49 protein-coding genes and 1 riboswitch (1 of these 50 running past the window's edge) are annotated in these 45961 nt (G+C 68.7%); of the genes, 22 read left to right on the top strand and 27 right to left on the bottom strand.

Going from position 1 to position 45961, the window contains the following annotated elements; translation table 11 throughout:
• Positions 1 to 1499 (bottom strand): efflux transporter outer membrane subunit (locus A9Z05_RS26710; protein ID WP_256122099.1); only part of this gene is annotated, 1499 nt, incomplete at its 3' end.
• A gap of 175 nt (positions 1500 to 1674) precedes the next feature.
• Here A9Z05_RS26710 and A9Z05_RS26705 point away from each other — a divergent pair.
• Together A9Z05_RS26705 and A9Z05_RS26700 are read left to right on the top strand one after the other, a co-directional pair.
• On the top strand, positions 1675 to 2511 hold the full coding sequence (locus A9Z05_RS26705) for a helix-turn-helix domain-containing protein (protein ID WP_069620751.1): 837 nt from the start codon (positions 1675 to 1677) through the stop codon (positions 2509 to 2511).
• A 119-nt stretch (positions 2512 to 2630) separates the two neighbouring features.
• The gene (locus A9Z05_RS26700) at positions 2631 to 3998 is read left to right on the top strand and encodes a glutamate--cysteine ligase (protein ID WP_069620750.1); all 1368 of its coding nucleotides are present in this window, start codon (positions 2631 to 2633) and stop codon (positions 3996 to 3998) included.
• Between the two features lie 19 nt (positions 3999 to 4017).
• Here A9Z05_RS26700 and A9Z05_RS26695 read toward each other — a convergent pair whose 3' ends face one another.
• A complete protein-coding gene (locus A9Z05_RS26695; protein WP_069620749.1) occupies positions 4018 to 5130 on the bottom strand; it encodes a 3-deoxy-7-phosphoheptulonate synthase in 1113 nt (370 codons plus the stop codon).
• 385 nt (positions 5131 to 5515) lie between these two features.
• On the opposite strand from A9Z05_RS26695, the gene A9Z05_RS26690 reads away from it, so the two are divergent.
• From A9Z05_RS26690 to A9Z05_RS26655, 8 genes are all read left to right on the top strand, one after another.
• Entirely contained in the window at positions 5516 to 5926 is a 411-nt protein-coding gene (locus A9Z05_RS26690) for a thioesterase family protein (RefSeq protein ID WP_069620748.1), read from the top strand.
• A gap of 28 nt (positions 5927 to 5954) precedes the next feature.
• Positions 5955 to 6602, top strand: coding sequence for a hypothetical protein (locus tag A9Z05_RS26685; protein ID WP_069620747.1), 648 nt, complete (start codon positions 5955 to 5957; stop codon positions 6600 to 6602).
• The gene (locus tag A9Z05_RS26680) at positions 6599 to 7150 is read left to right on the top strand and encodes a shikimate kinase (RefSeq protein WP_141723492.1); all 552 of its coding nucleotides are present in this window, start codon (positions 6599 to 6601) and stop codon (positions 7148 to 7150) included. The genes A9Z05_RS26685 and A9Z05_RS26680 overlap by 4 nt, the downstream gene beginning before the upstream one ends.
• 497 nt (positions 7151 to 7647) lie before the next feature.
• Entirely contained in the window at positions 7648 to 8067 is a 420-nt protein-coding gene (locus tag A9Z05_RS26675; RefSeq protein ID WP_069620746.1) for an organic hydroperoxide resistance protein, read from the top strand.
• A gap of 67 nt (positions 8068 to 8134) precedes the next feature.
• Entirely contained in the window at positions 8135 to 8461 is a 327-nt protein-coding gene (locus A9Z05_RS26670; protein WP_069620745.1) for a DUF4148 domain-containing protein, read from the top strand.
• Between the two features lie 64 nt (positions 8462 to 8525).
• Positions 8526 to 8852, top strand: coding sequence for a DUF4148 domain-containing protein (locus A9Z05_RS26665; RefSeq protein WP_069620744.1), 327 nt, complete (start codon positions 8526 to 8528; stop codon positions 8850 to 8852).
• A 72-nt stretch (positions 8853 to 8924) separates the two neighbouring features.
• Positions 8925 to 9254: a DUF4148 domain-containing protein gene (locus A9Z05_RS26660; protein WP_069620743.1), complete on the top strand. Its 330-nt coding sequence runs from the start codon at positions 8925 to 8927 to the stop codon at positions 9252 to 9254.
• Between the two features lie 164 nt (positions 9255 to 9418).
• A complete protein-coding gene (locus A9Z05_RS26655; protein ID WP_069620742.1) occupies positions 9419 to 10135 on the top strand; it encodes a GNAT family N-acetyltransferase in 717 nt (238 codons plus the stop codon).
• Between the two features lie 52 nt (positions 10136 to 10187).
• On the opposite strand, the gene A9Z05_RS26650 is transcribed toward A9Z05_RS26655, so the two are convergent.
• The 3 genes from A9Z05_RS26650 to A9Z05_RS26645 form a co-directional block, all read right to left on the bottom strand.
• Complete coding sequence (locus tag A9Z05_RS26650) at positions 10188 to 10643, bottom strand: MarR family winged helix-turn-helix transcriptional regulator (RefSeq protein WP_050012664.1); 456 nt, start codon at positions 10641 to 10643, stop codon at positions 10188 to 10190.
• A 107-nt stretch (positions 10644 to 10750) separates the two neighbouring features.
• On the bottom strand, positions 10751 to 10879 hold the full coding sequence (locus A9Z05_RS38025) for a hypothetical protein (protein WP_256122098.1): 129 nt from the start codon (positions 10877 to 10879) through the stop codon (positions 10751 to 10753).
• Positions 10876 to 11247, bottom strand: coding sequence for a GFA family protein (locus A9Z05_RS26645; RefSeq protein ID WP_069620741.1), 372 nt, complete (start codon positions 11245 to 11247; stop codon positions 10876 to 10878). Before A9Z05_RS26645 ends, A9Z05_RS38025 begins: the two co-directional genes overlap by 4 nt.
• A gap of 575 nt (positions 11248 to 11822) precedes the next feature.
• On the opposite strand from A9Z05_RS26645, the gene A9Z05_RS26640 reads away from it, so the two are divergent.
• Positions 11823 to 13286: an MFS transporter gene (locus A9Z05_RS26640; protein WP_069620740.1), complete on the top strand. Its 1464-nt coding sequence runs from the start codon at positions 11823 to 11825 to the stop codon at positions 13284 to 13286.
• Between the two features lie 67 nt (positions 13287 to 13353).
• Here the strand turns inward: A9Z05_RS26640 and A9Z05_RS26635 are convergent, their stop codons facing one another.
• The 5 genes from A9Z05_RS26635 to A9Z05_RS26615 all read right to left on the bottom strand — a co-directional run bounded on the left by A9Z05_RS26635 (position 13354) and on the right by A9Z05_RS26615 (position 17990).
• Positions 13354 to 14247, bottom strand: a complete 894-nt coding sequence (locus A9Z05_RS26635) for a LysR family transcriptional regulator (protein ID WP_069620739.1) — start codon at positions 14245 to 14247, stop codon at positions 13354 to 13356.
• A gap of 102 nt (positions 14248 to 14349) precedes the next feature.
• Entirely contained in the window at positions 14350 to 15177 is an 828-nt protein-coding gene (locus A9Z05_RS26630; RefSeq protein WP_069620738.1) for an alpha/beta hydrolase, read from the bottom strand.
• A 227-nt stretch (positions 15178 to 15404) separates the two neighbouring features.
• Positions 15405 to 15788 carry a VOC family protein gene (locus A9Z05_RS26625; RefSeq protein ID WP_069620737.1) on the bottom strand — a complete coding sequence of 128 codons (384 nt, stop codon included), beginning with the start codon at positions 15786 to 15788 and terminating at the stop codon, positions 15405 to 15407.
• A gap of 27 nt (positions 15789 to 15815) precedes the next feature.
• Positions 15816 to 16778 carry a hydroxymethylglutaryl-CoA lyase gene (locus tag A9Z05_RS26620; protein WP_069620736.1) on the bottom strand — a complete coding sequence of 321 codons (963 nt, stop codon included), beginning with the start codon at positions 16776 to 16778 and terminating at the stop codon, positions 15816 to 15818.
• Between the two features lie 21 nt (positions 16779 to 16799).
• Positions 16800 to 17990 carry a CaiB/BaiF CoA-transferase family protein gene (locus A9Z05_RS26615; protein WP_069620735.1) on the bottom strand — a complete coding sequence of 397 codons (1191 nt, stop codon included), beginning with the start codon at positions 17988 to 17990 and terminating at the stop codon, positions 16800 to 16802.
• Positions 17991 to 18249: 259 nt separating this feature from the next.
• Between A9Z05_RS26615 and A9Z05_RS26610 the strand changes: the two genes are divergently transcribed.
• Positions 18250 to 19215 (top strand): D-2-hydroxyacid dehydrogenase, encoded by a 966-nt coding sequence (locus A9Z05_RS26610; RefSeq protein WP_069620734.1) that lies wholly within the window; start codon positions 18250 to 18252, stop codon positions 19213 to 19215.
• Positions 19216 to 19416: 201 nt separating this feature from the next.
• Here A9Z05_RS26610 and A9Z05_RS26605 read toward each other — a convergent pair whose 3' ends face one another.
• From A9Z05_RS26605 to A9Z05_RS26580, 6 genes are all read right to left on the bottom strand, one after another.
• A complete protein-coding gene (locus A9Z05_RS26605) occupies positions 19417 to 19629 on the bottom strand; it encodes a hypothetical protein (protein ID WP_069256690.1) in 213 nt (70 codons plus the stop codon).
• 196 nt (positions 19630 to 19825) lie between these two features.
• Positions 19826 to 20263, bottom strand: a complete 438-nt coding sequence (locus tag A9Z05_RS26600) for a hypothetical protein (RefSeq protein ID WP_069620733.1) — start codon at positions 20261 to 20263, stop codon at positions 19826 to 19828.
• Positions 20264 to 20391: 128 nt separating this feature from the next.
• Positions 20392 to 21315 (bottom strand): ABC transporter permease, encoded by a 924-nt coding sequence (locus A9Z05_RS26595; protein ID WP_069620732.1) that lies wholly within the window; start codon positions 21313 to 21315, stop codon positions 20392 to 20394.
• A complete protein-coding gene (locus tag A9Z05_RS26590) occupies positions 21315 to 22187 on the bottom strand; it encodes an ABC transporter permease (RefSeq protein ID WP_069620731.1) in 873 nt (290 codons plus the stop codon). Before A9Z05_RS26590 ends, A9Z05_RS26595 begins: the two co-directional genes overlap by 1 nt.
• 49 nt (positions 22188 to 22236) lie before the next feature.
• On the bottom strand, positions 22237 to 23316 hold the full coding sequence (locus tag A9Z05_RS26585) for an ABC transporter ATP-binding protein (RefSeq protein ID WP_069620730.1): 1080 nt from the start codon (positions 23314 to 23316) through the stop codon (positions 22237 to 22239).
• A gap of 49 nt (positions 23317 to 23365) precedes the next feature.
• Positions 23366 to 24529: an ABC transporter substrate-binding protein gene (locus A9Z05_RS26580; RefSeq protein WP_069620729.1), complete on the bottom strand. Its 1164-nt coding sequence runs from the start codon at positions 24527 to 24529 to the stop codon at positions 23366 to 23368.
• A gap of 453 nt (positions 24530 to 24982) precedes the next feature.
• Between A9Z05_RS26580 and A9Z05_RS26575 the strand changes: the two genes are divergently transcribed.
• Complete coding sequence (locus A9Z05_RS26575) at positions 24983 to 25687, top strand: glutathione S-transferase N-terminal domain-containing protein (protein ID WP_069620755.1); 705 nt, start codon at positions 24983 to 24985, stop codon at positions 25685 to 25687.
• A gap of 252 nt (positions 25688 to 25939) precedes the next feature.
• On the opposite strand, the gene A9Z05_RS26570 is transcribed toward A9Z05_RS26575, so the two are convergent.
• Positions 25940 to 26740, bottom strand: a complete 801-nt coding sequence (locus tag A9Z05_RS26570) for an SDR family NAD(P)-dependent oxidoreductase (RefSeq protein ID WP_069620728.1) — start codon at positions 26738 to 26740, stop codon at positions 25940 to 25942.
• 77 nt (positions 26741 to 26817) lie between these two features.
• Here A9Z05_RS26570 and A9Z05_RS26565 point away from each other — a divergent pair, with 77 nt between their 5' ends.
• Positions 26818 to 27420: a TetR/AcrR family transcriptional regulator gene (locus A9Z05_RS26565; protein ID WP_069620727.1), complete on the top strand. Its 603-nt coding sequence runs from the start codon at positions 26818 to 26820 to the stop codon at positions 27418 to 27420.
• A gap of 164 nt (positions 27421 to 27584) precedes the next feature.
• Here the strand turns inward: A9Z05_RS26565 and A9Z05_RS26560 are convergent, their stop codons facing one another.
• Positions 27585 to 28106, bottom strand: a complete 522-nt coding sequence (locus tag A9Z05_RS26560; RefSeq protein WP_069620726.1) for a MarR family winged helix-turn-helix transcriptional regulator — start codon at positions 28104 to 28106, stop codon at positions 27585 to 27587.
• 130 nt (positions 28107 to 28236) lie between these two features.
• Between A9Z05_RS26560 and A9Z05_RS26555 the strand changes: the two genes are divergently transcribed.
• The gene (locus A9Z05_RS26555) at positions 28237 to 29415 is read left to right on the top strand and encodes an MFS transporter (RefSeq protein ID WP_069620725.1); all 1179 of its coding nucleotides are present in this window, start codon (positions 28237 to 28239) and stop codon (positions 29413 to 29415) included.
• 36 nt (positions 29416 to 29451) lie between these two features.
• Here the strand turns inward: A9Z05_RS26555 and cobM are convergent, their stop codons facing one another.
• The 4 genes from cobM to A9Z05_RS26535 are packed head-to-tail and all read right to left on the bottom strand — an operon-like array spanning position 29452 to position 33311.
• Complete coding sequence (cobM, locus tag A9Z05_RS26550; protein WP_069620724.1) at positions 29452 to 30180, bottom strand: precorrin-4 C(11)-methyltransferase; 729 nt, start codon at positions 30178 to 30180, stop codon at positions 29452 to 29454.
• A gap of 43 nt (positions 30181 to 30223) precedes the next feature.
• Positions 30224 to 30955: a cobalt-precorrin-6A reductase gene (locus A9Z05_RS26545; RefSeq protein ID WP_069620723.1), complete on the bottom strand. Its 732-nt coding sequence runs from the start codon at positions 30953 to 30955 to the stop codon at positions 30224 to 30226.
• Positions 30952 to 32040, bottom strand: a complete 1089-nt coding sequence (locus A9Z05_RS26540; RefSeq protein WP_069620722.1) for a cobalt-precorrin-5B (C(1))-methyltransferase — start codon at positions 32038 to 32040, stop codon at positions 30952 to 30954. Before A9Z05_RS26540 ends, A9Z05_RS26545 begins: the two co-directional genes overlap by 4 nt.
• Entirely contained in the window at positions 32040 to 33311 is a 1272-nt protein-coding gene (locus A9Z05_RS26535; RefSeq protein ID WP_069620721.1) for a bifunctional cobalt-precorrin-7 (C(5))-methyltransferase/cobalt-precorrin-6B (C(15))-methyltransferase, read from the bottom strand. The genes A9Z05_RS26540 and A9Z05_RS26535 overlap by 1 nt, the downstream gene beginning before the upstream one ends.
• Positions 33312 to 33513: 202 nt before the next feature.
• Positions 33514 to 33705, top strand: a riboswitch (cobalamin riboswitch).
• 106 nt (positions 33706 to 33811) lie between these two features.
• Between A9Z05_RS26535 and cobG the strand changes: the two genes are divergently transcribed.
• From cobG to A9Z05_RS26510, 5 genes are all read left to right on the top strand, one after another.
• Entirely contained in the window at positions 33812 to 35173 is a 1362-nt protein-coding gene (gene cobG, locus A9Z05_RS26530; RefSeq protein WP_305143986.1) for a precorrin-3B synthase, read from the top strand.
• Positions 35166 to 35792, top strand: coding sequence for a precorrin-8X methylmutase (locus tag A9Z05_RS26525; protein ID WP_069620719.1), 627 nt, complete (start codon positions 35166 to 35168; stop codon positions 35790 to 35792). The genes cobG and A9Z05_RS26525 overlap by 8 nt, the downstream gene beginning before the upstream one ends.
• Positions 35789 to 36523, top strand: coding sequence for a precorrin-2 C(20)-methyltransferase (locus A9Z05_RS26520; RefSeq protein WP_069620718.1), 735 nt, complete (start codon positions 35789 to 35791; stop codon positions 36521 to 36523). The genes A9Z05_RS26525 and A9Z05_RS26520 overlap by 4 nt, the downstream gene beginning before the upstream one ends.
• Entirely contained in the window at positions 36520 to 38235 is a 1716-nt protein-coding gene (gene cobJ / locus A9Z05_RS26515; RefSeq protein WP_069620717.1) for a precorrin-3B C(17)-methyltransferase, read from the top strand. Before A9Z05_RS26520 ends, cobJ begins: the two co-directional genes overlap by 4 nt.
• A gap of 342 nt (positions 38236 to 38577) precedes the next feature.
• Positions 38578 to 39933, top strand: a complete 1356-nt coding sequence (locus A9Z05_RS26510) for a chitinase (protein WP_069620716.1) — start codon at positions 38578 to 38580, stop codon at positions 39931 to 39933.
• 102 nt (positions 39934 to 40035) lie between these two features.
• On the opposite strand, the gene A9Z05_RS26505 is transcribed toward A9Z05_RS26510, so the two are convergent.
• The 4 genes from A9Z05_RS26505 to A9Z05_RS26490 all read right to left on the bottom strand — a co-directional run bounded on the left by A9Z05_RS26505 (position 40036) and on the right by A9Z05_RS26490 (position 44644).
• Positions 40036 to 40779 (bottom strand): IclR family transcriptional regulator, encoded by a 744-nt coding sequence (locus tag A9Z05_RS26505; RefSeq protein WP_069620715.1) that lies wholly within the window; start codon positions 40777 to 40779, stop codon positions 40036 to 40038.
• 60 nt (positions 40780 to 40839) lie between these two features.
• Positions 40840 to 42006 (bottom strand): acyl-CoA dehydrogenase family protein, encoded by a 1167-nt coding sequence (locus A9Z05_RS26500; RefSeq protein WP_069620714.1) that lies wholly within the window; start codon positions 42004 to 42006, stop codon positions 40840 to 40842.
• Between the two features lie 37 nt (positions 42007 to 42043).
• A complete protein-coding gene (locus tag A9Z05_RS26495) occupies positions 42044 to 43345 on the bottom strand; it encodes a CitMHS family transporter (RefSeq protein WP_069620713.1) in 1302 nt (433 codons plus the stop codon).
• A gap of 135 nt (positions 43346 to 43480) precedes the next feature.
• Positions 43481 to 44644 carry a CaiB/BaiF CoA-transferase family protein gene (locus A9Z05_RS26490; protein WP_069620712.1) on the bottom strand — a complete coding sequence of 388 codons (1164 nt, stop codon included), beginning with the start codon at positions 44642 to 44644 and terminating at the stop codon, positions 43481 to 43483.
• A gap of 274 nt (positions 44645 to 44918) precedes the next feature.
• On the opposite strand from A9Z05_RS26490, the gene A9Z05_RS26485 reads away from it, so the two are divergent.
• Together A9Z05_RS26485 and A9Z05_RS26480 are read left to right on the top strand one after the other, a co-directional pair.
• Positions 44919 to 45179, top strand: coding sequence for a hypothetical protein (locus tag A9Z05_RS26485; RefSeq protein ID WP_069620711.1), 261 nt, complete (start codon positions 44919 to 44921; stop codon positions 45177 to 45179).
• A 156-nt stretch (positions 45180 to 45335) separates the two neighbouring features.
• Positions 45336 to 45758: an NUDIX hydrolase gene (locus tag A9Z05_RS26480; protein ID WP_069620710.1), complete on the top strand. Its 423-nt coding sequence runs from the start codon at positions 45336 to 45338 to the stop codon at positions 45756 to 45758.
• A gap of 39 nt (positions 45759 to 45797) precedes the next feature.
• Here A9Z05_RS26480 and A9Z05_RS26475 read toward each other — a convergent pair whose 3' ends face one another.
• A protein-coding gene (locus A9Z05_RS26475) for a low molecular weight protein tyrosine phosphatase family protein (protein WP_069620709.1) crosses the window boundary here: on the bottom strand, positions 45798 to 45961 show its 3' portion. 163 nt of this gene lie beyond the right edge of the window; 164 of the gene's 327 nt are visible here — the last part of the coding sequence; its start codon lies off the right edge, out of view; it ends in the stop codon at positions 45798 to 45800.

Below are 45961 nucleotides of genomic sequence, written 5' to 3'. Positions count from 1 at the left end.
GGACGGTGGGAGGGAGTGGCGGCTTCCACGCCGAGCCGGACGACGTCGCGCTCGCCGCCACTCCCTCCCACCGTCCTTGACATCGAACCATGAGCAGCGACAACACCCTGCAGACTCCCGCGCGGCCCGCAGCCGCCGAGCGCGGCGACGAGCTGCAGCGACTGGTCCGCGCGCTGGGCGCGCAACGCGGCGACTTCGCGGCTCGCGATCAACAGCTGCTGGCGCACGACGAGCGCGTCGAGGTAGCTGCCGACGCCGGCCCGATAGCGCGCGTCCGCGAGCCGCCACGCATCGGTGGCGGCGTCGAACGCCCGCTGCTGCGCATCGACCTGCACCGCGAGCGAATGCAGCCGGTGCAGATCGTCGGCCACCTCGCCGATCGCGCCGATCAGCGTCTTGTTGTAGCTGGCGACCGCGACGTCGTATTGCGCGTCACGCTTGCGCAGCACGCCGCGCCGTTCGCCGCCGTCGAAGATCGGCAGGCTCACGGCCGGGCTGACGTTGTAGGTGCGCGAAGCGGCCTGGAACAGCGATGCGCCGCCGCGCGTCGCGAGACCGATCAGCGCGGCGAGACTCACGTCGGGCAGGAAGTCCGCGCGCGCGGCCGCGACGTTGCGGCTCGCGGCTTCCACCCGCCAGCGCGCGGCGACGAGATCGGCGCGCCGGCCGAGCAGCGCGGCCGGCAGGTCGGCCGGCACCGCGAGCGCGGCGGTGGGCAGCGGCGCGGGCCGCACGAGCGCGAGGCCGCGATCGGGGCCTGCGCCGAGCAGGATCGCGAGCGCGATGCGTGCGCTGTCGATCGCCTGCGCCGCGCGTGCCTGCTCGCGCATCGCGGCCGCGACCTCGCTTTCCGCCTGGCGTTGCTGTGCGACGTTGTCGATGCCTTTCGTGACACGCTGACGCGTGAGCGACAGCGCTTCGTCGGCGCGCTCGTATTCGGCCCGCGCGACGTCCTGCTGATCGAACGCATAGGCAAGATTCACGTAGGCGCGCGCGACGTTGACGGACAGCAGCACGCGCGCGGCCCGCGCATCGATCCGCGCGGCCCGCGCTTCGCCAAGCGCGGCTTCCCACGCGGCGCGGCGGCCGCCCCACAGATCGAGATCCCAGCTCAGGCCGAGATTGATCTCGCGCGTGTGGCTGAAGAAACCGCCGCCCTCGCTCGCCGAGAACTGCGTGCCGGACGTGCGTTCCCCTTTCGCGCTGGCGCGGCCGACGAGGTGCGGCAGGCGCGCAGCCTGCGCTTCGATCACCAGCGCCTGCGCTTCGCGCGCACGCGCATCGGCGGTCGCGAGATCGGGATTGCCGGCAAGCGCCTCGTCGATCAGCGCATTCAACTGCGCATCGTTCAGCGCAACCCACCAGTCGGCGGCCGGCCAGTCGGCGGCTGGCGCATGCGCGAGGCTGCGCGACGCGGCGAGCGTATCGGCGCCGCGCAGCGTGCCGGCGGGCGTGAGCCCGTCGCGGCTCGCGCATGCGCCGAGCATGGCGAGTGCCACGGTGACGGCCATTCGCGACAGGACGCGCGACGCGACGGCATCGCGTGGCGGCGGAGCAAGTGCTGCATGCATCGCATTCCTCGGATTCGTTTGGATATGAATACGACACGCATTGTTGGACGCTCCCCGGCAAAGCTGATAATGTTGTTTAGACAAAAAATAATGAATTCCGGCCATGCCCATCCGAGACACCTCTCCCATCCGCGCGGCGCAACGCGCCGACGCCGATCCGAGCGAACGCGCGGATGGCCCGTCGCTGATCGCCGTCTGGGGCGAGGACGACGGCAGCAACGCCTACCAGCTCGGCACGCGCGAGGTCGACTGGCACAGCCATCTGCGCGGCCAGGTGTTCTGCGTCGAAAGCGGGTTCGCGCACGTGCGCACGCCGCACGGTTCATGGCTGCTGCCGCCGCATCGCGCGGGCTGGATTCCGCCGGGCGAGCAGCACAAGGTCAGCATCAGCGGTGCGTTGAGCGGCTGGAGCGTCGTGATCGCACCGGCCGCGAGCCGCCGGATGCCCGGCCAGCCATGCGTGATCGCGATCAGCGAACTGATGCGCGCGCTCGTGCGGCGCGCGGTGTCGTGGGCCGACCAGGACCGGCTGGACCTCGAGCAGGCGCGCATGAGCGTCGTGCTGCTCGACGAGATGCGCCGCGCGCCGCACGAACCGCTGCACTTGCCGATGCCGCGCGACCGGCGGTTGCTGCGGATCGCCAACGCGATCCTCGGGCAGCCGCACGACAGCCGGACGCTCGACGCGTGGGCCGAATGGGCCGGGCTGTCCGCCCGCACGCTGAGCCGGCTGTTCGTCGCGGAAACCGGCACGAGCTTCGCGCAGTGGCGGCAGCAGGCGCGGCTCACGCATGCGCTCGAACGTCTGGCGAACGGCGACAGCGTCGCCAACATCGCGGACGCGCTCGGCTATGCGACGCCGAGCAATTTCATCGCGATGTTCCGCCGCGCGTTCGGCGATTCGCCCGCGCATTACTTCGCGAAGCGCAAGCAGCCGTAATGCCGCGCGGCATCGCCCGGCCCCTATCACCCCTGCCAGTACTGCGCGCGCATCGACGTCGCTATAGTCGCCGTGCGACCGGCCGGTCGGTCGCCCAATGTGACCTGTGGAGGGTGTCGATGTCGAATGCCGTCGGATCGGACAACACGCCGATCGTCTCCGAGCAGCAGCTCGCCGATCATCTCGCCGCCGGCTGCAAGCCGGCCGCGCAGTTCCGGATCGGTACCGAGCACGAGAAGTTCGTCGTTTCCCGCGCGACGCACGCGGCTGCGCGTTATGAAGGACCGTCCGGCATCGCCGAGGTGCTGGCGCGGCTGCGCGGCGACGGGACGCCGATCGTCGACGCCGGGCACACCGTCGGCGTGATCCAGCGCGACGGCGCCGCGATCTCGCTCGAACCGGCCGGCCAGCTCGAACTGTCGGGTGCGCCGCTCGATACGCTGCACGATACGCACGCCGAACTGCATGCGCACCTCGCCGCGGCGCGTGCGGCATGCGATCCGCTCGGCCTGCGCTGCGTGCCGCTCGGCTTTCACCCTCACCTGTCGCGCGACGCGCTGCCGTGGATGCCCAAGCAGCGCTACGCGATCATGCGGCGCTACATGCCGCGCGTCGGCACGCGCGGGCTCGACATGATGCAGCGCACCTGCACCGTGCAGGTCAACCTCGATTTCGCGTCGGAAAGCGACATGGCGCGCAAGCTGCGCGTGTCGCTCGCGTTGCAGCCGATCGCGACCGCGCTGTTCGCGAATTCGCCGTTCGTCGACGGCCGCCCGTCGGGCCTGCTGTCGACGCGCGCCGACACGTGGCTCGATACCGACGCGGATCGTTGCGGCGTGCCGGCCCTGTTCCTGTCGCGCAGCTTCGGCTTCGAGCGCTACGTGAGCTGGCTGCTCGACAACGTGCCGATGTACTTCGTGCGGCGCGGCGATCGTTATGCGGACGCGACCGGGCACACGTTCCGCGATTTTCTGCGGCGGCGCATTCCGCATCTCGAAGGCGAGATGCCGACGCTGGGCGATTTCGCGGACCATCTGACGACGGTATTCACCGAGGTGCGGCTGAAGCGCTATCTCGAGATGCGCGGCGCCGATGCCGGCTCGCCGGCTATGATGGTCGCGCTGTCCGCGCTCTGGACGGGCCTGCTGTACGATCCGGCCGCGCTGTCGGAAGCCGCGACGCTGGCTGCCGAGATCGACCGCGGTACGCTGCTCGTGCTGCGTCGCGACGTGCCGCGTACCGGGCTCGACACGCCGGCCGGCGGCCGGTCGTTACGCGCGATGGCGGCCGATGCGCTCGCGATCGCGCATCGCGGGCTGCGCGCGCGGGCGCGTAACGATGCGGCCGGACGCGACGAATCGATGTATCTCGCGCCGCTCGACGACATCGTCGCCGGCGCGCCGACGCAGGCCGAACACTGGCTGGCCCGCTATCGCGACGCGTGGGCCGGCGACGCGACGCGGATCCATGACGAAGCCGCCATCTGAGCGCGTCGCGTCGGGCCGCTCACGCGCAACAGGCGAGCAGCGGCTCGTGCGCGAACTCGGCGCCGAGCGGCAGCGCATGGCCGCGTCGCCGTGTCCGCACGGCGTGCGCGAGCGTCTCGAACAGCTGCGCGGTATCGGCGAACGACAGGCACGCGTCCGTGATGCTCTGCCCGTAGCGCAGCGGCACGCCGGGCACGAGATCCTGCCGCCCTTCGATCAGGTTCGACTCGATCAGCACGCCGACGATGCGCGTATCGCCGGCCGCCACCTGCGCGGCGACTTCCGCGCCGACGGCGAGCTGGTTCCGGTACTGGCGGCGGCTGTTGCCGTGACTGACGTCGATCATCACGCGCGGTGCGACGTGCGCGGCCGTCATCCGCTCGCAGGCGGCATTCACGGCGGCCGCGTCGAAGTTCGGCTCGCGCCCGCCGCGCAGCACGACGTGCGTATGCGGATTGCCGGGCGACGCGCTCGCGCATAGCCGGCCGTCCGCATCGATCGACAGGAAGCGATGCGCGTGCGCCGCCGCGCGCATCGCATCGACGGCGACCTGGACATTGCCGTCGGTGCCGTTCTTGAAGCCGATCGGGATCGGCAGCGACGACGCCAGCTCGCGATGCACCTGCGACTCCACGGTGCGCGCGCCGATCGCGCCCCAGGCGACCAGATCGGCCAGGTAGCGCGGCGACAGCGGATCGAGAAACTCGGTCGCGGCCGGCATCTCCGCGCCGTTGACGTCGCACAGCAGCGTGCGGGCCGTATGCAGGCCGACGTCGATCCGGTCGCTGCCGTCCAGCAACGGATCGTTGATCAGCCCCTTCCAGCCGACCGTCGTGCGCGGCTTCTCGAAATACACGCGCATCACGATTTCCAGCTCGTCCGCAAAGCGCGCGCGTTGCAGCGCGAGCCGTGCCGCGTAGTCGCGCGCGGCGTCCGGATCGTGTATCGAGCACGGGCCGGCGATGACCACGAGCCGGTCGTCCGCGCCGTCGAGCACGTCGACGATCGCGCGGCGGGTCGCATGAACGGTGCGCGACGCGCGCCACGCCGGCGGCAGCGCGCCGGCGAGATCCGCAGGGGACGGCAAGCGCGGCACGGCGTCGCGGTTGGTCGTCCAGGCGTTTGCATGCATGGGGACTGCCCTCCTGTCGATAATGAACGGGATTTTTTACTACAGCGCGACTGTATTGAATGGCGCTTTCCATGCGCAACTAACATATTTATCAGTTTCTCATTCATAACCTTATGAATGAGAAGAATAAGAGTCGGATTCGATAATCGAGGGGCCGGGCGAGAGCACGTTTGCGGCGTTGCGGGAGCCGTGTGTTAATCGGGTTTCATTCGAAAATGCGGATGTGATATTGCAGAGCGGAATGCAGGCTGGTGCGACTTTCCGCCACGCGTCGCTATTCGTTCTGATAGTGGCGGCTCGATAGTCGTTCGATTAATTTTCGGATGCCCGACAGGCCATTCGGGCTCGAAAATATAAATCAACCCAGTCATTGCGGAGAGTCACCATGTCGAAACGACATTACGAAACCCCCATTCACGTCAAGTATCGCGATACGGATTCGATGGGGCATGTGAGCAGCCCCGTCTATTACGACTACCTGCAGCATTCGTATCTCTGCTACATGTTCGACCTGCTCGGCCTGCCCCGCAGCGAGAAGCTGCCGCACATCATGGTGAAGACGCAGTGCGAGTACCTCGCGCCGGCGCAATTCGGCGACAACCTGACCATCCGCTCGAGCATCGTGCGCTTCGGCAGCAAGAGCTTCGATCTCGAACACCTGATGGAGCGCGACGATCGGACCATCGTCGCGCGCGGCGTGTCGACGCACGTGATGTTCGATTACGTGAACAACACGACGCTGCCGGTGCCCGACGAATTCAAGACGCGCGTGCTCGAATTCCAGGGATCGCTGTGATGCGTGCGCACCCGTTCGGGAGCAATACATGAGCTGCGCGGTGGCGCGCGCCCGGCGCCGGATCGGCGCGATCGTGGAGCGGCGGGACGATCGCGCGATCGTGATCGTCCGGCATGCGGCGCAGGCGTTGCTCGAGCCGGCTGCGCTCGAGCGGCACCGTGCGCTCGCGTACCGCCACGAGGACGAGCTCGAGGTGCTGCTGCAGCCGTGCGGTGGCGCGCACGACGGCGTGCGGACGCTGCTCGGCCGGCTGCGGGATGCCGGCGTGGCCGTGGCGCTCGATGCGGCGACGGTCACCCACGATGCGTCGCTGCTCGAATTCGCGAGCTGGGTCACACGATGTACGACGCACGACGGCTCGGCGACGGCCCCCGACGACGCGGCCGTGCCGGGCGGTGCGCTGCTCTCCGGGCTGGTCGTGAGATGGCGCGATCTGCACGGCAGGTGGCGGCGGACCGAGCGCGATGCCGAAGCGGAACGCACGCCTCGGACCATCGCGGCGGATGCAGCCGAGCACATCGCAGCCGGCGATCCGGACGAGCCGATACTCGGCGCGCTGCTCGACGCCGACGACGCGTCGACCGGCGCGGCGCTCGACACGCTGTCGGATGCGGTGCGCGCGCGACGGATCTGCCTGGCGACGCGGGCGCGCTGGCCGCTCGCGCGACGGTTATGAACACCGCCGTCGCGACGGCTGGCGGGCGCGCGTTTCTGGTCGGCATGATGGGCGCGGGCAAGTCGACGCTTGGCCGCGCGCTCGCGGCTTCGCTAGGCTGGGCGTTCGCCGACAGCGACGACGAGATCGAGCGGCGCACGGGCCGCTCGGTCGCCGCGCTGTTCGACCTGGTCGGCGAAGGCGGCTTTCGGCTGCTGGAAACGCAGATCGTCGACGAGCTGACGCAGCACGCGAACGTGGTCGTGGCGACCGGCGGGGGCGCGGTCCTGAATCCGCGCACCCGCGCCCGCCTGAGCGAACGCGGCAGTGTGATCTATCTGCATGCGGACCCCGATGTGCTGTGGCGCCGTACGCGCGACGACGCGCGGCGGCGGCCGCTGCTGCAGGCGGGCGAGCCGCGGCAGACGCTCGCCGCGCTGTACCGGATGCGCGACCCGCTGTATCGCGAATGCGCGCATGTGCTGGTCGATACGACCGCACACGGCGTCGCGCGCGCAACGGCGGAGGTGTTGACGCTGCTGTTTGCGCGGATGAACGCGCCGGCGTGATGGCGCGTTCACTTCCCTGCCCTTCGAATCGGCCGCACGCTCGACGCCATACGCGTTTTTGAAACGGCAAGTTTGGATTCTATATAGTGCTATTGTGATAAGAAAAGTTATCCGGATAGAGGCATTGTTTTATCCAACTGCGTGTTCCGCGACAGAAGGTGCAGGTCATCAAACCACCGGAAAATCGGTTCCCTCGCGAGCTCTCGCCACGTTTCGACATTCACTCGCGGCGATCACCTTGCCGAGCGCCCGAACCCTATCGGCCAAGAACCACATCGGCGAAACCGCATCGTCTGGCTGGCGGCCGTGGCTCATTGGGGGCGAAATCGTCTGAAAGCCTTGCCAGGCAAGGCGCTACCCGTTTCAGATACATTGAAATACAAAATATCGCATGCGATTTAATCGAATCCGCTTGACGTGGGCGGTCGTCAAGCGGAAACTGCGTCGCATGCGATCGAATCGCATCTGACACAAACCCCAAACTGACGGAGCAAACGATGAGCAAGATCGACAAAGTGCTGTACACGGGCAAGACGCATACGACTTCCGGCGGTCGCGACGGCGCGGCGCGCAGTTCCGACGGCCGCCTCGACATCCAGTTGTCGTCGCCGGGCAGCGCCGGCACCGGCACCAACCCGGAACAACTGTTCGCCGCAGGCTGGTCGGCCTGCTTCATCGGCGCGATGCAGCTTGCGGCGCGTGCCGAGAAGGTGACGCTGCCGGCCGATCTCGCGGTCGACGCCGAAGTGGATCTCGGCACGGCGGGCAACGCGTACTTCCTGCAGGCCCGCTTGAACGTGAGCGTGCCGGGGCTCGAGCGCGACGTCGCGCAACGCATCGTCGACGCCGCACACCAGACCTGCCCGTATTCGAAGGCGACGCGCGGCAACATCGACGTCGACATCCGGATCGCCTGAACGTTGCATCGGGCGGCCGAGCGCCGTCCTCCCGAATTCCCGATTCCTTTTCCATCGAGGTGAAAAAATGAAGACCCAATTGATCGCTGCCCTGCTCGTCGCTGTTTCGTCCGCCGTTGCCGCTCCGGCATTTGCCAATGAAGCCGTCGTGACGCGTGCGCAGGTGCGCGCCGAACTCGCGCAGCTTCAACAGGCCGGCTATCCGCTGAACCGCGCGACCGACGCCACCTACCCGAACGATCTGCAGGCCGCACTGACGCAGATCCACGCTGACGATGCCGTCGCGGCCAACGCACCGGCTGCCGGCTACGGCAGCAACGGCGACGCCGCGACGCAATCCGGCCGCCGCTATGTCGCAAGCGTGGCCGAGCGCTCGGTGTACTTCGGTCATTGAGCACCACGCCGGTACGTGAACTCCGAGTCCTTTTATCCCTGATTCCATTTTGTCGAGGTGAATGATGAAAACCCAATTGATCGCCGCCCTTCTCGTCGCCGTTTCCGCTTCTGTCGCCGCACCGGCGTTTGCCGACGCAGCCGTCGTGTCCCGCGCGCAAGTACGCGCCGAACTCGTCCAGCTCGAACAAGCCGGCTACCGGCCGGGCCGCGCGAACGATCCGCATTACCCGGCCGACCTGCAGGCCGCGTTGACGCGCATTCACGCCAGCGACGCGGTGGCGGCCGATGCGTCGGCATCCGGTTACGGCAACGATGCCGCCGCCGCGACGCAGTCGGGCAGCCGCCCGGCGACGCGTATTGCCGAACGCTCGATCTACTTCGGCCATTGAGCGAACGCGCGGACGACGCCGATGGCCGGCGTGCGGCGCGCGCCCTGAATTCCTGAATCCCTGTCGAGGTGAATGATGAAGACCCCACTGATTGCCGCCCTCCTCGTTGCCGTGTCGGCCGCCGTCGCCGCGCCGGCTTTTGCCAGCGAAAGCACCGTCACGCGTGCGCAGGTGAGCGCGGAACTGGCCGCGTTGCAGCAAGCCGGCTACCAGCCGAATCGCCCCAACGATCCGAATTACCCGGACAATATCCAGGCGGCGCTGAAACGGATTCGCGACGACGGTGCCGTCGCGGCCGATACGCAGACAGCCGGTTACGGCAGCGATGCCGGCGGCGTCACGCAGTCCGGCAGCCGAAACACGCTGCGCACCGCCGAGCGATCGATCTATTTCGGACATTGAACGCGGTACCGCGAATTCGGTCGCTGGAGTCTGCCATATAAAGCGCATGCGATATAATCGTGTGCGCTTTTTCATGTTGCCTGGGTCTGCGTCGACAGTGCTACCTGCCCGGCCCATCCAGGATTATTCTGTGCGGCATTCCATCTTCCACCAAGGAGCCGCCGATGCCGGACGCCGTGACCGGAAACACGACAGGCGATGCGCACGTGCTCGACCGGGTCGTCTGGAATGCGCTCGCGGGCCGGCAGCGCCGTTTTGCGCTCGGCGACGGCCGTGCGCGGCGGTTCCCGGCGGCCATCGCGCCGTTTGCCGCGATCGACGACACGAGCCCGGCGTCGTTCGACGCACTGCGCGGGCTGATCGCCGCACACGGGCCGGCGGCGCTCGTCACGCCGGACGAAATGGAGCCGCCGGCGGGACTGTCGGCGATTCGGCGCGCGACGTTGCTTCAAATGATTTGGCAACGGACGTTCGACCCGGCACACGAATCGGAACATGTTCCGCTCGGCGAAGCCGACGTGCCGGACATGCTCGCGCTGACCGCCGCCGCGCAGCCGGGCCCGTTCGGCCCGCGCACGTTCGAGCTCGGCCACTACATCGGCGTACGCAGCGAAGGCCGGCTGGCCGCGATGGCCGGCCAGCGGATGCAGGTGGACGGATTTACCGAGATCAGCGCCGTCTGCGTCGATGCCGCGTTTCGGCGGCAGGGGCTGGCGGCGCGGCTGATCCGGTCGTTGATCGCGACGATCGGTGCGCGTGCGGAAACGCCTTTCCTGCACGTCCTCACGACGAACCAGGTGGCGATCGAGCGCTATCTCGCGCTGGGTTTCGTCGTCCGTCGCGAGATGCACCTGCTGGTGCTGGAGGATGCGCACGCATGACGACACGGCCGGCGCGATTTACGCGCCGGCCGCTTGCGGTGCCTGGGGGTTTTTATGCGTCGGTCGACCGGATCAGGTTGCCGCGCAGCGTGACGATCGCCTTCTGCACTTTCGCGAACTCGTCCGGCTTCAGCCCGGTCGCTTCGACCAGGTTCATGTCGAGCCCTTTCTCGCGCACGCGGCGCCCGCTTTTCGTCAGGCTGACGAGCACCTGACGCTCGTCGGACGGATCGCGGTGCCGCTCCAGATAGCCCATTGCCTCGAGCTTCTTCAGGATCGGCGTCAGTGTGTTGGATTCGAGGAACAGTTTCTCGCCGAGCTGGCCGACGGTCTGGTTGTCCTGCTCCCACAGCGCAATGATCGTGATGTATTGCGTATACGTGAGGCCGAGCTCGTCGAGGATCGGCTTGTACGCCTTGCCGAACGCGAGGTTCGCCGAGTAGATTGCAAAGCACAGGAACTCGGACAGCTTCGGCGCGGCAGGCGACGGGGTTTCGGTCGGTTTCATGGACTTCCTCCAGCGACACGAACGGTCGCACACAACCGCATTATATATCGCATGCGATCTTATCGGAAGCATGATAATCGGGGCCGATCGGCTGACGCGCGAAGCGCTCAGCCCGGCTTGCGGCGCTTGCCGGTTTGCTGACGGCTCACCGACAGCAACGTGCACTGCACCGGATGCGCGATTTCGGTCGCGAGGCCGCCCGCGGCAAACAGCAGGATCATCAGCCAGCGTTTCATGCGTCCTCCACGACCGACAGGCTCGCGCCATCGGCGACCGTCGCGTCGAGCGCGTACGGATCGACGCCGTCGAGGCAACCGAGGTTGACGCGCCAGCAGGCCGGATCCTTGCGGGTCTGGTGAAACGGATAGACGCCGCAGCCGCTGCAGAAGTAGTGACGCGCGGTGTGCGTGTTGAAGCGATAGCACGTCAATGCGTCCTCGCCTTCGACGACTCTCAGATTGGCGGCGGCGAACATCGGGCTCATCAGCGCGCCGCGCCGGCGGCACAGGCTGCAGTTGCAGCGGATGGCCGGCGCAATGGCCGTCGTGACTTCGAATTTGACGGCCCCGCAATGGCAGGACCCCTTGAACCAGGTTGCAGACATGATGGACTCCGGAAGAGGTCATGCCTGCTTTATAGCGAACCCGCGCGCGGGCGGTGTATCGCACTGTATCGATGGTCGGCGCGGATACAGGACATTGCAAATCGGCGGCTCGTGCGGTCTGTCCAGCACGCGTTGTAACCGCTCGATTGCCGTGCGCGTGTTTCATGGAACGGCGTTCGTGCCGGCCGATTGAGCACGACCGTGTGGCCGTCGGCGGCGGTTGCGCCGGCGACCACGCAACCGGCGTCATGGTTTTCCCGGACCGCCGGATGGTGCGAGTGCCCATCGTTTTCGATACGCGCCCGCCCGCCACGCAGGCTGCAACGGCCTGCCGCGCGAATCCTGGCCACCGCGCGTGCCCTACCCTTTCTGCCCAGGAAACGAGGCTTGAGACATCCTCAATTATCACGTGCTGCCGATTTGCCCACCATGTGTTGGACGATCGGCACAGCCCGCATGGCCGGCGCTTGCGCGAGCCAGGCGATGCCTGTCGTCGCGCCGCGCGGCCGACGCGTTACGCCGGTCGCGAACGGCCAGAGCCCCGCGCCACCGCATATCGATAATCAGGAGACACCATGAACAGCCAATCCCTCGACCTCGACGGCCACGCGGGCGGACCCGCGTCCGCCCGACCGCCGGCCGCCTCCGCAGGCGCCGGCGTCGACGCAGCGGCCCTCCCCGGCCGCCGCGTCACGCTCGGCGATTTCATGGACGATCTGCCGGTCGGTGCGTTGCACCGATTCGTCGTCTGGGTGATCGGCATCGGGTTGTTCTTCGACATGTACGAGATCTTTCTCGTCAGTACGATCGGCTCCGCGTTGCAACACGAATACGGGCTGAGCCGGCAAAGCGCCGATTTCAAGCTGCTGCTGGCGTCCGCGTTCATCGGCATGTTCGTCGGCGCGATGTGCCTGGGCAGCCTGGCCGACCGTATCGGCCGGCGCAAGGCGTTCCTGCTCACGCTCGGGTGGTACAGCGCGTTCTCGCTGGTCGGTGCGTTTTCGGTGAACGCCGACATGCTCGTGGCATGCCGCTTCCTGACCGGCATCGGCGTCGGCGCGATCTATCCGGTCGCCGACAGCTTCCTGTCCGAAATCCTGCCGAAGGACAAGCGCGGCCGGCTCGCCGCGTGGGCCTATACGACTTCGTATGTCGCGGTGCCGCTCGTGGGCTTTCTCGCGCTGTGGCTGAACCCGCTGCATGTGGCGGGCGTCGCCGGCTGGCGCATCATTCTCGCGATCGGCAGCCTTGGCGCCGTGTACGTGCTGTTCGTCCAGCACCGGCTGCCGGAAAGTCCGCGCTGGCTGCTCGCGCAAGGCCGCACGGCCGACGCGCATGCGGCGCTGCGGCGTTTCGCGGAAAGCGCCGGCGTGCGCGTGCCCGAACACTTCGCGGAACCCACCGAACCGCAGCGGCCGCTCGGGCTGGGCGAGCGCATCGCGCTGCTGCGCCGCCAACCGTATGGCGCGCGCTACCTGATGCTCGCAATCTTTCACCTGTTCCAGGGTTTCGGCTATTACGGGTTCGGCACGCTGGCCGGCACGGTCGTGAAGAGCCGCGGCTTCGACGTGACGGACAGCACGCTGTTCATCGCACTATCGTTCATCGGCTACCCGATCGGCTCGCTGTTGTCGATTCCGCTGCTCAACTGGATCGAGCGCCGCACGCTCGTGATCGTATCGATCCTGTCGATCGCGGTGTTCGGGCTGTGCTTCGCGTATTCGGGCAATACCGTGCTGATCGTCGGCTTCGGGTTCCTGACGACGTGCGCGTCGAACGTGTTCAGCAACGCGTATCACGTGTACCAGGCCGAGATCTTCCCGGCGCGCGTGCGCTCGACTGCGATCGGCAGCACCTATGCGCTGTCGCGCATCGTCAGCGGCGCGCTGCCGTTCGTGTTGCTGCCGGTGCTCGTCAATTACGGCGCGGGCGCGATGTTCGGCGTGATCTCGGCCGCGCTCGGGATCGTCGCCGTCACGCTGCGCGTGCTGGGGCCGCTGACCACGCGGCGCAGCCAGGATGAGATCAATCCGGTTTGACGCGGCGATCGGCGCGGAGCGCACGGGCGCATGCCCGTGCGCCGCCGCTTCATCGCACCCCTCGCATTCACCGCGCCGACATGAAATCGAACAGCTTCGCGACGTCGGTCGTCAGCACCGTGTCGGCTTTCACGCCGACCCACAGCGTGCGCGTCGCCCACGTATCGTCGAGCGTCACGACACCGAGCCGCGCCGCGCGCTCGCGGGTCACCGCGTCGCGCGGCAGCACGCCGATGCCTAGGCCGGCCTCGATCATCCGGCTCACGCCGTCGAAATTCGATACCTGGATCCGCAGCTTCAGCGAGCGCTCGGCCGCGAACGCGGCGTCGGTCATCCGTGCGAGCAGCGAGCTGCCGTCGCTCAATCCCACGTAATCCTCGTCGAGCGTATCCGCGAAGCGGATGCTGTCCCGCGCGGCGAACCGGTGCGTGCGCGGCACGAGCAGCACGAGCTCGTCGCGCCGGTACAGCCGCCGGTCGATGCCGGGCGCCGGCACGTTGTCGGCGAATACGCCGAGATCGGCCTTGCCCGACGCGAGCGCGTCGACGATCTCGTGGCTCAGCCGCTCCTCGAGACTGACCTTGATGCCGGGGTTGTCGGTGAGGAACGCGGCAAGATCGGCGGGCAGGAACTGCACGATCGCGGACGTGTTGGTCCACACGTGGATATGGCCGCGCACGCCGGCGACGTAGTCGCTCATCTCGTGCGCCATCCGGTTCACTTGCTCGATCACTTTCGCCGCATGATCGAGCAGCGCGCGCCCCGCGGGCGTCAGCTCGACGCCGCGCGCATGCCGGACGAACAGCGCGCTGCCGGTCACGCTTTCGAGTTCGGCGATGCGCTTGCTGACCGCGGACAGCGTGAGCTGGCCGTGTTCGGCGGCCCGCGTCAGGCTGCCGTGCTCGGCGACGAGCGCGAACACGCGCAGCGACTGCAGATCGAAATGAAGCGGGTTCACCATGTCGGGATCCTGGAGGGCCGTGCGGATACGCGGTCAGCGCGCCGGCCTGACGCCGATCATACGCCGGGCCTTGCGCGGGCGATACGCACGATATGGCGCGGGCTATCGCGGCGCGATTGCGCGCAATGCGGCGAGCATCGCGCCGTCCGGCGTCGCGAGATCGTCGAGCACCGCGAAGTGCTGCATGCCGGGCAGCCACGCGCGGGCGATCCGCTCGCCGGCGGCTTCACATGCCGTCGCGTATTCGTCCGCTTGCCGGATGAGTTCGGGCAGTTCGGCGTCGCCGACCGCGACGACGATCGGTGCGCCCGGTCCGACATGACGCAACGGGCTGTACGCGTCGACCTCCCGCGCGGTGAGCTGCAGCTTGTCGTTCAGGCAGCACAGCGCGATCGGTTCGAGATCGACGAGCGGGCTGATCGCGAGTGCCGACACGACGGCCGGATGTGCGCGATGCATGGCCGTCAGGTGGCCGCCCGCCGAATGGCCGCTCAGGTGGATCGGCCGCCCCGCGGTGCCGAGGCCGTCGGGGTCGGCCGCGAGATGGTCGAGCAGCGCGCCGATCTCGCCGACGATATCGGTCATCGTCGCGACCGGCGCGAGCGTGTATTCGGCCAGCACGACGTCGTAGCCGCACGCAAGCGGCCCGCTCGCCGCATACGCGAAATCCTCCTTCGTGCAGTGTTGCCAGTAGCCGCCGTGGACGAACACGAACAGCGGCGCGTCGGGCTGCCCGCACGGCAGCCAGTCGAAGCGCTGCGCGGGTTGCGCACCGTAACGCAGGTCGCGGCGGCCGGGCGTCGCAGCGTACAGCGCCGCGCTGCGCGCCTGGCATGACGCGAGCAACGCGGGGAAATCGGGAACAGCCTTCGTGTTCAGGTAGGCGGCGTCGAGCGCCGCGCGGTCCATGCCGCGATAGAGGATCGTCATTCGGGAAGCGCCTTGGATCGGGTTGCGGATGCGCGCGGCCGGTTTGTCCGTGCGCGCGGCGAAGGCGACGGCCGGGCCGGCGCCGTTGCACCATTATCCGCAGCGCGGCCGCGCACGGCTATCCGGAATCGGCGGCCGCGGCGCGGGCCTGTCCGATTTCGGCGAAGGACTGTTGCGCCGCGCGCACGGCGTGCCGGCGCCCTGCGCGGGCGGCCGGACCCGGCAGGTCAGATCGGCTCGGCGATTTCGATCAGGTTCAGGTCGGGATCGCGCACGTAGACCGAACGGATCTTCTGCGTCGCGCCCGTGCGTTCGACGGGCCCTTCGACGATCGGCCAGTCGACGCGCCGCAGGTGCGCGATCACGTCGTCGAGCGGGACCGACGCGATGAAGCACAGATCGAGCGCACCCGGCGCCGGCAGGTGCGCTTTCGGCTCGAATTCCGCGCCACGTACGTGCAGGTTGATCTTCTGGTGACCGAAACGGAACGCGAGCCGGCCCGCGCCGAAGGTTTCGAGCTGCATCTGCAGCACCTCGGTGTAGAAATGCTTCGTCCGCTCCGGATCGACGCAGGTCAGCACGAGATGATCGAGGTGGTCGATCAGCGCCATGGCATTCGCTCCTGTTTCTGTTGACGTTCACGAGAAAGCGCGCTGCGCGGGCATGTCGCCGGCGTCGGCGCGCGGCGGCGGATGAAGGTCCGAGCGGCGCCCGGCCTTCAGGAGCTGGCTTGGCACGTCATGCCCGATCAGCGCGGGCAGCCGCGCCGCCGCGGCGAGCACGGCCGCGAGGTCGATGCCCGTATCGTAGCCGTCGAGTTCGAGCATGTGCACGAGCTCCTCGGTGCACGCGTTGCCGGTCGCGCCCGGCGCATACGGGCAGCCGCCGAGCCCGCCGAGCGACGCATCGAAGCGGTCGATGCCGGCGTCGAGCGCCGCGAGCGTGTTCGCGAGCGCCATCCCGCGCGTGTTGTGGAAGTGCAGCGTGAGCTGCAACGCGCGGAAGCGCTCGCGTGCGCGGCGGGACAAATCGCGCACCTGCGACGGAAACGCCATGCCCGTCGTGTCGCACAGCGTGAAGCCGTGCACGCCGAGGTCCGCGAAGCGCTGCATCCACGCGAGCACCGTTTCGGCCGGCACGTCGCCTTCCATCGGGCAGCCCATCGCGGTCGACAGCGACACGTTGATCGCCACCCCCGTGCCGCGCACCGCGTCGATCACGTCGCGCAACTGCGCGAACGACTGCTCGCGCGTCATCCGCAGGTTCGCGCGGTTGTGGCTCTCGCTCATCGACATCACGAGGTTGACCTCGTCGACGCCGCACGACAGCGCGCGCTCGGCGCCGCGCACGTTCGGCACGAGCACCGTATAGACGACGCCCGGCGCGCGCGCGATGCCGTGCATCACGGCCTCCGCGTCGCGCAGCGCGGGAATCGCCTTCGGCGACGTGAACGACGTGACCTCGATTTTCGCGTAGCCACAGGCGCTCAGCGCGTCGACGAGCGCAATCTTGTCGTCGGTGTCGACGAACGCCGCTTCGTTCTGGAAACCGTCGCGGGTCGCGACTTCGTGGATATGGAGTCGTTGCGGATGGCAGGTCATGTCTTCGTCCCGGTGGTTGTTTCAGATCACGCCGCGCGTGCGCCAGTCGTCGCGGGTCGCCGCATCGATGCCGAGCGATTCGAGTACCGCATCGGTATCCGCGCCGAGCGCGGGCGCCGGCCGCTCGATGCGCCCGGGCGTCGCGTCGAGTTTCGGCACGATGCCCGGCACGAGCACGGGTGTGCCGTCGGGCAGCGCGGCGTCGACGATCATGTCGCGCGCTCGGTAGTGCGGATCGGCCGCGATGTCGGCCACGTCGTAGATGCGCCCGGACGGAATGCGTGCATCGTTCAGCGCGGCGAGCACGTCGTCGAGGTCGTGGCGCGCGCTCCACTCGCCGATCGCCGCATCGATGCGCGCGACCTGCGCGACGCGCCCGTCGTTGTGCGCGAGCGCCGGATCGTTGCCGAGATCGGGCCGCCCGATCAGTTCCATCAGGCGCCGGAAGATGCTGTCGCCGTTGCCGGCGATCAGCGCGTACCGGCCGTCGCGGCAGCGGTACGCGTTGGTCGGTGCGATGCCCGGCAGGCTGCTGCCGGCCGGCTCGCGCACCGCGCCGAACGCCGCATATTCGGGCAGCAGGCTTTCCATCATGTTGAACACCGATTCGTACAGCGCGACGTCGACGACCTGGCCGTTGCCGCCCTGCCGTTCGCGATGGCGCAACGCGAGCAGCACGCCGATCACGCCGTGCAGCGCCGACAGCGAATCGCCGAGCGAGATGCCGACGCGTACCGGCGTGCGGCCCGGCTCGCCGGTCAGGTGGCGCAGGCCGCCCATCGCCTCGGCGATCACGCCGAAGCCGGGGCGGTCGCGATACGGGCCCGTCTGGCCGAAGCCCGACACGCGCAGCATCACGAGCCCGGGGTTGATCGCGGACAGCGCGTCCCAGCCGAGCCCCCAGCCTTCGAGCGTGCCGGGCCGGAAGTTTTCGATCAGCACGTCGGTGTCGGCGACGAGGCGGCGCACGACGTCCTGCCCTTCGGGCGTGCGCAGGTCGAGCGTGAGCGAGGCCTTGTTACGCGACTGCGCGGCCCACCAGACCGACGTGCCGTCGTGCAGCAGCCGCCATTTGCGCAGCGGATCGCCGACGCCGGGCGGCTCGACCTTGATGACGTCTGCGCCGAATTCGGCGAGCATCCGGCCCGCGAACGGCCCGGCGATCAGTTGGCCAAGCTCCAGCACGCGGATGCCGTCCAGGGGGCGTGTCATAACTGTCTCCGATGAAATCGTGTTGTCGACGACAGCGATCATGACGGCGTTCGCGCACCGCGAAAATCGATCGATGGTCAACCAGCCTTTCCGGAACGGAAAGGGATGCGACGGCGCGAGTGCATTGTCGGCTGCGTGTGGGTAGCCAGCCTTTCCATACCGGAAAGCGCGCTCGCGCAACGGTCAAACGACGGCACGCGCGGCGCCCGCAGAATCGGATCCGTTCCGCGCCACCGGGCGCCTGTCAGCGAGACCCGCCATGTTTTCCGTTTCCTCTCCCGCGAAGATCGTGTTGCTCGACCGCGCGACGCTGTCGCCGCAGACCGTGCTGAAGCCGTTTCCGTTTCCGCACGTGGCGCAGACGTTCGACCGGACGGCCGCGCACGAAGTCGCGGCGCGCATCCGCGATGCGGACATCGTCGTGACGAACAAGGTGCGGCTCGACGCGACAATCCTCGCCGACGCGCGGCGGTTGCGGATGATCGCGATCGCCGCGACCGGCACCGATATCGTCGATCTCGATACATGTGCGGCACGGGGAATCGTCGTGAGCAATATTCGCGGCTATGCGGTGCGTACGGTGCCCGAGCACGCGTTCGCGCTGATCTTCGCGCTGCGCCGCAGCCTCGTCGCGTACCGCGACGCGGTACGCGACGGACGCTGGCTCGCCAGCGGGCAGTTCTGCTTCTTCGATCATCCGATTCGCGACCTGGCCGGTTCGACGCTCGGGATCGTCGGCGACGGCGTGCTCGGGCGTGCGGTGGCCGCCATCGCGCGGGCGCTCGACATGCGCGTGCTGTTCGCCGCGCACGACGACGCGGCAGGCGACGGTTATGCGCCGCTCGACACGCTGCTGCGCGTGAGCGACGTGATCACGCTGCATTGCCCGCTCACGCCCGCGACGCGGCATCTGATCGACGCACACGCGTTCGCGCGGATGGCGCGCCGGCCGCTGCTGATCAATACCGCGCGCGGCGGCCTCGTGGACGAAAGCGCGCTCGTCGAGGCGTTGCAGTCGGGACGGATCGCGGGCGCGGGGTTCGACGTGGTCACGCAGGAGCCGCTGCCGGCTGCGCATCCGTTTCACGCGATCCTGTCGCATCCGGCGTTCATCCTGACACCCCATGTCGCATGGGCCAGTGACGAAGCAATGCAGGCGCTGGCCGATCAACTCGTGGACAACGTCGCCGCGTTCGTCGCTGGCGAGCCGCGGCATGTCGTGTGACACGCGCAAACGGAACGGCCCCGCTCGATTGCTCGAAGCGGGGCCGGCGGAATGCGGGGCTGCCGACGGCAGCGACGCGGCACGTATCGGAGTCGTGCATTCGCGCTGTCTTGCGGCGGGTTTCCGAATACGTAACGAGACTGCTTCAGGGCATTCAGACCGGCAGTGACGTCGCGCAAGTCCGAAAAGCGGAAAGCCGGTTCAGTAAGCGGACATCTCGACGCAAGGGTCGACCTTGGACGGCGAGCAGATGGCCGAGTACTTGGCGCTCTCGCGCATCAGCGCTTCGCCTTCGTGCAGCGCGATCTTGATCTCGGGGTGACGTTCGTACGCGAGGAAGGCCGAGCACACGACGGCGGACATCACGACGAGGGAAAACACAAATTTTTCAAGGGTTTGGAAGCGTTCAGGCATGGTATGACCTTTCTCTCATGCGTGAAATTATACCTTGAGATAAGGGTTTTCCCTATACCCCTGCCCACATACCGAGGATGCGTTCAAACGAGATAGGCGCAGCGCTCGCGCCCTTTTTATCGGGAAAAGCAGCAGTGCGGCCCGCACAAGCGCAGCCGCCTGGAGGATGCAGGAGAAGAAGGCTGCCGCCGGCGCGTCACTGCGGCGCCGACGCGCCGCTCGCCGCATTGCCCGGCCAAGCCTTGCCGATATGGTCGATCAGCGACTTCGCGGTGCCGGTCACGAGCGCCGCGTCGACGCCCGACGTCTGCCATGAGCCGTCGGCCGCCTTCACGAAGGTGAGGTTCGCGCGCGACGGCGAGTAATCGGCGTTGCGCCACGTGACCACGACGTCGCACGAGTACGTCCGATTGCCGAGCTTCTTGCAGTCGCCGTCCGGTTTCGCCGACACGACGTCGGCCGACACGGGCAACGGCTGGCCGAACAGCGCGTTCAGCCCGCCATGGTTCTCCGCTTCGAGCGCGCGGCGCACGGCGGCGTCGACGTCGCTCGACCCGGGACCGTCGTGGAGCAGATTGCAGGCGGCCAGCAGCGTCGAGGCGCCGGCGAGTGTCAGCAGCGTTTGAAACTTCATGGATATCCGTCGATCGGGTGAACGCCGCGTAGTCTGCAACGTCCGCGTGTCGTGCGCGGTATCCATTTGTAACCAATTGCACGGTTGCCCGACAGGCTGCCGGCCCGCGCGATCGTGCGGCGCCTCGCCTACAGCCGCTCCTGCTTCACGCGGCTCACGAGCTGGGTCGGACTGACGAACTGCAGCGCGATCACGACCCACACGAGCGTGATGGCCATGTAGATCATCGCCATCGCGTCGATCGACTGCGGCGCGCGCACGCCGGTCGAGAACACCGCGTAATACAGCGCAACGACGAGCGTCTGCGTGCTCGGGCCGGCGGTGAAGAACGTCAGTTCGAACATCCCGATCGTGCGCACCAGCACGAGCAGCCCGGCCGCGAGCATGCCGGGCACGAGCAGCGGCAGCAGCACGTAGCGGAAATAGCGCGACGTGTTCGCGCCGAAGATGCGCGCGGCGGCTTCGAGATTCGGGTCGATCTGCTCGATGAACGGCGTCATCACGAGGATCACGAACGGCAGCGCCGGCACGAGGTTCGCGAGGATCACGCCCGGCAGCGTGCCCGCGAGCCCGATCTTGTACATCACGGTCGCCATCGGAATCCCGTAGGTGACGGGCGGCACCATCAGCGGCAGCAGGAACACCAGCAGCGCGAAACGCTTGCCGCGAAACTGCACGCGCGCGAGCGCATACGCGGCCGGCACGCCGAGCGCGATCGACAGCAGCACGACCGCGCCGACGACCTCGACGGTCACCCACAGCACGCTCGCGAGCTGGAAGTCTTCCCACGCCTTCGCATACCAGTGCAGCGTGAAGCCCTGCGGCAACGGCGTGCCGAACCAGCGCGTCGCGACCGAGTTCACCGCGACGGTCGCGATCAGCAGCATCACGTTCAGCAGGAAGAACGTCATCAGCCCCCAGACGAGCGCTCTCCAGGCGCGGCCGGCGAGATGGCTTTTCATCCGGTGTGGCTCCCTTGCATCGACGGGCCGCGCACCGGGCGCGTCGTGCTTCGGCGGCCACGTGCGAGCGGCATGATTGTCGGTCGCCATCAGCCCTTGCCCCCGGTGACCGCACCCGTATAGAAGAAGCGGCGCGCGCCGAGCATCGACGCGACCACCAGCAGCTGCACGAAGCCCATCACGATCGCGATCGCCGACGCGAGCGAATAGTCGTAGCTCTCGAACGCGGCTTCGGCCGCCGCGATCGAGATCACGCGCGTCGGGCCGGCCGGCGCGCCGAGCAGCACGGCCGACGGGAACACCGAGAACGCCTGCACGAACGACAGGCATGCGGCCATCGCGAGCCCCGGCACGAGCAGCGGCAGGTAGATCCGCCGGAACTGCTGCCACGGGTTCGCGCCGAGCGTCGCGGCCGCGCGCGCGAGCGTCGGGTCGATGCCGCTGATGTACGACAGCATCAGCAGGAACGCGAACGGAAAACCCGACACGATCAGCGACAGCAGCACGCCCCAGTAGTTGTGCGTGAGGCGCACTTCGTCGGTGTACAGGCGCAGCCCCTGCAGCGCCTGCGGAAACCAGCCGTTCGGCCCGAAATACGTGAGCATCCCGTCGGCGACGAGCACCGTGCCGAGCGTGACGGGAATCACGAGCAGCGTCGTGACGAACTTCTGGTACGGCGAATTGCGGCGCAGCGCGAACGCGACGGGCACCGCGATGCCGACGTTGAGCAGCGTCGCCGGCACCGCGAGCTTCAGCGTGACGAGCACGGTCGGCCACATCGCGGTGTCGGTGAAGAACTGCACGTAGTTCGCGAGCGCGCCGCCGCCGTTCGTCGGCTGGAACGACAGCACGAGGCCATACGCGAACGGATAGATGAACAGCGCGGCGATGAACGCGAGCGCCGGTGCGACGAGCCAGGCTTTCGCGTCGCGCGGCGCGCCGCCGGTCGCGAGCGTGCTCATGCGGCCTCCGGACGAGGTACCCCCGCGCATGCCGATTGGTGCAGCCCGTTCATTGCGCGTCTCCCGCATAGACGAGCGTGCGCGCCGGCGGCACGCGCAGCCGCAGCGCCTCGCCTTGCGCGAACTCGCCGGCCACGCGCGCCCAGATCGCGCCGAACGGCGTGATCGCGCGGATCAGCGAGTCGCGGCCGCCGTACTCGACCGTCTCGACGGTCGCGTCGAACGCATTGTCGGCACCCGCTTCCGCGCGCTCGATGTCGTCGGGGCGCAGCGCGATCACGACTTCCTTCGCGTCGAAGCCGGCCATCGGCACACCGACGAGGCGCACGCCACCGGCTGTCACTCGAACGCCGTCGCCGGCCATCCCTTCGAGCGTGAACGGCAGCACGTTGCGATAGCCCATGAAACGCGCGACGTGCAGATTGTGCGGGCGCGTGTAGACGTCCTTCGGCGACGCGACCTGCTGCACGACGCCCTCCTTCATCACGACGATGCGGTCGGCCATCGACAGCGCCTCGTCCTGGTCGTGCGTCACGTAGATCGTCGCGCGTTCGAGTTGCGTGTGGATGCGGCGGATCTCCGCACGCATCTCGATGCGCAGTTTGGTGTCGAGGTTCGACAGCGGCTCGTCCATCAGCACGAGCGGCGGCTCGATCACGATCGCGCGCGCGATCGCGACACGCTGCTGCTGCCCGCCCGACAATTGCCCGGGCAGCTTGCCTTCGTGACCGACCAGCTGCACGAGTTCGAGCGCCTGCTGTGCGCGCCGCCGCGTTTCCTGCTTCGCCACGCCGCGCATCTTGAGGCCGAAGCCGACGTTGTCGAGCACCGACATGTGCGGAAACAGCGCGTAGTTCTGGAACACCATCCCGAAGCCGCGACGCTCGGGCGGCAGCACGTCGATGCGCGTGTCGTCGAGCCAGATACCCCCCCGCGTGAGCGGCTGCAGCCCGGCGATGCAGTTCAGCGCGGTCGATTTGCCGCAACCCGACGGGCCCAGCAGCGCGATGAATTCGCCGCGCCCGATCTCGAGGTCGAGGCCGTTCAGCGCGGCGACCTGCGCGCCTTCCGCATTGGTGAAACTGCGGCACACGCCGTCGAGCCGCAACCGTTCGAAACTGTGCTTCATTCCACGAACTCCATCGACGCGGGCGCCGCGACGCCCGCCGGTTCAGCCGTCATTTCGACTTCTGCGAACCGATCTCGCGATCCCATTTCTGGAACGCGGCGACCATCGCCTGCGCGTTGAGCGGCTGCACGTGCGGGCGATCGGCGAGCAGCTTCGCGTATTCGGGGCGGCCGAATTTCCTGATCACTTCCTGGCTGTGCGCGGGCGCCATCTCGAGCGTCACGCCCTTCACCGCCGGGCCCGGATAGAAGTAGCCGTCGTCGTAGGTCATCGCCTGCTGCGCGGGCTCGAGCAGGAAATTCATCAGCTTGAACAGCACGTCTAGCTTTTCCTTCGGCACGCCCTTCGGGATCACCATGTAGTGCGCGTCGTTCACCCACGTCATGTTGTCGAACGCCTGGACCCTGAATTCGGCCGGCACGATCCCGAGCGCGCGCGGGTTGAGATCCCAGCCGGTGACGGTCACGGTCATGTCGCGCGTGCCTTCGCCGAGCTCCTTCATCACCGCCGACGTGCCGCCCGGGTAATACGGCACGCAGTCGTTCAACTGTTTCAGGAACGCCCAGGTCTTGTCCCAGCCGTTGATCGGGTCCTGCGGATTCTTGTCGCCGAGCACGTACGGCAGCCCCATCAGGAATGTGCGGCCGGGGCCGGAGTTCGCCGGGCGCGCATAGATCAGCTTGTTCGGATGCGCCTTGCACCACGCGAGCAACTGGTCGGGCGTCTTCGGCGGGTCGCTGACCTTCGCCGGGTTGTATTCGAGCAGCGGGCCGGCCGGCATGTAGGTCACTTCGAGGCCGAAGCCCTGCGCGAGATCCTGCATCTTGCGCGGGCCGGGCGCGTACTTGTCCAGCACGCCGGGAAGCGCGGCCGCGTTGTCGGGCAGGAGCTTCTGCCACAGGTTCTGTTCGATGCCGGCGGCCAGTGCGTCGGTGCCCGTCAGCACCAGATCGATATCGGAGCGCCCCGCCGCCTGCATCGCCTTGATCTTGCCCGGCAACTGCGGCGCGGGTGCGTTCGTGAACGTGACGCTCGCGACGAGCCCCGGATTCTTCTCCTTGAACGCCTCGATGGCCTTCTGCGTCAACTGCAGGTTGCCTGCGACGTCGACGATGTTCAGCGACACGGGGGCGGCAACGGCGGCGGCCGACAGCGCGAAGCCCAGGGCGAGTGCGATCCGGCGGACGCGGCGAGCGATCGGGGTGGTGTTCATGTCTCCTCACTTCGGTCGATGGAAGGGACCTTTCTTGTCAGGAAATCATGACGGCGTTATACGATGTCGGTCAACAAAAAACCACGGGATGCGGGGCGGGACTTTCCCTGACAAAAAGCTTCCGTTGGTTGATGAATTGCATTGGGGTCGATTTTGCCGGCGGTTGCGCCATCGCCTGACACGTCGTGTAGGACGTCGTATCTCGGTGGAAGACGGAACGCGTCGGACCGTATGCTGTCCGGCGGCCGGCGGAGCCGTGGTGCTTGCCGTGTCTTGCGGCATCGTGAGCGACGCCGGGCACGGCTATCGCGCCGGACGACCGACCCCTGCATCGATTCCCCGGATCGGCTACAGTGGGCGCTTTCGGCGCGCTCCGCCCTGCCGCCGCGAACCGTGCACGAGCGCGGCGGCACGGGCGCAGCGCGGATCATTCACTTCGACGAGCGAACCTTCATGCCCGATCTGTCCGCCTTCCCGATCACGCAAAAGTGGCCGGCCCAGCATCCCGACCGTCTCCAGCTCTACTCGCTGCCGACGCCGAACGGCGTCAAGGTGTCGATCATGCTCGAGGAAACCGGCCTGCCGTACGAGCCGCACCTCGTGCGCTTCGACACGAACGACCAGTTGTCGCCCGAATTCCTGTCGCTGAACCCGAACAACAAGATCCCGGCGATCATCGATCCGAACGGCCCCGACGGCCAGCCGCTGCCGCTGTTCGAATCGGGCGCGATCCTGATCTATCTCGCGGACAAGACGGGCCAGCTGATCCCGAAAGATCTCGCGGGCCGCTACGAGACGATCCAGTGGGTGATGTTCCAGATGGGCGGCATCGGGCCGATGTTCGGCCAGGTCGGCTTCTTCCACAAGTTCGCCGGCCGCGATTACGAGGACAAGCGTCCGCGCGACCGCTACGTCGCCGAATCGAAGCGCCTGCTCGGCGTGCTCGACGCGCATCTCGCGAACCGCCAGTGGATGATGGGCGATACCTACACGATCGCCGACATCGCGATCTTCCCGTGGGTGCGCAACCTGGTCGGCTTCTACGAGGCGGGTGATCTGGTCGGATTCGGTGAATTCCGGCACGTCAAGCGGGTGCTCGACGCGTTTGTTGCGCGGCCGGCTGTCGAGCGAGGGCTCAATATTCCGGCACGGGGCTGAGTGACGGGGCGGCAGCGGGCATGCCGCCCGAGCCACGCTCGAGCCAGCCCACCGCAATGCGCGGTGGGCATTTTCTGCTCATCGCGAATTGTCGGGGACCGCTGGAAGACTGTCGGTGCTCGGCCAATCGCCGTCATACACGTCGTTGCTGCTTCGGAAATTCAAACGACGAATTTCCGCCCGTGAGCGGCCCTTTGCCTCGCACGAATCCTCGGATTGCCCGCCATGTTCGCACGCTCCGCGTGTGCCCGATCAGAACGCAGAGCGGATCGTGCCACCATCTACGCGGATCGTGGCGCCGCTCACGTAATCGGCATAGTGGCTTGCGAGATAAGCAACCGCGGCCGCGATCTCTTCGGGACGACCAAGACGGCCGACGTCGTTGGGCACCATGTCGCGAACGAAGCCACGCTCGATCTCCTCCCACGTTTGGCCCCATCCGTGCTGCGGAGCAATGTGCTCGAGCAGTTCCCGGACGGCAGGCACGAGAATCGCGCCCGGCGCCACGATATTCGAGGTCACGCCGGAGTCCTTGAGGTCGCGGGCCAGCGATACAGCGAGGTTGTGCCTGGCGGCAAGCGACGCGTTGTAGTCAGGCTGCATGGGGACCGGCTGACCGGCGAGCCCACCGCCGATCTGAATTACGCGGCCCCACCCACGCTCGCGCATCGCTGGCACCAGCCGCTGGATCATGCGCACGGCGGACAGTACGTTGACCTCATAGCTCTCCATCCACTTGTCGGGTAGGGCCGTGTTCCAGGTCAGATGGTGATAATAGCCGGCGTTATTGACCAGGATGTCGATGGCTCCCCCTTCGGTCGCCTGGGCAACCACGGCATTGGCGCCCGCATCGCTTGCAAGGTCGCCCAGTGCGACTTCGGCATGGCCGCCCGCCGCTGTGATCGCTGCCGCGACCGCCGCTGCGCGATCACCGCTGCGGCCATGAACGACCACCGTTGCACCTTCCGCCGCGAGCATCTTGGCAATCGCCTCACCGAGTCCGGCCGTCGATCCCGTCACCAGCGCACGCTTTCCCCTCAGATTCAAATCCATGAGTGTTTTCCCTTGATCACCGTAAACTTATACAATCGTATACTTTTATGTTCAAAAAATCTACGGGTGTTTGATTAATGAAAACGCTGGGCAAGAAAGGCGCGGCTACGCGCGAGGCGATCCTCGCAGCCGCGCGACAGGCATTTACGCAGTCGGGCTACGATGTCGGCGTGCGCGAGATCGCTGAGAAGGCGGGCGTCACCGCGATGCTCGTGAATCGTTATTTCGGGTCCAAGGAACAGTTGTTCGAGGAGGTAGTCGACGTGGTACTGTCGGCGCCGGGCATCCTCACTCGGGAAGTGATGACCAACGCGCCTGACGTATCGACACTATGCCGCGATGTCGCTGCCGCGCTCGTGGCGAAGACAGCACCGGACATCACCTCGATGGACGGGTTTCTGATCATGCTGCGGTCGGCCAACAACAGGCAGGCTACCGCCATTCTGCGCAGCAAGTTCGAAACGCACTTCGCCCGACCGTTAAGCGAGCTGCTGCCCGGCGAAGCAACCTCGCAGCGGGCCGCGATGTTTCTCGCGGTCATTGCCGGCTTCCAGGTCATGCGGCAGGTCGTCGAGATGGCCGCATTGGCGCAAGCAAAACCGGATCAGCTGGAGCGACAACTACAGGCGCTCTTTGAGTTGCTGATTATCGAAACTCCGATCAAGGACTTGGCGGGCTGAAGTGTTGCGAAAGGGCATTGCAAATATTGCCTAATGGCGGGTATGGCGTTGGTTGAGCCGTCCGCGCGCAAAAGCCGGACTGACCGCAACGGGTCGGCAAGCGACGTCCACGAAAATTCCGAAGAGCTTTTTTGCCCGCCGCGTACGTTTCCATCACGCAGTCTTCAACGCGGCGTCTCCCCCTCCTCTTCAGGCGCCCCAGCGTCCAGCCCCGCCAACAGTTTTCCCAGCAAGTGCGACAACTGCGCCTGTTCCGCCGCCGACAACACAGCCAGCACCGCACGCTGGTTATCGATATGCGCAACAACCGCTTCGTCGATCAGCGCTCGCCCGGCATCCGTCAGCGCGACCAGCGTGCCGCGCCCGTCGGCCGGATTCGGCCGGCGCTCGACCCAGCCGGCCTTCTGCAGCCGGTCGATGCGCGCGGTCATTCCGCCCGACGACATCATCAGCGCGTCGTACAGCGCGGTCGGCGTCAGCGCGAACGGCGCGCCGCTGCGCCGCAGCGTCGCGAGCACGTCGAATTCGCCCGGCTGCATGCCGTAGCGCGCGAATAGCGGATTGAGACGGTCGCGCGCGATCACGAGCGCGGCTTCCTGCAACCGCCCCATCACCACCATCGACGTTGCGTCGAGATCCGGACGCTCGGCGCGCCATTGCGCGAGCGCATGCTCGGCTCGATCCATTAACCCTCCTCGGTCTACCAGTTATCTTGACGTCGAGACAAATCTGCATTTATCTTGATGTCGAGATACTTTACCTGAAAAACGCGCGGCGCCTTGCTGGCAGCCGCGCACCGATATCGAGGGCCTTGCGATGAATCGCTTCACTTCCCCCGGATGGCGGCTCGCCGCGATCGTGCTCGTCGGGCTGAACCTGCGGCCGGCGCTCGCGGCGATCGGCCCGCTGCTCGACATGATCCAGCGCGCAACGGGTATCGGCGACGGCGCGGCCAGCCTGCTGACGACGATTCCGATCCTGCTGATGGGGCTCGGCGCGCTGAGCGCGCGGCGCCTGCAGCGCATGACCGGGATCGCGGGCGGCGTGTGGCTCGGCGTCGCGTTGATCGGGCTGGCTTGCGCATCGCGCGTCGGTGCGCAGCACGCATGGCTGCTGCTCGCGAGCGCGTGCTGCGCGGGTGTCGGGATCGCGATGGTGCAGGCGCTGTTGCCCGGCTTCGTGAAGGCGCATTTCGCGACGCGCATCGGCGGCGCGATGGGCGTCTATTCGACGTCGATCATGGGTGGCGCGGTGCTCGCGAGCGTCGTCGCGCCGTTCGCCGCCGCGCGCTGGGGCTGGCTCGCCGCGCTCGCGGGCTGGGCGCTGCCGGCGGCGCTCGCCGCGCTGGCCTGGCCGCTGGCGAGCCGTGGCGGCGACGCGCTTGCCGGCGGGCCGGCGTCGGTATCGAATGCACGGCCGTTGCGCTCGCCGCGCGCATGGCGGCTCGCGCTGTTCTTCGGCATCGCGACCGGCGCTTACACGCTCGTGCTCGCGTGGCTGCCGCCGTACTACATGCGGCTCGGCTGGTCGCCGACCGCGGCCGGCAGCCTGCTCGGCGGCGTGACGCTCGCGGAAGTCGTCGCGGGGCTGACGATTTCCGCGACCATCGATCGCCTGCCCGATCGCCGGCCCGCGCTGCATGCGGCGATCGCGTCGCTGTTCGTCGGCTTGCTGGTGATGCTGGCCGCGCCCGACGCGCTCGCGTTGCCTGCCGCGCTGCTGCTCGGCGCGGGGATCGGCGCGCTGTTTCCGCTGTCGCTGATCGTCACGGTCGACCATGCGGCCACGCCGGCCGATGCCGCGTCGCTGACGGGGTTCGTGCAGGGTGTCGGCTACCTGGTGGCGGGCGTGTTCCCATTCGCGGCCGGCCTGGTGCGCGAGCATCTCGCGGACCTGACGCCCGCGTGGATCGCGATGGCGTGCCTGTGCGCGGTGCTGTTCGTGCTCGCGGCCGGGTTTCCACCGAAGCTGGCGCGGCACGTCGCGCGGGCCTGAGCGACGCCGCGGGCCAGCGGCGCTGGCGCGCGTGCGTCAGCCCGCGCTCGCGTACAGCGTCGAATCCGCGAACCCTTCGGCGTCGAGCACGCGCCCGATCAGGATCAGCGCGGTGCGCTCGATCTGCGTGCCCTGCACCTTGCCGACGATGTCGCCCAGCGTGCCCGTCACGCGTTCCTCGTCGGGCCAGCTCGCGCGATAGATCACGGCCACCGGGCAAGCGGCGCCGTAATGCGGCAGCACTTCGTCGACGATGCGCGCGAGATGACGCACGCCGAGATGGATCGCGAGCGTCGCGCGATGCGCTGCGAGCGCGCCGAGCGCTTCGCCTTCCGGCATCGTCGTCTTGCCCGCGAAGCGCGTGAGGATCACCGTCTGCGCGACGCCGGGCAGCGTCAGCTCGACGCCGAGCGTCGCCGCGCACGCGGCCGTGGCCGTCACGCCCGGCACGATTTCGTACGGAATCCCGAGCGCTTTCAGGCGGCGGATCTGCTCGCCGATCGCGCCGTACAGCGACGGGTCGCCCGAATGCACGCGCGCGACGTCCTGCCCTTTCGCGTGCGCGGCGGCAAGCAGCGCGACGATCGCATCGAGGTCGAGCTCGGCCGTGTTGACGACCTGCTCCGCGCAATGACCGTCGAGCACGGCGGCCGGCACGAGCGAGCCCGCATACAGGATCACCGGGCACGTGCGCACGAGGCGCTGGCCTTTCACCGTGATCAGCTCCGGGTCGCCGGGGCCCGCGCCGATGAAGTACACCGTCATCGAAAATTCTCCGTCAATTCGTGGGATGGCCCGCTGCGTCGCGTCACGCGCGCGCGGCCGGATCGAGTGCGTCGATGAGCGCGTTGACCGAGTCGAACGCGCGGTCGGCATCGGGCAGCGGCGGCCGGCGCAGCATCACGACGGGCAGCCTGCGTTCGCGCGCGACGTCGAGCTTGGCCTCGGTGGCCGCGCCGCCGCTGTTCTTGCTGACGACGACGTCGATGCCGGCCAGCGCGAACAGCGCGCGCTCGCCGTCAGGCGTGAACGGCCCGCGCGCGGCGATGACCTGTGCGCGGGCGTTGCCGGGGTGCGCATCGAGGCAGCGCACGAGCCAGTACTGGTGCGGCGGGATCGCGTCGAGGTGCGCGAGCGGTTCGCGGCCGAGCGTGAACAGCGGACGCCTGAACGGCGCGAGCGCGGCCTCGATGCCGGCCCAGTCGTCGACCATCCGCCAGTCGTCGCCCGGTTGCGGCGTCCACGGCGCGCGGCGCAGTGCCCACAGCGGCACGCCTGCGTCGCGCGTCGCCGCCGCGGCGTTCGCGCTGATTTGCGCGGCATACGGATGGGTGGCGTCGATCACGAGGCCGATGCCGGCGTCGCGAAGATACGCGGTCAGCCCGGCTGCGCCGCCGAAACCGCCAACGCGCACGTCGCACCGCAAATCGTCGGGCGTCTTGCCGAGGCCGGCCAGACTATAGACGTGATGCGGGCCGAGCGCGCGCGCGATTTTCAGCGCATCGCCGGTGCCGCCGAGCAGCAGGATGCGCGGGCTCATCGCGCCTCCCCGACGAAGCGGCCCTGTCGGTCGATCGCGAACATCTCCACCGCGACCGACGGCGGCACGATGTCGCGCGCCACTCGCAGCGCATGCGCGCAGACGAGATCGCCGAGCGGCACGCCATCGGCCTGCGCGAGTTTCAACGCTTCCTGGCTCGTGTTCGCGGCGCGCATCGCGTCCTGCAGCGCCTCGCTCGCGCCGGCTTCCGCCGCCCACTGCGCGAGCAGCGGCAGATCGATGCTCGAATGGCGGCTGTGCAGGTCCAGATGGCCGGCCGCGAGCTTGCTCAGCTTGCCGAAGCCGCCGCACATCGACAGGCGCGCGATCGGCGCGCGCCGCAGGTGCTTGAGCACCGCGCCCGCGAAATCGCCCATCTCGATCAGCGCCATGTCAGGTAGATAGTAATGCGCGCGCATCGCATCCTCGCTCGCATTGCCCGTGCAGGCGGCGATGTGCGCGATGCCGTTCGCCCGCGCGACGTCGATACCCTGATGAATCGACGCGATATAGGCCGAACACGAGAACGGCCGCACGATGCCGGTCGTGCCGAGGATCGACAGCCCGCCGACGATGCCCAGGCGCGGGTTCATCGTCTTCAGCGCGAGCGCCTCGCCGCCTTCGACGCCGATCGTCACGTCGAAACCACCCGTATAGCCGTGTTCGGCGGCAAGCGCTTCCAGGTGCGTGGTCATCATCTGGCGCGGCACCGGGTTGATCGCCGGTTCGCCGACCGCCAGCGTGAGCCCCGCGCGCGTGACCGTGCCGACGCCCGGCCCGGCATGAAAACGCACGCCCGGCGCCGCCGCGAGCGCGACGCGCGCGAAGATCAGCGCGCCGTGCGTGACGTCGGGATCGTCGCCGGCATCCTTGATCGTGCCGGCTTCGGCGCCGTCGGCCGTGGCGCGGCAGAATTCGAGCCGCATCATCACGCGCTGCCCCTTCGGCAGCACGATCTCGACCGCGTCGTCCGCGTGACCCGCGAGCAGCAGCCGTGCCGCCGCGAGCGACGTCGCGGTCGCGCAGCTGCCGGTCGTATAGCCGAAGCGCAGCGGCGCGGGCTGTTCGGGGGTTTCGTCGCGCATCACGCGTCCGTTGGGTTCGACGGGTTTGACATAGTCGACGAACCGGCCGCGTCGGCAGCGGCTGTCGTGTCGGGCTTGCGCACGTCGTACAGCGTGACGGGCAGCGGCTGTCGCCACGTGTCGAAGCGGCCGAGCGGCTCGGCGTGCGCGAGCGACACGCGCGTGAGCGTGCCGCCGTGCGCATCGCGCCACGCGGCGAGCGCCATTTCGCCTTGCAGCGTGACCGCGTTCGCGACCAGCCGCCCACCGGGTTTCAGCGACGCCCAGCACGTGTCGAGCACGCCGGGCGCCGTCGCGCCGCCGCCGATGAAGATCGCGTCGGGCGCGGCGAGCCCCGCGAGCGCATCGGGCGCACGGCCCGCGACGAGTTGCAGGCCCGGCACGCCGAGCGTATCGCGGTTGTGTTCGATGAAGCGCTGCCGTTCCGCATGCGCTTCGATCGCGATCGCCTGGCAGGATGGATGCGCGCGCATCCATTCGATGCCGATCGAGCCGCTGCCGGCGCCGACGTCCCACAGCAGTTCGCCGGCCGCGGGCGCGAGGCGCCCGAGCGTCATCGCGCGCAGGTCGCGCTTGGTGAGCTGGCCGTCGTGGCGGTACGCGTCGTCGGGCAGGCCGGGCGTGAGCGCGCGGCGCGGCGCGTCGGGGCTCGCCCGGCAGTCGAGCGCGACGAGATTGAGCGCGGCGGTTTCGTCGATGTTCCAGTCCTGCGCGAGGCCGTCGATGCGCCGCTCGAGCGGGCCGCCCAGATGTTCGAATACGCTGACGCGCGTCGGCCCGAAGCCGCGGGCGGCGAGTTCGGCCGCGACCGCGGCCGGCGTGCGGCCGTCGGCGCTCAGCACGAACAGCCGCCGGCCCGGCAGCAGGTGGCGGCCGAGCGTCGCGAGCGGACGCCCGACGAGCGAGACCGCGCCGACGTCCTGCAGCGCCCAGCCGAGGCGTGCGGCCGCGAGCGACAGCGACGACGGCGCGGGCAGGACGCGCCATTCGTCGGGGGAAAGCGCGCGGGCGAGCGTCGCGCCGACGCCGAACAGCATCGGGTCGCCGCTCGCGAGCACGCACACGGGCGCGCCGCGGCGCGCGAGCAGCCCCGACAGGTCGAACGGCGACGGCCATGCTTCGCGCGCGGCGCGCAGATGCGCCGGCAGCATGTCGAGATGCCGTTTCGCGCCGACCACATGGGTCGCATCGTGCAGCGCGCGCCGCGCGTGACGTCCGAGCCCCGCGTAACCGTCGTCGCCGATGCCCACTACCGTCAGCCACGCCGTCATGCACCCTTCCCCATCGTTCGATTCCATCGTGTCGCCGCGCGGCCGTGAAAGCGCCGATGCAGCCGTCCGTATTGCAAAAAACGGCATGGTACCGTGTTCCACCCGGCGTTTCATCTGCCGGCCCGCCCGCGCCCGACCGTTGCCCGCTTTGCCCGCCGCGAACGCCGGGCCGGTCGCGAATCGCGGCCGAAATCGGGTATCCTACGGCCGTTCGTTCGCCGGTGCCCTTCGGGGCCGAAGAGGGAACACAGGGCGCACCGCGCGCCGCTGTGGCTGCCCCCGCAACTGTAGACAGCGAGCCGATCTCCCCCTCATGCCACTGGTTTCACCGGGAAGGCCGGGAGGCGGCGCCGACCTGTCAGCCAGGAGACCTGCCGGCCAGAAAGTGCGTGCGTGCCAGTCGGCGTCGGGCGGGGTGTACCGATGCGTTGGCCGCGGCGCCACACTGTTCCGGTATCCCGTTGAGTTCCGCCCCCGATTCGATTCCTGCGTCGCCCGTCGTGCGCCCGTCGGCTTGCCCGGGGCTCGTGCGCGTGGTCGCGGCCGCCGACGGCGGGCTGTGCCGGATCAAGCTGCCGGGCGGCCGGCTCGACGCGCGCCAGGCGCGTGCGATCGCCGCCGCCGCGCGCCTGTACGGCTCCGGCGAGATCGATGCGACCAATCGCGCGAATCTCCAGTTGCGCGGCGTTCGCGACGGCGCGGCCGATGCGCTCGCGCACGCGCTGCTCGACGCAGGGCTCGGCCCGCGCACCGGCGCCGACAACACCGCCGTCGATGCGGCCGCGCTCGCGGCCAGCGACGACATCCGCAACGTGATGCTGAGCCCGCTCGCCGGGCACGACCCGGCCGCGCTCGTCGATAGCCACGCGCTCGCCGTGCCGCTGCTCGACATGCTGGCGAACGAGCCGCGCCGCGGCGAACTGTCGCCGAAATTCTCGATCCAGTTCGACGGCGGCGAAGCGGTCGCGGCGCTCGATCATCCGCACGACATCTGGCTCGCCGCGTGGCGCCGTGGCGACGGCGCGGTACGTCTCGCGGCGGGGCTGGCCGGCTGTCCGCCGGTTGCGCACGGCGACCGGCCCGCGTCGGTCGACGTGTCGGTCGATCAGGGCGTCGCACTGGTTCGCGCGCTGCTGCTTGCGTTCCTCGATCTCGCGCCGGCCGACGTCACGCGGATGCGCGCGTTGCTGGCGACGTGCGGCGAACGCGCGCTGCTCGAGCGCGCGCAACAGGATCTGCCGTTCCCGCTCGCGGCCGATCCGACGCTTGCCGGCTGGCGGCGCCCGCGCGCGGACGCCGCGTTGCGTTTCGGCGCATACCCGTCGCGCGACGCGGCGCGCTGCAGCGTCGGTGCGCAATTCGCGCTCGGGCGGCTCGACGCGGCGCAACTGGAGCGGCTCGCCGCGCTGGCCGAAGCCGACGGCGACGGCACGCTGTCGATGACGCCGTGGCAAGGCGTGTTCATGCACGGCGTGCCGAACGAACGCGCGGCTGCGGCGCGCGAAGCCCTCGCATCGCTCGGGCTCGTGTGCGCAGCGTCCGACCCGCTGGCGACGCTCGTCGCCTGCACCGGCAGCGCGGGCTGCGCGAAAGCGCGCGCCGACACGAAGCACGACGCGCGCGTGCTCGCCGCGCGCGCCGGCCATCCGCTCGACGTGCATCTGACCGGTTGCGAACGCCACTGCGCGCTGCCGCACGCTGCCGCGCATACGCTCGTCGCGGTGGCGCCCGCACACTACGACCTTTATCGGCGCGACGCGGCCGCGGGCCTCGGCGCCCCGCTCGCGCGCCGTCTGACGATTGACCAGGCCGCGGTCCGACTCATGGACGCGCGGCACAGCCAGGACACCACCGATGCTTGACTACATTCGCGACGGGCAGGAAATCTACCGCCAGTCGTTCGCGACGATCCGCGCCGAGGCCGACCTGTCGCAGGTGCCGCCCGATCTCGAGAAACTCGCGGTACGCGTGATCCACGCGAGCGGGATGGTCGACGTCGTGTACGACCTGCGCTTCTCCGCCGGCGCCGGCACGGCCGGCCGTACCGCGCTCGCGGCCGGCGCGCCGATCCTGTGCGACGCGAGGATGGTCGCCGAAGGCATCACGCGCGCGCGGCTGCCCGCGGCCAACCGCGTGATCTGCACGCTCGGCGAGCCGGCGGTGCCGGACCTCGCGCAACGCCTCGGCAACACGCGTTCGGCCGCCGCGCTCGAACTGTGGCGTCCGCATCTCGCGGGCAGCGTCGTCGTGATCGGCAACGCGCCGACCGCGCTGTTCCACCTGCTCGACATGATCGACGCCGGCGCGCCGCGCCCCGCGCTGATCGTCGGTTTCCCGGTCGGCTTCATCGGCGCGGCCGAATCGAAGGCGGCGCTCGACGCCGACAGCCGCGGCGTGCCGTACGTCACGCTGCTCGGCCGGCGCGGCGGCAGCGCGATGGCCGCCGCCGCGGTGAATGCGCTTGCGACGGAGGTCGAATGACGAGCGCGCGCGGACGGCTGTTCGGCGTCGGGGTCGGCCCCGGCGATCCCGAACTGATGACGATCAAGGCGCTACGCGTGCTGCAGGCGGCGCCCGTGGTCGCGTATTTCGTCGCGAAGGGCAAGAAAGGCAACGCGTACGGCATCGTCGAGGCGCACCTGCTCGACGCTCAGACGCAACTGCCGCTGGTCTACCCGGTGACGACCGAGGCGCTGCCGCCGCCGCTGTGCTACGAGACGGTGATCGCCGATTTCTACGACACCGCGGCCGAGATCGTCGCCGCGCACCTCGATGCAGGCCGCGACGTCGCGGTGATCTGCGAAGGCGACCCGTTCTTCTACGGCTCGTACATGTACCTGCACGACCGGCTCGCGCCGCGTTACGACGCCGAGGTGATTCCCGGCGTATGCGCGATGCTCGGCGGCACGGCCGTGCTCGGCCAGCCGCTCGTCTATCGCAACCAGAGCCTGTCGGTGCTGTCGGGCGTGCTGCCCGAGCACGAACTGCGCGAACGCCTCGCGCGGGCCGACGCGGCCGTCGTGATGAAGCTCGGCCGCAATTTCGACAAGGTGCGGCGCGTGCTCGACGAACTCGGGCTCGCGAAGCGTGCGCTGTACGTCGAGCGCGCGACGATGGCGAACCAGCGCATCGTGCCGCTCGACGAAGTCGATCCGATGGCGTCACCGTATTTCTCGCTGCTCGTCGTGCCGGGGGAAAAATGGCAAGGATGACGACGCCGCCCGCGATCGTGATACTCGGCGCGGGCGCGCTCGATACCGCGCGACGTATCCAGGCGCGTTATCCAGGCGCCCTCGTGCACGGTCTCGCATCGCGCGTCGATGCCGACGTGCCGTTCGACGAACTCGGCGCGCACCTGCGCGAACTCTATGCGCGCGGCTCGCCGATCGTCGCGCTGTGCGCGGCCGGCATCGTGATCCGCTGCCTCGCGCCCGCGCTTGCCGACAAGGGCATCGAACCGCCGGTGCTCGCGGTCGCGGAGGACGGCTCGGCCGTCGTGCCGCTGCTCGGCGGGCTGACGGGCGTCAACGTGATCGCGCGCGAAATCGCCGCATGCGTCGGCGTCGCGCCCGCGATCACGACGAGCGGCGAACTGCGCTTCGGCGCGTGCGTGCTCAATCCGCCGGAAGGCTATGCGCTCGCCGATCTCGCGCAGGGCAAGCGCTTCGTGTCCGACCTGCTCGCGGGCGCGTCGACGCGCATCGACGGCGCTGCGCCGTGGCTCGACGACGTCGCGCTGCCGCGTGATGACGCGGCCGCACACGCGATTCGCGTGACGCCCGATGCGTGGCGCGGCGCGCACGACGAGCTCGTGATTCATCCGCGTAGCGTGGTGGTCGGCGTTGCCGCGGATGCGATGCATGGCTTCGAAGCGCTTGCCGCACGCATCGAAGCCATGCTCGACGCACAGGGGCTCGCGCGGCTGGCGCTCGCGGCCCTTGTCGCGCCCGCATCGGCGATCGGCGAACCCGCGCTGGAAGAAGCAGCGAGCACGCTCGACGTGCCGCTGCGTTTCGTCGATAGCGACAGTGATCGCCACGCGCCCGCCGACGCCACCACGCTGGTCGGCCGCGCATTACGCGTCGCCCACACGCTGCGTGAAGAATCGCACGGCCTCGCGTGCGCGATCGCATCGCATCCGGTCGATCCAGCCACGCTCGGGCGCGCACGCGGCCGCCTGACGGTGCTCGGCCTCGGCCCGGGCGGCGCCGCCTGGCTCACGCCGGCCGCGCGCGCGGCGCTCGCGGACGCGACCGACATCCTCGGCTATACGACCTACGTGAACATGGCCGGCCCGTTTCGGGCGGACCAGCGCGTGCACGGCACCGACAACCGCGAAGAAATGCAGCGCGCGCGCCATGCGTTCGAACTGGCGACCGAGGGCCGTCGCGTCGCGGTCGTGTCGTCGGGCGACCCCGGCGTATTCGCGATGGCCGCAGCCGTACTGGAGGCGCTCGACGACGCGCGCGACCCGCGGTGGGCCGCGGTCGACCTGCGCGTGGAGCCCGGCATCTCGGCGTCGCTCGCGACGGCGGCACAGGCCGGCGCACCGCTCGGCCACGATTTCTGCGCGATCTCGCTGTCGGACAACCTGAAGCCGTGGGACGTGATCGAGACGCGCCTGCGGCATGCCGCGCAAGCCGATCTCGTGATGGCGTTCTACAACCCGATTTCGCGCGCGCGGCCGTGGCAGCTCGACCGTGCGCTCGATATCGTGCGCGCGCATCGGGCGACCGATACGGTGGTCGTGCTCGGCCGCGACATCGGCCGGCCCGGCGCGACGCTTTCGACGACGACCCTCGGCGCGCTGCGCGGCGACCAGGTCGACATGCGCACGATGGTGATCATCGGTTCGTCGACGACGCGTCGCTTCGCGATCGGCAACGCGCGCGAATGGGTCTATACGCCGCGCTGGTATCGCTGAGCGCAGTGGCGCCCGCCGGGTTGCGCATGTCGCATCCGGCGGCGTTCGCACGAATGCGCATGCGCGAGCGAGCCGTTGATCGGCATGCCGGTTCGCTGGAACCGGTCCATCCGCGCGGCGTCGCGCGATCGATCGGAAAAAGTGCCCTCCGCGCGTTTCGATCTTCGACCGAACCGGCAAGTTCGTTACGTATCGGGAATCGAATAACAAAAAGAAGAACAACTAAGTTTCCTATTCGATGCGAATCCTCCAAGATAGGCACGCCGCCGGCGGGACACGTGCGTTGCCTGCCGGCGACGATACGCAGGCCAGCGTATCCCTCTTCCACTTGGAGAACACAGAATGAACAACAATGTGTTGCCGCGTTTCATTCCGCGTGCGTTTGCCGCGGGTTGTCTGCTCGCGATGGCGAGCGTGTCGCAAGGGGCCGGCGTCTATGCGCCCTATGTCGACGTGACGCTTTATCCGACACCGTTGGTCGATCAGATCGGCGTGCGCCAGGGCATCCAGCAGTTCACGCTCGCGTTCGTGGTCGCGGGCAACGGCTGCGTGCCGTCATGGGGCGGCGTCCAGCCAATCGGCAACGGCGCGAGCGGCGGGCTGCTGACCGCGCTGTCCACGTCGATCGCGAGCTACCGTGCGAAAGGCGGCGAGGTCGCCGTGTCGTTCGGCGGGGCGAACGGCACGCCGCTGATGCAGGCCTGCTCGACGGTTCCGGCGCTGAAGACCGCGTACCAGACGGTGATCGACACGTACGGCCTCACGCATATCGACTTCGACATCGAGGGCGCGTCGCAGCAGGACACGGCGGCGATCGCGCGCAACTTCCAGGCAGTCGCGCAACTGCAGGCCGACTACGCGGCGAAGGGCAAGCCGCTGCACGTGACGCTGACGCTGCCGACGATGCCGACCGGGCTCACGCAGGACGGTGTGAACGTCGTCAACGCAGCCATTGCGAACAAGACCGCGTTCGACGCGGTCAACGTGATGGCGATGGATTACGGCCCCGCGAACATCGACATGGGCGCCGCCGCGATCAGCGCCGCGCAGGCGCTCTATTCTCAGCTCGACACGGCGTTCAAGTCGGCAGGCCAGCCGAAGACCAACGCGCAGCTGTGGCAGATGGTCGGCGTCACGCCGATGATCGGCGTCAACGACGTGCAGGGCGAAACCTTCACGCTCGCGAATGCGCAGACCGTGCTCAACGCGGCCATCGCGAACGGCTACGGCTTCTTCGGCAACTGGTCGGTCGGCCGCGATCAGGCGTGCCCGTCCGGCGGCACGTATGCGTCGCCGACCTGCTCGGGCGTCGCGCAGCAGCCGTACGCGTTCGCGACGATCTTCAAGAAGCTCGACGGCAAGTGGGGCGCGGGCGTCACGCAGGACCCGAACTACGGCGGCGGCTCGGACGGCGGCACGCCGCAGCCGGGCGCACCGTGGGCGGCCGGCCAGGTCTATACGGCCGGCGCGACGGTCACCTACCAGGGCACCACGTATCAGGCGCAGTGGTGGACGCAGGGCGACGTGCCCGGCCAGGCGGCCGTGTGGAAGCCGGTCAGCGGCGGCACGCCCGCGTGGTCGGCGACGACCGCCTATCAGGGCGGCACGTGCGTGACGTATCAGGGCGCGAAGTATTGCGCGAAATGGTGGACGCAGGGCGACAACCCGAGCGCGGGCGGCGTGTGGGTGAAGTCGTGACGGGGCGACACGCTCGCGCGTGACGCGCGGCGGGCCGTGGCCGGCGTGGCGGGATCGCACCCCGCCGACGGCCCGCCGCCGGCGCCGACGCGCGCCGCTGCCCTACCCGCGCGCGTGCTCGGCCTGCAGCCGCGCTTTCGCGTCGACGAGCAGCGCCGCATGCGTGTCGCGATGCTGGCGGATCCGCTCGGTCGGCCCGACGACCGACAGCCCGTACCAGTCGCCGTCGAGCGTCAGCGCGACCGCGATCGCCGACAGCTCGGGTGCGCTCTCGCCGAAGTTCTCCGCCCAGCCGAGTTCGCGAAACCGCGCGGTCTGCGCGACGAGCGCCGGAAGGTCGGCCACCGTCGCATCGGTAAAGCGTTCGAACGGCAGTTGCGCGCCGAGCGCCTGCTGCGCGTCGCTCGCGAGTTCCGCGAAGATCGCCTTGCCGATCGAGTTCGCATGCAGCGGCCGCAGCTCGCCCGGCTGGCGCGTATAGCGAATCGCCTGCTCGGATTCGACGACGTCGAGATACGTGACCGACGCGCCCTGGATCTTGCCGAGGACGGCCGTTTCGCGGCTCGCGTCGCGTAGCGCGACGAGATGCGGATGCACGATGTCGACGACCGGATCGGTCGCGTCGATCGCGGCGGCGACCGTCTGCAGGCGCCGCGTCGGATAGTAGCCGCCGCGCCTGCGCACTTCGTACAGATAGCCGCGGCTCACGAGCGTGCGCGCCATCGCGAGGCAGCTCGACGCCGGCACGTTGAGCAGGCGCGCGAGTTCGGTGAGCGGCAGCGGCCGCCGTTCGGCGGCGAACAGCTCGAACAGGTCGAGCGTGCGGGCAACGAGTTTGACGTCCATGGCGAGCGCTTGATTCGGAACGGGAAACCGCGCGCCGGGCGGGCCGCCGGGTCGCTACGGTCAGTACGACTTCGGCAGCCCGAGCACTTTCTCCGCGATGTAGCACAGGATCAGTTGCGGACTCACGGGCGCGAGCCTCGGAATCATACACTCGCGCAGATAGCGCTCGACGTGGTATTCCTTCGCATACCCCATCCCGCCGTGCGTCGCGATCGCCGTCTGGCACGCCTGGAACGCGGCTTCCGCGCCGAGGTATTTGGCCGCGTTCGCCTCCGCGCCGCACGACTGGCCGGCGTCGTAGCGCGTCGCGGCCTTCATCACCATCAGCCACGCGGCCTCGAGCTGCATCCACGCCTGCGCGAGCGGATGCTGGATCGACTGGTTCTGCCCGATCGGCCGGCCGAACACCACGCGCTCGCACGCATACTGCGTCGCGCGGCGCAACGCGGCCTGCCCAAGCCCGATCGCCTCCGCGGCGATCAGGATCCGTTCGGGGTTCAGCCCGTGCAGCAGATAGCGGAAACCGTCGCCTTCGTTCCCGATCAGATCGTCGCGCGATACGCGCAGGTTGTCGATGAACAACATGTTCGAATCGACCGCCTTGCGGCCCATCTTGTCGATTTCGCGCACCTCGACGCGCGCCCGGTCGAGGTCGGTATAGAACAGGCTCAGCCCGTCGGTCGGTTTCGCGACCTGATCGAGCGGCGTCGTGCGCGCGATGATCAGCATCTTGTTCGCGACCTGCGCGGTCGAGATCCAGATCTTGCGTCCGCTCAGCACGTAGTAATCGCCGTCGCGGCGCGCCTGCGTGCTCAGGTGCGTGGTGTCGAGGCCGGCGTCGGGCTCGGTCACCGCGAAGCACGCCTTGTCGCGTCCGGCGATCAGCGGCGGCAGGAAGCGCGCCTTCTGCGCGTCGTTGCCGAACACCTGCACCGGGTTCAGCCCGAAGATGTTCATGTGGACGGCCGACGCGCCCGACAGGCCGGCGCCCGACGCGCTGATCGTGCGCATCATCAGCGCCGCCTCGGTCATCCCGAGTCCGGCGCCGCCGTAGGCCGGGTCCATCGCGATGCCGAGCCACCCGGCGTCGGCGAGCGCCGCGTGGAAATCGGCAGGAAACCCGCCCGCGCGATCGCGTTCGAGCCAGTAGTCGTCGCCGAAGCGTTCGCAGATTTTCTCGATCGCGCTTTCGATCGCGCGCTGGTCGTCGGTCAGGTCGAACTGCATGGACTGCTCTCCCGGAAAGCGTGAACGGCCGCGCCGCTCACAGTGGAAACAGGCCCGTCGCGACCGCGGCGAAGACCATCAGCACGGTGGCGGCGAACAGGAACGGAATCGTGAACTTCTGGTGCTCGGCGAGCTCGACGCCGGTCAGGCCGACGATCAGGAACGTCGCGGGCGTGAGCGGGCTCACCGGAAAGCCCGTCGTCATCTGGCCGAGCAGCGCGGCCTGCGCCATCTGGATCGGCGGCACGCCGAGCAGCTTGCCGCTCTCCGCGAGCACCGGCAGCACGCCGAAGTAGAAAGAATCGGGATCGAACAGCAGACTCAGCGGCATCGACAGCAGCCCGAGCACGAACGGCATATGGCGCGCATGCTCGACCGGCACGTGCGCGACGACGACCTCGGCCATCGCCTTCAGCATCCCGGTGCCGGACATGATGCCGGTGAACGCGCCGGCGGCGAGCAGCACGCTCGCCATCATCAGCGCGGCCTTCGCATGCGCGTCGATCCGCTCGCGCTGCGCGTGCACGTCCGGATAGTTGATCACCAGCGCGGCGACCGTGCCGAGCATGAACATCACCATCGGGTCGACGATGCCCGACACCAGCGTGGCGAGCACGACGAGCGTCAGCGCGACGTTGATCGCGAAGCGTCCCGGCCGGCGCAACGCGCGTTCGGCGTCGGTCAGCTCGCGCGGCGCGATCGCGAGCGCGGCCGCGCCGGCGCGGTCGAGCCCGAGCCGTTTCGCCTCGCGCACGCCGAGCACCCAGGCGGTGCCGAACACGAACGCGAGCCCGACGATCTGCACCGGAATCATCGGCGTGAAGATCGCCGAACCGGGAATGTGCAGCGCCGCCGACGCGCGCAGCATCGGCCCGACCCACGGCAGGAAGTTGACGCCGGCCGCCATCGACGCGACGCATGCGAGGATGCGGCGATCCATCCCGAGCCGCGTATAGAGCGGCATCATCGCCGGCAGCGTGACGAGAAACGTGACCGCGCCCGAGCCGTCGAGATGGATCAGTAGCGCGAGCAGCGCCGAGCCCATCACGATGCGCGGCGGATGGCAGCCGATCACGCGCAGCACGCCCGCGATGATCGGGTCGAGCATGCCGGCATCGGTGAGGATACCGAAAAATAGAATCGCAAAAACGAACATCCCGGCGATCGGGCCGATGTTCTGTACGCCGTGTACGACGAACTTGCCGGTCTGCAATCCGAAACCGGCCGCGAGCGACGCGGCCACCGGCACGACGATCAGCGCGACGAGCGGCGACAACCGCTTCGTGATGATCAGGCCGAACAGCGCGACGATGGCGACCGCGCCGATCCATGCGAGCATGATGCGTCTCCTCTTCAGCCGGTGCGCATGTCGGTGCGTGTCGATGCGCGGCCCGGCGTGATGTCCGAACGGGGGTGTGCCGGCGCGTGCGGCCGTGCGCCGCCGGGCGGCACGGCCGGCGGCCGGCGATGCCGGTCAGGTGCGGCGGTGGTCGTCGTTGCCGTTGTCGTCCGCGAACACCTGCGCCGCATGTTCGTTCAGCGCGGGCGGCGGCCGCCGGTACGTGGCCGGCGTGCGGCCGAGCTTGATCGGCGACGCGATGCCGCGATGCCGGCCCAGCTCGATCTTCATCCGCCGGTGCGCGACATGCGGATGGTCGAGCGCCGCGTCGAGCCCGAGCACGGGCGCGCACGGCACGCCGCGGCGCATCAGGTGCTCGGCGAGCGTCGCGCCGTCGTGCGCGGCCAGCGCCGTTTCGAGCAGCGCGCGCAGCGCGGCGCGGTTCTGGCTGCGCGTGCGGTTGTCGGGGAAACGCGGATCGTCGAGCCAGTCGCGCGTGCCGAGCACGTCGCACAGCGCGGCGAACTGCCCGTTGTTGCCGACCGCCAGGAAGATGTCGACGCCCGCCGTCGGAAAGCTGTCGTACGGCGTGATGTTCGGATGCGCGTTGCCGGTGCGCACGGGCGCGTTGCCCGAATGAAAGAAGTTCGGCGTATGCGGATGGAGGATCGACAGCGCGCAGTCGAACAGCGTCGATTCGACGAACTGGCCACGCCCGCTCGCATCGCGCTCGCGCAGCGCCATCAGCACGCCGAGCGCCGCGTTCAGCCCCGTGACGAGATCGACGATCGGCACGCCGACGCGCAGCGGCGCACCGCCGGCTTCGCCGTTGACGCTCATCAGCCCCGCGAGCGCCTGCACGGCCGCGTCGTAGCCTGGCAACCCGCCGAGCGGGCCATCCGCGCCGAAACCCGACACGCGGCAATAAACGAGGCGCGGAAACCGCGCATGCAGCGCGTCGAACCCGAGCCCCCAGCGCTCCATCGTGCCGATCCTGAAGTTCTCGACCAGCGCGTCCGCGTGTTCGAGCAGGCCGAGCAGCCGCTCGCGATCGGCCGGCTGCGTCAGGTCGAGCGCGATGCCGAGCTTGTTGCGATTCACGCCGAGGAAGTACGACGCGGTATCGCCGTCGAATGGCGGGCCCCACGTGCGCGTCTCGTCGCCGGACGGCGGTTCGACCTTGATCACCTCCGCGCCGTGGTCGGCGAGGATCTGGGTCGCGTACGGGCCGCCCAGCACCCGCGACAGATCGATGATGCGCAATCCCGCCAGCGCGCCCTGCTGCTCGTGTTCCGCCATGCGTCTCGCTCCTGGTTCCGGTCGATCGGACTGCCGGTTCCGGTGGTCCGGCGCTTGCGCGCCGCTTCTCCGATTCGGCGAATAATTCTTGTATGTGAATTTATATTCACACTCAGGAATTGCGTTGTCAAGCCCGGATGCACCCGGCCCCGGCGCGGCTCACGTCGCCGCGCGCAAGGGGGACGACATCGAACGCGGGCCGGTTGCGGTGGCGCCCCGCCGTTCGCTAAGCTGACGGACCACGTTCATCCCGAACGACACAGGCGGAATATTCATGAAACGAGTGTGGCTCGCGGCCTTCGTGCTGGCGTCGATGCTGGGCGTCGCGCACGCGCAAAACCAGACTTTCCATTTCGGCGAAGGACAAACCGGGATGCCGGCCGCCGCGCCGCACGCTGCCGCACCCACCGCCCGCCCCGCGCCTGCACGCCGGCATGTCACCGCGCCGTCGCCTCATCACCGGCGTGCCGTTCACAAGCGCCGTCATTCGCGCCACGCGAAGCCGGCGCGCAGCGGGATCTACACGCACGCTTGAGCTGTCGTCCGTTCCGTGGGGCGACCGCGGCGCACGGAACTGTCACGAACGGCCGGTAACATCGGCGCGGCGGCTTGCATGCCGTCGCCGCCTGCTGTCGGACAACGGCCGCCGGCGTGACTTCTCTCCACGATTCAGCATCTGTCTTGCCAGAACATGAGCACCGGGCCGGATACCCTCGCCGTCATCAAGGAACGCGCCACGATCGTGTGCCGCCAGCGCAGCAGCGTGCTGCTGGTCGCGCGCACCGCGGCGCGCTGGTCGCTGCCGGGCGGCACGATCCGGCGCGGCGAGACTCCGCTCGAAGCCGCGCGGCGGGAACTTGTCGAGGAAACGCAGCTCGAGGGGCTCGCGCTCGACTACGCGGTGCAGTTCGGCGGGCTGACGAAGCTGCATCACGTGTTCGTGGCCGACGTGCCGGCGCACCTCACGCCGCGCGCGAGCAACGAGATCGCCCGCTGCAAGTGGTTCGCGGTCGACCGGCTCGACACGCTACGGGCGAGCGTGCCGACACGCAAGATCATCGAGCTGCTGCGGCTCGACTGTTTTTCTGCGTTCGTCAGCGAGCCGCTTCGCTGAAGTCGATACCGGCGCAGGCTCGGGCACGGATTGCGGCGACTACCCGCGCAGGAACGGGCCGGCCTTGCGTTCGAGCAGCGCGACGAGTTCGGGCTGCATGAACGCATAGCGGTCGGGGATGTCGAGGCAGACGATCTTCCGGTGCTTCAGACGCGCACCGAATTGCGCCGACAGTCGCGCTTTGTGCGCGCGCTCCATCACGA

Source organism: Burkholderia sp. A2, assembly GCF_001729305.1.
GTDB lineage: Bacteria > Pseudomonadota > Gammaproteobacteria > Burkholderiales > Burkholderiaceae > Burkholderia > Burkholderia sola.
Note: the sequence above shows the minus strand (reverse complement) of the source record. Positions and strands in the feature narration are given on the sequence as shown.

Bases quoted from the DNA above. Each gene is read 5' to 3' on its own strand.
- A9Z05_RS26635 (WP_069620739.1), bottom strand. From the start codon at position 14,247: ATGGTGAACCCGCTTCATTTCGATCTGCAGTCGCTGCGCGTGTTCGCG.
- A9Z05_RS26630 (WP_069620738.1), bottom strand. From the start codon at position 15,177: ATGACGATCCTCTATCGCGGCATGGACCGCGCGGCGCTCGACGCCGCC.
- A9Z05_RS26700 (WP_069620750.1), top strand. From the start codon at position 2,631: ATGTCGAATGCCGTCGGATCGGACAACACGCCGATCGTCTCCGAGCAG.
- A9Z05_RS26670 (WP_069620745.1), top strand. From the start codon at position 8,135: ATGAAGACCCAATTGATCGCTGCCCTGCTCGTCGCTGTTTCGTCCGCC.
- A9Z05_RS26485 (WP_069620711.1), top strand. From the start codon at position 44,919: ATGAAACGAGTGTGGCTCGCGGCCTTCGTGCTGGCGTCGATGCTGGGC.
- A9Z05_RS26540 (WP_069620722.1), bottom strand. From the start codon at position 32,040: ATGCGCGACGAAACCCCCGAACAGCCCGCGCCGCTGCGCTTCGGCTAT.
- A9Z05_RS26565 (WP_069620727.1), top strand. From the start codon at position 26,818: ATGAAAACGCTGGGCAAGAAAGGCGCGGCTACGCGCGAGGCGATCCTC.
- A9Z05_RS26620 (WP_069620736.1), bottom strand. From the start codon at position 16,778: ATGACCTGCCATCCGCAACGACTCCATATCCACGAAGTCGCGACCCGC.
- A9Z05_RS26575 (WP_069620755.1), top strand. From the start codon at position 24,983: ATGCCCGATCTGTCCGCCTTCCCGATCACGCAAAAGTGGCCGGCCCAG.
- A9Z05_RS26680 (WP_141723492.1), top strand. From the start codon at position 6,599: ATGAACACCGCCGTCGCGACGGCTGGCGGGCGCGCGTTTCTGGTCGGC.
- A9Z05_RS26560 (WP_069620726.1), bottom strand. From the start codon at position 28,106: ATGGATCGAGCCGAGCATGCGCTCGCGCAATGGCGCGCCGAGCGTCCG.
- A9Z05_RS26690 (WP_069620748.1), top strand. From the start codon at position 5,516: ATGTCGAAACGACATTACGAAACCCCCATTCACGTCAAGTATCGCGAT.
- A9Z05_RS26615 (WP_069620735.1), bottom strand. From the start codon at position 17,990: ATGACACGCCCCCTGGACGGCATCCGCGTGCTGGAGCTTGGCCAACTG.
- A9Z05_RS26580 (WP_069620729.1), bottom strand. From the start codon at position 24,529: ATGAACACCACCCCGATCGCTCGCCGCGTCCGCCGGATCGCACTCGCC.
- A9Z05_RS26535 (WP_069620721.1), bottom strand. From the start codon at position 33,311: ATGACGGCGTGGCTGACGGTAGTGGGCATCGGCGACGACGGTTACGCG.
- A9Z05_RS26705 (WP_069620751.1), top strand. From the start codon at position 1,675: ATGCCCATCCGAGACACCTCTCCCATCCGCGCGGCGCAACGCGCCGAC.
- A9Z05_RS26505 (WP_069620715.1), bottom strand. From the start codon at position 40,779: ATGGACGTCAAACTCGTTGCCCGCACGCTCGACCTGTTCGAGCTGTTC.
- A9Z05_RS26695 (WP_069620749.1), bottom strand. From the start codon at position 5,130: ATGCATGCAAACGCCTGGACGACCAACCGCGACGCCGTGCCGCGCTTG.
- A9Z05_RS26645 (WP_069620741.1), bottom strand. From the start codon at position 11,247: ATGTCTGCAACCTGGTTCAAGGGGTCCTGCCATTGCGGGGCCGTCAAA.
- A9Z05_RS26640 (WP_069620740.1), top strand. From the start codon at position 11,823: ATGAACAGCCAATCCCTCGACCTCGACGGCCACGCGGGCGGACCCGCG.
- cobJ (WP_069620717.1), top strand. From the start codon at position 36,520: ATGACGACGCCGCCCGCGATCGTGATACTCGGCGCGGGCGCGCTCGAT.
- A9Z05_RS26480 (WP_069620710.1), top strand. From the start codon at position 45,336: ATGAGCACCGGGCCGGATACCCTCGCCGTCATCAAGGAACGCGCCACG.
- A9Z05_RS38025 (WP_256122098.1), bottom strand. From the start codon at position 10,879: ATGAAACGCTGGCTGATGATCCTGCTGTTTGCCGCGGGCGGCCTCGCG.
- A9Z05_RS26605 (WP_069256690.1), bottom strand. From the start codon at position 19,629: ATGCCTGAACGCTTCCAAACCCTTGAAAAATTTGTGTTTTCCCTCGTC.
- A9Z05_RS26665 (WP_069620744.1), top strand. From the start codon at position 8,526: ATGAAAACCCAATTGATCGCCGCCCTTCTCGTCGCCGTTTCCGCTTCT.
- A9Z05_RS26685 (WP_069620747.1), top strand. From the start codon at position 5,955: ATGAGCTGCGCGGTGGCGCGCGCCCGGCGCCGGATCGGCGCGATCGTG.
- A9Z05_RS26600 (WP_069620733.1), bottom strand. From the start codon at position 20,263: ATGAAGTTTCAAACGCTGCTGACACTCGCCGGCGCCTCGACGCTGCTG.
- A9Z05_RS26545 (WP_069620723.1), bottom strand. From the start codon at position 30,955: ATGAGCCCGCGCATCCTGCTGCTCGGCGGCACCGGCGATGCGCTGAAA.
- A9Z05_RS26655 (WP_069620742.1), top strand. From the start codon at position 9,419: ATGCCGGACGCCGTGACCGGAAACACGACAGGCGATGCGCACGTGCTC.
- A9Z05_RS26555 (WP_069620725.1), top strand. From the start codon at position 28,237: ATGAATCGCTTCACTTCCCCCGGATGGCGGCTCGCCGCGATCGTGCTC.
- A9Z05_RS26660 (WP_069620743.1), top strand. From the start codon at position 8,925: ATGATGAAGACCCCACTGATTGCCGCCCTCCTCGTTGCCGTGTCGGCC.
- A9Z05_RS26585 (WP_069620730.1), bottom strand. From the start codon at position 23,316: ATGAAGCACAGTTTCGAACGGTTGCGGCTCGACGGCGTGTGCCGCAGT.
- A9Z05_RS26495 (WP_069620713.1), bottom strand. From the start codon at position 43,345: ATGCTCGCATGGATCGGCGCGGTCGCCATCGTCGCGCTGTTCGGCCTG.
- A9Z05_RS26590 (WP_069620731.1), bottom strand. From the start codon at position 22,187: ATGAGCACGCTCGCGACCGGCGGCGCGCCGCGCGACGCGAAAGCCTGG.
- A9Z05_RS26675 (WP_069620746.1), top strand. From the start codon at position 7,648: ATGAGCAAGATCGACAAAGTGCTGTACACGGGCAAGACGCATACGACT.
- A9Z05_RS26525 (WP_069620719.1), top strand. From the start codon at position 35,166: ATGCTTGACTACATTCGCGACGGGCAGGAAATCTACCGCCAGTCGTTC.
- A9Z05_RS26500 (WP_069620714.1), bottom strand. From the start codon at position 42,006: ATGCAGTTCGACCTGACCGACGACCAGCGCGCGATCGAAAGCGCGATC.
- A9Z05_RS26570 (WP_069620728.1), bottom strand. From the start codon at position 26,740: ATGGATTTGAATCTGAGGGGAAAGCGTGCGCTGGTGACGGGATCGACG.
- A9Z05_RS26490 (WP_069620712.1), bottom strand. From the start codon at position 44,644: ATGGCGGAACACGAGCAGCAGGGCGCGCTGGCGGGATTGCGCATCATC.
- A9Z05_RS26595 (WP_069620732.1), bottom strand. From the start codon at position 21,315: ATGGCGACCGACAATCATGCCGCTCGCACGTGGCCGCCGAAGCACGAC.
- A9Z05_RS26520 (WP_069620718.1), top strand. From the start codon at position 35,789: ATGACGAGCGCGCGCGGACGGCTGTTCGGCGTCGGGGTCGGCCCCGGC.
- A9Z05_RS26650 (WP_050012664.1), bottom strand. From the start codon at position 10,643: ATGAAACCGACCGAAACCCCGTCGCCTGCCGCGCCGAAGCTGTCCGAG.
- A9Z05_RS26610 (WP_069620734.1), top strand. From the start codon at position 18,250: ATGTTTTCCGTTTCCTCTCCCGCGAAGATCGTGTTGCTCGACCGCGCG.
- A9Z05_RS26625 (WP_069620737.1), bottom strand. From the start codon at position 15,788: ATGGCGCTGATCGACCACCTCGATCATCTCGTGCTGACCTGCGTCGAT.
- cobM (WP_069620724.1), bottom strand. From the start codon at position 30,180: ATGACGGTGTACTTCATCGGCGCGGGCCCCGGCGACCCGGAGCTGATC.
- A9Z05_RS26510 (WP_069620716.1), top strand. From the start codon at position 38,578: ATGAACAACAATGTGTTGCCGCGTTTCATTCCGCGTGCGTTTGCCGCG.